The sequence below is a fragment of the Bartonella sp. TS82HLJMH genome, from assembly GCF_042193495.1.
Lineage (GTDB): Bacteria > Pseudomonadota > Alphaproteobacteria > Rhizobiales > Rhizobiaceae > Bartonella > Bartonella grahamii.
Window position 1 is genome coordinate 57,672 of the sequence record NZ_JBHILU010000003.1, and the last position, 57,671, is coordinate 115,342.

The 57,671-nt window shown below is 37.8% G+C and carries 49 protein-coding genes, 1 other RNA gene and 1 pseudogene (2 of these 51 cut by a window edge); 18 read left to right on the plus strand and 33 right to left on the minus strand.

The window, feature by feature from the left end; genetic code table 11:
- The 3 genes from ACFIKO_RS02250 to mutT form a co-directional block, all read left to right on the plus strand.
- Positions 1 to 186, plus strand: partial view of a peptidylprolyl isomerase gene (locus ACFIKO_RS02250; protein ID WP_375619517.1) — the final stretch only. The gene continues 768 nt to the left of window position 1, outside the view; the window shows 186 of its 954 coding nt (coding positions 769–954); its start codon lies off the left edge, out of view; the stop codon is at positions 184 to 186.
- 129 nt (positions 187 to 315) lie between these two features.
- Positions 316 to 1,548, plus strand: coding sequence for a bifunctional glutamate N-acetyltransferase/amino-acid acetyltransferase ArgJ (gene argJ / locus ACFIKO_RS02255; RefSeq protein WP_375619518.1), 1,233 nt, complete (start codon positions 316 to 318; stop codon positions 1,546 to 1,548).
- A gap of 127 nt (positions 1,549 to 1,675) precedes the next feature.
- Positions 1,676 to 2,089 carry an 8-oxo-dGTP diphosphatase MutT gene (gene mutT, locus ACFIKO_RS02260; RefSeq protein ID WP_375619519.1) on the plus strand — a complete coding sequence of 138 codons (414 nt, stop codon included), beginning with the start codon at positions 1,676 to 1,678 and terminating at the stop codon, positions 2,087 to 2,089.
- A gap of 1,588 nt (positions 2,090 to 3,677) precedes the next feature.
- Here mutT and ACFIKO_RS02265 read toward each other — a convergent pair.
- The 4 genes from ACFIKO_RS02265 to ACFIKO_RS02280 form a co-directional block, all read right to left on the minus strand.
- Positions 3,678 to 4,541, minus strand: coding sequence for an NlpC/P60 family protein (locus ACFIKO_RS02265; RefSeq protein WP_375619520.1), 864 nt, complete (start codon positions 4,539 to 4,541; stop codon positions 3,678 to 3,680).
- A gap of 157 nt (positions 4,542 to 4,698) precedes the next feature.
- Entirely contained in the window at positions 4,699 to 6,072 is a 1,374-nt protein-coding gene (locus ACFIKO_RS02270; protein WP_375619521.1) for a M17 family metallopeptidase, read from the minus strand.
- A 13-nt stretch (positions 6,073 to 6,085) separates the two neighbouring features.
- The gene (coaA, locus tag ACFIKO_RS02275) at positions 6,086 to 7,084 is read right to left on the minus strand and encodes a type I pantothenate kinase (protein WP_375619522.1); all 999 of its coding nucleotides are present in this window, start codon (positions 7,082 to 7,084) and stop codon (positions 6,086 to 6,088) included.
- Between the two features lie 121 nt (positions 7,085 to 7,205).
- Positions 7,206 to 8,195, minus strand: a complete 990-nt coding sequence (locus ACFIKO_RS02280; protein ID WP_375619523.1) for an asparaginase — start codon at positions 8,193 to 8,195, stop codon at positions 7,206 to 7,208.
- Between the two features lie 219 nt (positions 8,196 to 8,414).
- Here ACFIKO_RS02280 and hslV point away from each other — a divergent pair, with 219 nt between their 5' ends.
- Together hslV and hslU are read left to right on the plus strand one after the other, a co-directional pair.
- On the plus strand, positions 8,415 to 8,996 hold the full coding sequence (gene hslV / locus ACFIKO_RS02285) for an ATP-dependent protease subunit HslV (RefSeq protein ID WP_012754621.1): 582 nt from the start codon (positions 8,415 to 8,417) through the stop codon (positions 8,994 to 8,996).
- Complete coding sequence (gene hslU, locus ACFIKO_RS02290; RefSeq protein ID WP_375619524.1) at positions 8,997 to 10,307, plus strand: ATP-dependent protease ATPase subunit HslU; 1,311 nt, start codon at positions 8,997 to 8,999, stop codon at positions 10,305 to 10,307. It begins immediately after the preceding gene.
- An 18-nt stretch (positions 10,308 to 10,325) separates the two neighbouring features.
- Here the strand turns inward: hslU and ACFIKO_RS02295 are convergent, their stop codons facing one another.
- The 3 genes from ACFIKO_RS02295 to rpsO form a co-directional block, all read right to left on the minus strand.
- Positions 10,326 to 11,321 carry a class I SAM-dependent methyltransferase gene (locus ACFIKO_RS02295; protein ID WP_375673181.1) on the minus strand — a complete coding sequence of 332 codons (996 nt, stop codon included), beginning with the start codon at positions 11,319 to 11,321 and terminating at the stop codon, positions 10,326 to 10,328.
- A 72-nt stretch (positions 11,322 to 11,393) separates the two neighbouring features.
- Positions 11,394 to 13,589: a polyribonucleotide nucleotidyltransferase gene (gene pnp, locus ACFIKO_RS02300; RefSeq protein ID WP_375673182.1), complete on the minus strand. Its 2,196-nt coding sequence runs from the start codon at positions 13,587 to 13,589 to the stop codon at positions 11,394 to 11,396.
- Between the two features lie 250 nt (positions 13,590 to 13,839).
- Positions 13,840 to 14,109: a 30S ribosomal protein S15 gene (gene rpsO, locus ACFIKO_RS02305; RefSeq protein WP_005774142.1), complete on the minus strand. Its 270-nt coding sequence runs from the start codon at positions 14,107 to 14,109 to the stop codon at positions 13,840 to 13,842.
- 314 nt (positions 14,110 to 14,423) lie between these two features.
- Between rpsO and ACFIKO_RS02310 the strand changes: the two genes are divergently transcribed.
- Positions 14,424 to 16,052 (plus strand): MFS transporter, encoded by a 1,629-nt coding sequence (locus ACFIKO_RS02310; protein ID WP_375619527.1) that lies wholly within the window; start codon positions 14,424 to 14,426, stop codon positions 16,050 to 16,052.
- Positions 16,053 to 16,517: 465 nt separating this feature from the next.
- On the opposite strand, the gene truB is transcribed toward ACFIKO_RS02310, so the two are convergent.
- The 24 genes from truB to ACFIKO_RS02430 form a co-directional block, all read right to left on the minus strand.
- On the minus strand, positions 16,518 to 17,480 hold the full coding sequence (gene truB, locus ACFIKO_RS02315; protein WP_375673183.1) for a tRNA pseudouridine(55) synthase TruB: 963 nt from the start codon (positions 17,478 to 17,480) through the stop codon (positions 16,518 to 16,520).
- Positions 17,481 to 17,484: 4 nt separating this feature from the next.
- Complete coding sequence (gene rbfA / locus ACFIKO_RS02320; RefSeq protein WP_375619529.1) at positions 17,485 to 17,892, minus strand: 30S ribosome-binding factor RbfA; 408 nt, start codon at positions 17,890 to 17,892, stop codon at positions 17,485 to 17,487.
- 122 nt (positions 17,893 to 18,014) lie between these two features.
- Positions 18,015 to 20,534, minus strand: coding sequence for a translation initiation factor IF-2 (gene infB / locus ACFIKO_RS02325; RefSeq protein ID WP_375619530.1), 2,520 nt, complete (start codon positions 20,532 to 20,534; stop codon positions 18,015 to 18,017).
- Positions 20,531 to 21,166: an RNA-binding protein gene (locus tag ACFIKO_RS02330; RefSeq protein ID WP_375619531.1), complete on the minus strand. Its 636-nt coding sequence runs from the start codon at positions 21,164 to 21,166 to the stop codon at positions 20,531 to 20,533. Before ACFIKO_RS02330 ends, infB begins: the two co-directional genes overlap by 4 nt.
- Positions 21,167 to 22,798 carry a transcription termination factor NusA gene (gene nusA, locus ACFIKO_RS02335; RefSeq protein WP_375619532.1) on the minus strand — a complete coding sequence of 544 codons (1,632 nt, stop codon included), beginning with the start codon at positions 22,796 to 22,798 and terminating at the stop codon, positions 21,167 to 21,169.
- Between the two features lie 68 nt (positions 22,799 to 22,866).
- Positions 22,867 to 23,496, minus strand: coding sequence for a ribosome maturation factor RimP (gene rimP, locus ACFIKO_RS02340; protein WP_375619586.1), 630 nt, complete (start codon positions 23,494 to 23,496; stop codon positions 22,867 to 22,869).
- Between the two features lie 127 nt (positions 23,497 to 23,623).
- Entirely contained in the window at positions 23,624 to 24,325 is a 702-nt protein-coding gene (locus ACFIKO_RS02345; protein WP_375619533.1) for a tRNA (guanine(46)-N(7))-methyltransferase TrmB, read from the minus strand.
- Positions 24,322 to 25,590 carry a methionine adenosyltransferase gene (metK, locus tag ACFIKO_RS02350; RefSeq protein ID WP_375619534.1) on the minus strand — a complete coding sequence of 423 codons (1,269 nt, stop codon included), beginning with the start codon at positions 25,588 to 25,590 and terminating at the stop codon, positions 24,322 to 24,324. Before metK ends, ACFIKO_RS02345 begins: the two co-directional genes overlap by 4 nt.
- Before the next feature lie 130 nt (positions 25,591 to 25,720).
- Positions 25,721 to 26,134, minus strand: coding sequence for a helix-turn-helix domain-containing protein (locus ACFIKO_RS02355; protein ID WP_012754634.1), 414 nt, complete (start codon positions 26,132 to 26,134; stop codon positions 25,721 to 25,723).
- A 148-nt stretch (positions 26,135 to 26,282) separates the two neighbouring features.
- Positions 26,283 to 27,917 carry an apolipoprotein N-acyltransferase gene (lnt, locus tag ACFIKO_RS02360; protein ID WP_375619535.1) on the minus strand — a complete coding sequence of 545 codons (1,635 nt, stop codon included), beginning with the start codon at positions 27,915 to 27,917 and terminating at the stop codon, positions 26,283 to 26,285.
- Positions 27,880 to 28,905: a hemolysin family protein gene (locus ACFIKO_RS02365; RefSeq protein WP_375619536.1), complete on the minus strand. Its 1,026-nt coding sequence runs from the start codon at positions 28,903 to 28,905 to the stop codon at positions 27,880 to 27,882. The genes lnt and ACFIKO_RS02365 overlap by 38 nt, the downstream gene beginning before the upstream one ends.
- Before the next feature lie 85 nt (positions 28,906 to 28,990).
- The gene (gene ybeY / locus ACFIKO_RS02370; RefSeq protein WP_375619537.1) at positions 28,991 to 29,482 is read right to left on the minus strand and encodes an rRNA maturation RNase YbeY; all 492 of its coding nucleotides are present in this window, start codon (positions 29,480 to 29,482) and stop codon (positions 28,991 to 28,993) included.
- On the minus strand, positions 29,479 to 30,603 hold the full coding sequence (locus ACFIKO_RS02375; protein ID WP_375619587.1) for a PhoH family protein: 1,125 nt from the start codon (positions 30,601 to 30,603) through the stop codon (positions 29,479 to 29,481). The genes ybeY and ACFIKO_RS02375 overlap by 4 nt, the downstream gene beginning before the upstream one ends.
- 158 nt (positions 30,604 to 30,761) lie before the next feature.
- Positions 30,762 to 32,138 (minus strand): tRNA (N6-isopentenyl adenosine(37)-C2)-methylthiotransferase MiaB, encoded by a 1,377-nt coding sequence (gene miaB / locus ACFIKO_RS02380; RefSeq protein WP_375673184.1) that lies wholly within the window; start codon positions 32,136 to 32,138, stop codon positions 30,762 to 30,764.
- A gap of 40 nt (positions 32,139 to 32,178) precedes the next feature.
- The gene (gene rimI, locus ACFIKO_RS02385) at positions 32,179 to 32,661 is read right to left on the minus strand and encodes a ribosomal protein S18-alanine N-acetyltransferase (protein ID WP_375619539.1); all 483 of its coding nucleotides are present in this window, start codon (positions 32,659 to 32,661) and stop codon (positions 32,179 to 32,181) included.
- Positions 32,661 to 33,347, minus strand: coding sequence for a tRNA (adenosine(37)-N6)-threonylcarbamoyltransferase complex dimerization subunit type 1 TsaB (gene tsaB, locus ACFIKO_RS02390; RefSeq protein WP_375619540.1), 687 nt, complete (start codon positions 33,345 to 33,347; stop codon positions 32,661 to 32,663). The genes rimI and tsaB overlap by 1 nt, the downstream gene beginning before the upstream one ends.
- A gap of 747 nt (positions 33,348 to 34,094) precedes the next feature.
- Entirely contained in the window at positions 34,095 to 35,123 is a 1,029-nt protein-coding gene (locus ACFIKO_RS02395; RefSeq protein WP_375673185.1) for a YeiH family protein, read from the minus strand.
- A gap of 49 nt (positions 35,124 to 35,172) precedes the next feature.
- Positions 35,173 to 35,778, minus strand: coding sequence for a recombination mediator RecR (recR, locus tag ACFIKO_RS02400; RefSeq protein WP_375619542.1), 606 nt, complete (start codon positions 35,776 to 35,778; stop codon positions 35,173 to 35,175).
- A gap of 30 nt (positions 35,779 to 35,808) precedes the next feature.
- Positions 35,809 to 36,132, minus strand: coding sequence for a YbaB/EbfC family nucleoid-associated protein (locus ACFIKO_RS02405; RefSeq protein ID WP_375619543.1), 324 nt, complete (start codon positions 36,130 to 36,132; stop codon positions 35,809 to 35,811).
- Positions 36,133 to 36,146: 14 nt separating this feature from the next.
- On the minus strand, positions 36,147 to 38,045 hold the full coding sequence (locus tag ACFIKO_RS02410) for a DNA polymerase III subunit gamma/tau (RefSeq protein WP_375619544.1): 1,899 nt from the start codon (positions 38,043 to 38,045) through the stop codon (positions 36,147 to 36,149).
- Positions 38,046 to 38,268: 223 nt separating this feature from the next.
- Positions 38,269 to 38,366: signal recognition particle sRNA small type (gene ffs / locus ACFIKO_RS02415), an RNA gene on the minus strand.
- Positions 38,367 to 39,684: 1,318 nt separating this feature from the next.
- The gene (locus ACFIKO_RS02420) at positions 39,685 to 40,092 is read right to left on the minus strand and encodes a hypothetical protein (protein ID WP_375619545.1); all 408 of its coding nucleotides are present in this window, start codon (positions 40,090 to 40,092) and stop codon (positions 39,685 to 39,687) included.
- A gap of 315 nt (positions 40,093 to 40,407) precedes the next feature.
- A complete protein-coding gene (locus ACFIKO_RS02425; protein ID WP_273787808.1) occupies positions 40,408 to 41,271 on the minus strand; it encodes a prephenate dehydratase in 864 nt (287 codons plus the stop codon).
- Complete coding sequence (locus ACFIKO_RS02430) at positions 41,268 to 41,999, minus strand: 3-deoxy-manno-octulosonate cytidylyltransferase (protein ID WP_375619546.1); 732 nt, start codon at positions 41,997 to 41,999, stop codon at positions 41,268 to 41,270. The genes ACFIKO_RS02425 and ACFIKO_RS02430 overlap by 4 nt, the downstream gene beginning before the upstream one ends.
- 104 nt (positions 42,000 to 42,103) lie before the next feature.
- Between ACFIKO_RS02430 and ACFIKO_RS02435 the strand changes: the two genes are divergently transcribed.
- Positions 42,104 to 42,667: a c-type cytochrome gene (locus tag ACFIKO_RS02435; RefSeq protein WP_375619547.1), complete on the plus strand. Its 564-nt coding sequence runs from the start codon at positions 42,104 to 42,106 to the stop codon at positions 42,665 to 42,667.
- 875 nt (positions 42,668 to 43,542) lie between these two features.
- On the opposite strand, the gene ACFIKO_RS02440 is transcribed toward ACFIKO_RS02435, so the two are convergent.
- On the minus strand, positions 43,543 to 44,337 hold the full coding sequence (locus ACFIKO_RS02440) for a molybdopterin-synthase adenylyltransferase MoeB (protein ID WP_375619548.1): 795 nt from the start codon (positions 44,335 to 44,337) through the stop codon (positions 43,543 to 43,545).
- A gap of 87 nt (positions 44,338 to 44,424) precedes the next feature.
- Between ACFIKO_RS02440 and gshB the strand changes: the two genes are divergently transcribed.
- The 11 genes from gshB to ACFIKO_RS02495 all read left to right on the plus strand — a co-directional run bounded on the left by gshB (position 44,425) and on the right by ACFIKO_RS02495 (position 57,010).
- Positions 44,425 to 45,363 (plus strand): glutathione synthase, encoded by a 939-nt coding sequence (gene gshB / locus ACFIKO_RS02445; RefSeq protein WP_375619549.1) that lies wholly within the window; start codon positions 44,425 to 44,427, stop codon positions 45,361 to 45,363.
- Between the two features lie 141 nt (positions 45,364 to 45,504).
- Positions 45,505 to 46,551 (plus strand): PstS family phosphate ABC transporter substrate-binding protein, encoded by a 1,047-nt coding sequence (locus ACFIKO_RS02450; protein WP_375619550.1) that lies wholly within the window; start codon positions 45,505 to 45,507, stop codon positions 46,549 to 46,551.
- A 75-nt stretch (positions 46,552 to 46,626) separates the two neighbouring features.
- Positions 46,627 to 48,087 carry a phosphate ABC transporter permease subunit PstC gene (gene pstC, locus ACFIKO_RS02455; RefSeq protein WP_375673186.1) on the plus strand — a complete coding sequence of 487 codons (1,461 nt, stop codon included), beginning with the start codon at positions 46,627 to 46,629 and terminating at the stop codon, positions 48,085 to 48,087.
- Complete coding sequence (gene pstA / locus ACFIKO_RS02460) at positions 48,084 to 49,373, plus strand: phosphate ABC transporter permease PstA (protein ID WP_375619552.1); 1,290 nt, start codon at positions 48,084 to 48,086, stop codon at positions 49,371 to 49,373. Before pstC ends, pstA begins: the two co-directional genes overlap by 4 nt.
- Positions 49,374 to 49,424: 51 nt before the next feature.
- Positions 49,425 to 50,183: a phosphate ABC transporter ATP-binding protein PstB gene (gene pstB, locus ACFIKO_RS02465; RefSeq protein WP_375619553.1), complete on the plus strand. Its 759-nt coding sequence runs from the start codon at positions 49,425 to 49,427 to the stop codon at positions 50,181 to 50,183.
- Between the two features lie 21 nt (positions 50,184 to 50,204).
- Positions 50,205 to 50,927 carry a phosphate signaling complex protein PhoU gene (gene phoU, locus ACFIKO_RS02470; protein WP_375619554.1) on the plus strand — a complete coding sequence of 241 codons (723 nt, stop codon included), beginning with the start codon at positions 50,205 to 50,207 and terminating at the stop codon, positions 50,925 to 50,927.
- Positions 50,928 to 51,514: 587 nt separating this feature from the next.
- A complete protein-coding gene (locus ACFIKO_RS02475) occupies positions 51,515 to 52,351 on the plus strand; it encodes a cell wall hydrolase (protein WP_375619555.1) in 837 nt (278 codons plus the stop codon).
- A gap of 179 nt (positions 52,352 to 52,530) precedes the next feature.
- On the plus strand, positions 52,531 to 53,778 hold the full coding sequence (locus ACFIKO_RS02480; RefSeq protein ID WP_375619556.1) for an aminopeptidase: 1,248 nt from the start codon (positions 52,531 to 52,533) through the stop codon (positions 53,776 to 53,778).
- A 265-nt stretch (positions 53,779 to 54,043) separates the two neighbouring features.
- Positions 54,044 to 54,919, plus strand: coding sequence for a bifunctional DNA-formamidopyrimidine glycosylase/DNA-(apurinic or apyrimidinic site) lyase (mutM, locus tag ACFIKO_RS02485; protein WP_375619557.1), 876 nt, complete (start codon positions 54,044 to 54,046; stop codon positions 54,917 to 54,919).
- Positions 54,920 to 55,002: 83 nt separating this feature from the next.
- Complete coding sequence (locus tag ACFIKO_RS02490) at positions 55,003 to 56,397, plus strand: M20/M25/M40 family metallo-hydrolase (RefSeq protein WP_375619558.1); 1,395 nt, start codon at positions 55,003 to 55,005, stop codon at positions 56,395 to 56,397.
- On the plus strand, positions 56,390 to 57,010 hold the full coding sequence (locus tag ACFIKO_RS02495) for a ribonuclease D (RefSeq protein WP_375673187.1): 621 nt from the start codon (positions 56,390 to 56,392) through the stop codon (positions 57,008 to 57,010). Before ACFIKO_RS02490 ends, ACFIKO_RS02495 begins: the two co-directional genes overlap by 8 nt.
- Before the next feature lie 250 nt (positions 57,011 to 57,260).
- Here the strand turns inward: ACFIKO_RS02495 and ACFIKO_RS02500 are convergent.
- A pseudogene (locus tag ACFIKO_RS02500) lies at positions 57,261 to 57,671 on the minus strand (integrase) (its annotated part continues 45 nt past the right edge of the window); the annotation flags it as partial.

The window sequence follows — 57,671 nt, forward strand, 5'->3', positions numbered from 1 at the left end:
GATGATGTTAAAGAGATGTTGCGGACACAACTGATAAAAAAGCGCTATCAAGAACTGATTGTTGATTTGCGTAGCAAGATAGATGTGAAATACCCTGATCCTAATGTTACAAAAATCATGGAATCGCTTCATCAAAATGGGACGCTACTTCCCGATGAGACATCGGATGAAGAGGATACGGAATAGCTAGGAAAAATAACTAGATAGCCTCTTTAATAGATAATTTGCTAGGTTAGTTTTGTTCAAAAAACCTAGCAGTTTTCTATGAGAGCTTATTGATCTGCAATCATTTCATTTTTTTACAGAAAGCATATTGTGGTGTTGAAAATTTCTCCTTTGTCGCCTCAAAAGATCCAGGAGCTTTCTCCCTTATCTGGGGTACGGATAGCAACAGCTGAAGCTGGGATTAAATATAAAGATCGTACAGATCTTCTTTTCATCATATTCGATAAGCCAGTGAGTGTGGCCGGTGTTTTTACTCGTTCAAAATGTCTATCTGCCCCTGTAGAGCATTGTCGTGCATCACTTCCTCATGGGGTTGCGAGGGGTGTTGTCGTGAATTCTGGAAATGCAAATGCTTTTACAGGAAGCAAAGGAAAGCACACAACCAATGAAATCATCTGTGCAGCAGCGAATGCTTTAAAGGTTAGAGAAGATGAAATTTTTATAGCTTCTACGGGTGTTATTGGTGAGCCAATGGAAGCATCGGGTATTGTCAATCTTTTACCAAGTATGGCAGAGACAGCAGAAGAGGGAAATTGGTTGGAAGCTGCAAAAGCCATAATGACAACAGACACATTTCCAAAACTTGCGACGCGCACTTTTGACTGTGGGGGAGAGAGTGTTACCATTAATGGAATTGCAAAAGGTGCTGGTATGATCGCACCCGATATGGCGACAATGCTGTCGTTTGTGGTTAGTGACGCTACTATTTCTTCGGATGCACTCCAATCCATGTTATCAGAGGCAGTTGAAGGTTCTTTCAATTCAATTACTGTTGATAGCGATACCTCAACTTCAGATACGCTTATGTTGTTTGCGACAGGAAAAGAACATTTTCCATGTCTTACAAGTAAATCTGATCCGCGTTATGGAGTTTTTGTGAAACAATTGAGTGCGCTTCTGCATGAACTTGCACTACAAGTTGTTTGTGATGGCGAAGGTGCTCGTCATTTAATTGAAGTTAATGTGATGGGTGCTACAACAAACAATGCAGCTAAAACTATTGCTTTATCAATTGCAAATTCACCGCTCGTAAAAACAGCTATTGCCGGTGAAGATGCGAATTGGGGGCGGGTCGTTATGGCAGTTGGGAAGGCCGGTGTTGAAGTTGATCGTGATCTATTGACGATTTGGTTTGGTGAGCATCGTGTGGCTGTGAATGGCGTACGAGATCCTGAGTATTGTGAAGAGACAATAGCTACTTATATGCAAGGTAAACACATTACAATTTGTGTTGATATCGGTTTGGGTAAGAGCACGGCGACGGTTTGGTCTTGCGATTTAACAAAAGAGTACGTTATGATCAATAGCCATTACAGAAGTTAATGGGTGCACTCTCTATATTTAACTGTCTATTATTTTTTTTAAGAGAATGAGATATGTGAGTTTTTTTTGAGGTAAGGGAATATACTAGAAAGAGACAGTTATCTTTATATTCTCATTGGAGAGTGATATGTGTATAAAAAGTTCCCTTTTTCTTGTTGTTGCATGTGCACTGTTAGATCAAAATAATTGTGTTTTGCTTACCAAGCGTCCTGAGGGAAAATCGCTGGCTGGTTTATGGGAGTTTCCTGGTGGAAAGGTTGAGCAAGGTGAAACTCCAGAAATTTCATTAATTCGTGAACTAGAAGAAGAGCTTGGTATATATGTTCAGGCAAATAATTTATTACCTTTAACGTTTGCGAGCCATAGCTATGCAACATTTCATCTCTTGATGCCGTTGTATCTTTGTTATCATTATGAGGGAGTTGCGCAAGGAAGAGAGGGGCAAAGTTTAGAATGGGTTTTTATTAATGATCTTGATAAATACCCTATGCCTGATGCTGATAAACCATTGATTCAGGTATTGAAAAAACATCTTCTTTAATGTGTTATAAGAAGGAAATATTGTTTAAATATAATTCAATATATTGATTTAAAATGATAATTTATAAATTTTATGTTGAATGGTAAAGTCCAGAGTCGTAAAAAAAATTTTCATTCCAAACTTGTTTATGTTGAATCAATCAAAATCATTTGCTTGCACGTTCCAAGCGGGGAAAGTCATGTGGATAAAATTATTTAAGAAAGAAATAAAATACGTGCTGAAAGAACACTACTCCAGTAGCCAAGGGTCATCGCAACATTAAGAATTGGCAAAGTGTATAATGATGCCTTTTCACACGTCTCATTGTGAAATGAGTTTGGGTGGACTGAGGGATATCAGGAGTATTTATTTCATGAGATATCGATAATAGGAAAAATTTTAAAAAATGCTTAAAAAAACGTTTTGTGTTTGTTGTTAGAGATTGTTTACATGACCAAAAGCTTAATTATTATTGCAATACATGATTATATAATAACATATTTTTTTATAAGGATAAATTCCCCTTTATTTTTCTTGATGTTATACGATTTCTCAATCAAAAAATGTTCAATAACGTACGAATAAAAAGAGTGGTATGTAATTTGAAAAACAATTTTAAAACAAATAAAACATATGGTTAATGAATTATTAAATATAAAAGAAAAACATGAAAAGAATACTTCTTAGGGAATTATATCATGGTACCTTATATAGTATGAGAGATAGAGATATAGTATGAGATGTAAAGAAAAAATCTACTTAAGTAATTATATAAATGAGAAATATACATAACATGAGAAAGATATTATTTTTGTATATTTAAAAACCATAAAACTGAATGGAAAAAGAAATGATAAAGCTGCGTAATAAGTTCTATTGTCATTTTTTTGAAAAGAAAAAGCTTATTTCTCTATTGGTTTGTAATAAAGGTATTTGAAACAGCGAAATATGATAATATCAAGAATTATGATTCAAGTTATGTAATACGATTTATGATTGACTATATGATATTTTAATGAGTGTTATTCAATAAGCCGGTTTATGAGTTTTCTCAGTATTTAAATATAGACGAATATTAATGAAGATTTTTAAATGAATTATGAACTTTAAGAAAAGATCAAAAAATGTTGCTTTTGATTAAGAGGGGCACGTTCTTTACGTAATACAGAACGGCATTGTGTTGCATATTCACGCGTTTGTTTAAAAGAGGTATCTCGCAACGCTCCAAAGCCTATTTCGTGCGGGCACTAGTGAATAGTATAATGTTAAAGCCCCCATGTAAATAATGTAAAATCTATAGAGCGCCACTATCTTTACGCTTATGAAGGAGTAAGCTGGTCCCAATGTTATTACGCTAGTTCTTGGCATTTGAGAGCATTCAGAAGGGATATTTTTTCTTTTCGTAATCATTTCCACTTATACATTAATTCCGTTTGTGATGAACAAGCAAGCGATTTTGATTGCTTCAACATAAAAACAGATTTGAAATAAGAGAATTTTACGATATTTAAAATTTTTGACACAGAATGAATGATGGATAATTATCTTTATAAATCAATTTATTATATAACAAAACATTCAATTAATTATTTTTTATAGGAGGCATGTATTAAGTTTCTTGCATTGGACGACGTTTTGCGATGGGATATTGATTTTTTTTAGCAATACGCGTAATTGCCTCTTCCAATGGCTCGATCATAACGTCCATGGAAAAACCATTTGCATGAATAATATTTTCATGATCAACCATAATAGCAACATGATTTTTCCAAAAAATTAAATCGCCTCGTTGAAGTTTATCAGTATCTGTAAGAGGACTGCCTATAGTTTCTTGCTGCATATCGGTGTCACGTAAAACTATTTGACCGGTCATCATCATAGAGAGCTGAATGAGTCCCGAACAATCAATTCCAAAACCGCTGACACCACCCCAAAGATAAGGTGTACGGATAAAGGTTTCTGCAACTGTGACATAATCTTCGTATACACGTCCAATAGGGCTGAGATGGCTCGTAATGATTGCTGTTCCATTTTCAAGAATAGAATACATTGTGTCACGGACTTCAATTTCATCAACAACACTGACTTTGCTTCCCATAGATAACGGAGATATTCTTGGTCCACGTAAGTCAGCGTGTAAATATTTAAATGTACGTGGTACTGAAACTACATGCGTTTGTTTTATAGTTGATGTACAAAGGGCTGTTGTATCAATATAACCAACATAACCATCTTTGAGTGATTGCCCCCACGACATCGTCTCCCCTTGTTCAAAAATGAGAAGTTCTTCTCCCAATAAGCATTCTGTTTGTCTTTCACTTTTTTTACTATTTTCTTTAAAAAGTCCAGCGACCGCTGTATTAACACGTCTTTTTTCACCTTGAACAAAGCGCTGGGCTGTAATTTCTGTTTCAAGACGTTGATCTGCTAGATCATCTCTGAATGCATAAAGCCTTGGGTCTTTAGAGATCATCTTTTTGCTTCCATTTTGTTACTTCTTACCTTTAAACAAACTCATGAAAACTCTATTGGTAAGGTTTTTATCCTCAAACAAAACTAAGAACACAGTTTAAAACGATCGCAATTATTCTTTAAGATGCAAAATTGTCTATCTTTGTGGGTATTGTGTGTCAAACTTCATTTTTAAATATATTATAAAGGGCACGAATAGTTTGTGCTGATCCACCAATAGGATATCCTGGTTTTTCTTTTGGAACCCATCCATAAAGGTCAAAATGCGCAAAATGTTCAGCTTTTTCAACAAAAGAATTAAGAAATAAAGCAGCCGTTATAGAGCCAGCAAAGCTATTTCCAGTGACATTGTTAAGATCAGCAATTGGTGATGATAACATCTCTTGGTAAGGTTTCCAAAGGGGCATTTGCCAAAGAGGATCAAAAACAGCGTGAGCAGATTCAGAGATTTGTTGTGCCCATATTGAATCATTACAATAAAATGCGGGAAGATCTGGTCCTAATGCTATACGCGCTGCCCCTGTTAAAGTAGCCATACAAAGCATGAATTGTGGACTTTCTTCATCACCATAGGCGAGCGCATCGGCAAGGACAAGTCGCCCTTCAGCATCTGTATTACCAATTTCAACACTTAAGCCTTTACGACTTTTGAGAATATCACCTGGTCGGTAAGCATTCGCAGAAATTGCATTTTCTACAGCTGGAATCAAAACACGTAGACGGAAAGGCAATTTCGCATCCATAATAAGTTTAGCCAATCCCAAAACGTTTGCTCCGCCCCCCATGTCTTTTTTCATAAGCAACATGTTATTGGCTGATTTAATATCGAGTCCTCCCGTATCAAAAGTTACCCCTTTGCCTACCAACGTTATTTTAGGATGATGTGCTTGCCCCCAGTGTAACTCAATCAGTCGCGGTGCAGTACTGCCTGCTCGTCCTACAGCATGAATCATCGGAAAGTTATGGGTTAAGAGATCATCTCCACAAATACTTTGGACATGAGCACCGTAGGTTTTTCCTAATTTTCGTGCTTCTTTTTCGAGAGTATCAGGGGTCATATCATTGGCTGGAATATTGATGAGATCACGGACGAAAAAGACAGCTTCATAAATTCGTTGGAGTTCATTAAGATCAACGGCCTCATTGACATGGATGGACAATGATTTGAAAGAAGAGTTTTGACGATAGCGATTAAATTGATAGCTACCGAATGCTAATCCAAGATAGGTATTTATTTCATCAGAGGTTGTACCTTCTAAATGCCATTGACCAGCAGGAAGTTTTTGAGCAAGCCGTCCTGTGATAAAGGGATCGTTCCCATTGCCAATTCCAAATAAAACTTTTTTTAAATGCCCCGTTTCGTGAGGAACAAAGAGTATTTGTCCTGCTTTACCAGTAAAGTCATTAACTTTTATCCATGCTGTTGTTGACGCATCAAGTGATAAGTTGGCAAGAGTTCTTTGGTTTACCAAGATGATAGGGCAACTGTTATCGATACGCGTTGAGGTAAAATGAATGTGATAGTGCTGCATAGTTATGAGATCCTTATAGTCTTCTAAGTGCGACATACTCGACCAAATGATTTTTTCCTTTTCGTAGAATGAGGTTGGATCGTGGTCGTGTTGGCAATATATTTTCTTGTAAATTTTTTAAATTAATTGTTTGCCAAAGATTCTCAGCGACTTTTGAAGCTTCTTCTTCACTCAACAATGCATAACGATGAAAATAGGATTCAGGATTTTTAAAAGCTGTTTTACGCAAACGTTTAAAGCGCTCTAAATACCAGTGACGAATGACTTCTGTTTCGGCATCGACATAGATTGAAAAATCAAAAAAATCTGATACGAAAGGAATAGCTTTTCCATCTTTAGGAAGATCACTGACCTGTAATACATTAATACCTTCAACAATTAAAATATCAGGACGGTCAATGGTAATTGTCTGATTTTCTAGAACATCATAAGTCATATGTGAGTAAAGCGGGGCACGGACATTTCCGATACCTGCTTTTATAGCCGAAAGAAAGCACAGCAATTTTTTAATGTCATAGGAATCAGGAAATCCTTTACGATTCATACGATTTTTTTGCTGTAAGATTGCATTAGGATAGAGAAAACCATCCGTTGTGATCAGATCAACTTTAAGACTAGATGTCCATCGTTTCAACAGTTCTTGAAGAATGCGAGCCGTGGTTGATTTTCCTACTGCTACAGAACCAGCAATTCCAATAATAAAGGGCGTTTTTCTACTCTCTTCTTGATGGAGAAACTGCTGACGTTTGTGAAAAAGTTCCTGTACTGCTTCAACATGGCATGATAACAGACGCGATAAAGAAAGATAAATGCGTTGGACTTCTTTAAGATCGATAGGATCATCAATAGAGCGCAAACGCTTAATTTCATCAAAAGTCAAAGTAAGAGGTGTGTCTGCACGAAACTCTGACCATTCTTGTGCAGTAAAAACACGATAGGGTGAATATCGGTCAGAAACGCATTTGACCAGATTATCTTCCTGATTAATTTTTTGTATAATCGTATCAATCATTTGTATTGGTCGAGAATTTTTTGCCGCAGCAATCGATTAAAAGTGGACAGATGAGCGGCTTGATTTTCAAATAAATTTTGTTTTGCATGCTCTCTTCTTTAAGATAATAGATCATTTTTCATTAACTTATAGTCCAGTCATTCCAGTTTGCACGAATTTGTGCTAATGAGCGCCCTTGCGCTAAAAAAGCCCATAAAAGTAGACGCGCTTTTACGGCTGATAAATAACCAGACATGAGAGCACCAGAAGCAATCATATCGATTTCTGAGCCTTTATAGCCATAAGTTATACGAGTTGTTGAGCCATTACAACAACGACTAGCAATAATGATTGGTATTTTTTGTGCATATTGTTGTACAAGGTCTGCTTCTTGAAAACTACAGTGTCCTGCACCAAAACCAGCAATAACAACTCCAGCATAATACCCACTTTCAAGGCATAGTTTCATTAATTGTGCATCAGATGATAAAGAGGAATAGAGGAGTGCAATTTGATGATCGTGGTTTTTGGGAAGATCAAACGTTGTCGAAAAAAGTTTTTGATTATTGAAATAAATAAGTTTTCCCTCTAAAATAGTTCCTAAAATACCTGCAAGACCTGATTGAAATGTTTCGACTTTGACGGTATGGCTTTTATAGAGCCAATAAGGTGAATGGATTGTATCATTTATAACAACAAGAACGCCTCTGTTACGACTTTGTGGGGCTGCTGCGACACGAGTGGCTGCTAAAATATTGGCGGGGCCGTCCGCACCTGCTTCATGAGGCATGCGCATAGCGCCAGTTATGATAAGTGGTTCAGCTTCCTTCCAATAAAGAGAAAGAAAAAAGGCTGTTTCTTCCAGAGTATCAGTTCCTTGTGTTAAAACAATACCTTCTGCACCGGCATTTATTTGTTGTTTTGCCCACTCGATTATTTCAAAAAGAATTTGAAACGATAAAGATCCACTTGGTATTTGCATTAATGTTTGTGCATGAATATCAGCAACGTTATTTAAATCAGGAACACTTTTTATGAGGTTATCTGAAGTTAAAGTCGGTTGCATGTGACCAAAATTATCAGCAGTCATTGCAATTGTTCCACCTAAAGTCCCTATGGCTATTTTTTTCATAATTTTCCTCTAAAAGGCACAAACTGTTTATATAAAGCTATTTAGCAGTAATTTACATTGACAACAATGATATCATTTTTCCATTTTAACAAATTGAGTTATGCTGAATCATTGTGTTTTGCTGTATATGTTCTTAAATAGGACAATAGTGATTGAGTTTTACATTGTATGAAAAGAAATCAATATTAAAAAGTAAAGTTAATATTAAGGAGTCTCCTTATGACAGAACATAAGCCAGACATAATGTATGGTACAACAATTATTACGGTACGAAAAGGTGGAAAAGTCGTGATGGCCGGTGATGGTCAGGTCTCTCTTGGGCAGACAATTATGAAAGGTAATGCACGTAAAGTGCGTCGTCTTGGAAAGAACGGAGTGGTTATTGCTGGTTTTGCAGGTGCTACAGCAGATGCTTTCACATTACTGGAAAGATTGGAAACAAAGCTTGAGCAATATCCTGATCAGCTTATGCGTGCATGTGTAGAACTTGCAAAAGATTGGCGAACAGACCGCTATTTGCGTCGTCTCGAAGCAATGATGCTCGTGGCTGATAAGAAAGTAACTTTGGCTCTTACAGGGCTTGGTGATGTTTTAGAACCAGAAGATGGGGTTATGGCAATTGGCTCTGGAGGAAACTTTGCTCTTTCAGCAGCGCGTGCACTCATGGACTTGGATTTGGATGCAGAAACTATTGCTCGTAAAGCTATGGCTATTGCTGCTAAAATTTGTGTTTACACCAATGATCATTTTACGATTGAAACATTGGATGCAGAATTATCTTCTTTAGAGAAAGCTATTTAAATGTGTGTTGTATTTTCCCCTCGTGAGACTGTTTCTGAACTTGATCGTTTTATTATTGGCCAAAATGATGCCAAACGCTCTGTAGCTATCGCATTGCGCAATCGGTGGCGTAGACAACAGCTTGATGAGCCGATGCGTGAAGAAGTTATGCCAAAAAATATTTTAATGATAGGGCCAACAGGTGTTGGTAAAACTGGTATTGCGCGTCGATTAGCAAAACTTTCTGGAGCACCCTTTGTTAAAGTAGAAGCGACTAAATTTACTGAAGTTGGTTATGTGGGACGTGATGTTGAGCAAATTATTCGAGATCTTGTTGAAATTTCGATTTCTCTTGTGCGTGAAAAGAAACGAGATGAAATAAAAGAAAAGGCTCACGTGAATGCTGAAGAGCGCGTTTTAGATGCCCTTGTTGGTAAAACAGCCAGCCCCGCTACCCGTGATAGTTTTCGCAAAAAATTGCGTGAAGGTGAATTAGATGAGAAAGAGATTGAAATTGAAGTAGCCGATAATAATAGCAATAGTGCTTCAACCTTTGATATTCCTGGTATGCCTGGAGCACAAATGGGTATTATGAATTTATCAGATATTTTGGGCAAAATGGGCAGTCGTACAAAAGTCCGTAAGACGACAGTAAGGGATGCTTTTAAGCCGCTTATTGATGATGAATCTGAAAAGCTCCTTGATCAAGATCAAATTATTCAAGAAGCACTTCGTGTTGCTGAAAATGACGGGATTGTTTTTATTGATGAGATTGATAAAATTGCAACTAGGGATGGTGGAGCCAGTGCTGCCGTTTCGCGTGAGGGCGTTCAACGTGATCTTTTGCCTTTGGTTGAAGGAACAACGGTTAGTACAAAATATGGGCAAATCAAAACAGATCATATTCTTTTTATTGCCTCAGGTGCATTTCATGTTTCTAAGCCATCTGATTTATTACCGGAACTTCAAGGACGTTTACCCATCCGTGTGGAGCTCAACCCTTTAACAAGAGAAGATTTACGGCGCATTCTAACGGAACCAGAAGCTAGTTTGATTAAACAATATATTGCTCTTATGGCAACAGAAGAGGTTCATTTGGAAATTACTGATGATGCAATTGATGCTTTAGCAGATATTGCTGTAGATTTAAATGCAAGGATTGAAAATATAGGGGCACGTCGTTTGCAAACAGTGATGGAGCGCGTTTTGGATGAAATTTCTTTCACGGCACCTGATAAAGCTGGAACATCGTTTACAATTGATGCCGCTTATGTGAGAAAATCTATTGGCGAGCTTGCTGCTGATATCGATCTTTCACGTTTTATTCTTTAGAGTTATCACTTGTTTTCTTTATCTGCGCGCTTCGATAATTTTGAAACCATGGGCTTGTTCATGTATCAACACTGTGCGGAAAATATTTTTTAATAATGTTTCATAAGGCAGGTGGCGGTTTGCAACAAAAAGCAGGCTGCCGCCTGGTTTTAGGCACTTTGCAGCATTTATAATAAAATTTTTTCCTAATGAAATATCTGTCGTTTGTTGCGTGTGAAACGGTGGGTTTGAAATGATTGTGTCATACAGATTTGTGATAGGTTCATGCACAAGGTCGTGCCAATAAAAATGAATTGAAAAAGGAGCTGTTATGGATTTAAGGTGCTGTTTTGCTGCTCTCAAAGCGTTGTAGTCTGCTTCATAAAGGTCGAGAGCGGTGAGTTTTTCACTTCTTTCAAGCGCAACGTGAGAAAGATAGCCCCATCCAGCACCAAAATCAGCCGTTTTTCCAGAAATAACTTTGGGCATATAAGAAGCAAGTGCAGCGGATCCCGGATCAATACGTCCGTGTGAGAACATACCAGAAGTGGTTTGAAATTTACCAAAAGTGAGCGATGGTGAGCGCAATTGTGCAACGTTATGTCTCTCAATTTGTTGAGGAACTTGCAACCAAAATACAAGACCATGATTTTTAGACAGTTTGTTGGTGATGGGAACAATTGTTTTGACCCACTTCATCATTGAAGCAGCACCAGCAGTTTTATTCCCACTGATTACAATCCATCCATTGGGTTTAACGCATTCTAATAAATCAAGAAAACAATTTTGGTTAAAACCACGATATTTGCTCAAATGTAAAAATGCACCATCATAGCTGAAGGTTTTATCTATTTGAGGAGAGCAGTGAAATTGAGTATCGATAAATTTTAAAAAATCTGGTCGCCAAGGCGTAATAACTTTTAAATTCTGTGCCCATTCTGGAGCTGGGATTTCTGTTAAACCGAAACTTAACCAACATTGGTTTGGATCAGGATACGGGAGTTCATAATTTTCAAAAGGCAAAAATAATAACACATATGACTCTTTCAAAGAAAAATGCCACTCCAATGTTGGGATGGCATTTCATGATACGATAAGAGGAAAAACTTACTCTTCTTTTTTCTTACGGCGGCGCTTATTTTCAGGTTGTTTTTTTTCATCCACGCACTTTTCTTCATTCATCACTTTATCACCGGTGATTTCCTTTCCGGTTTTTTGATCAACAACCTTCATTGATAACCGAACTTTTCCACGTTCATCAAAGCCCATTAATTTAACCCAAACTTTGTCACCTTCCTTCACAATATCGGTTGTTTTGGTGACGCGTTCTGATGCAAGCTGAGAGATATGAACGAGTCCATCACGAGAACCAAAGAAGTTTATAAATGCACCAAATTCTGCAGTTTTCACAACTGTTCCTTGGTAGACAGCACCAACTTCAGGCTCATCGACAATAGAATGGATCCAGCGTTTTGCTGCTTCAATGGTTTTAGCATCAGCAGAAGCAATTTTAATGGTACCATCATCTTCAATATTAATTTTTGCTCCAGTTTGTTCCACGATTTCCCGAATAACTTTACCACCAGAGCCGATAACATCACGGATTTTATCGACAGAAATATTCATAACTTCGATTCGTGGAGAAAATTCACTCAGCTCAGCACGTGCACTGGTTAAAGCTTTTGCCATCTCATTGAGGATATGGATTCGTCCACCTTTGGCTTGTTCAAGCGCGATTTTCATAATCTCTTCGGTAATACCATCAATTTTGATATCCATTTGTAAGGCAGTAATACCATTTTCTGTTCCTGCGACTTTAAAATCCATATCTCCAAGATGATCTTCATCCCCTAAAATATCAGACAGAACAACAAAGCGTTCTCCTTCTTTAATCAAGCCCATAGCAATACCAGCAACAGGGCGTGCTAGAGGAACGCCGGCATCCATGAGAGCAAGTGAGGTCCCACAAACCGTTGCCATAGAAGAAGATCCATTGGATTCAGTGATTTCTGAGACAGCACGAATAGTATAAGGAAAAGATTCTTTCGTTGGCAACATGGGGTGAATTGCTCGCCATGCCAATTTGCCATGTCCAATTTCACGACGACCAGGAGAACCAAGGCGTCCCGTTTCACCCACTGAAAATGGTGGGAAATTGTAATGGAGAAGGAATGTTTCCTTATACATTCCCGTTAAGGAATCAACATATTGTTCATCTTCACCAGTTCCTAGTGTTGCAACGACAATAGCTTGTGTTTCTCCGCGGGTAAAGAGTGCTGATCCATGTGTGCGGGGTAAAATACTTACTTCTGATTGGATAGGGCGCACGGTAGAAAGATTGCGTCCATCAATCCGCTTTTGGGTATCAAGAATATTCCCGCGAACAACTTTTGCTTGCAACTGTTTAAATACGGTTGCAATTTGATCTGCACTAAACTTACAGTCTTCTTCTGTTTCGGGCATAAATTTATTGAGGATTTCTGTCTTTAGTGCATCAATTGCAGCATAACGTTCTTGCTTATCAGTAATTGTGTAAGCCTTTCGTATATCCTGTTCTGCCATTTTCTGCATTGCTTCTTCAAGTTCAGAAAGATCTTCAGGAACAAAATCACGAGGATCTTTTGCAGCAACTTCAGCAAGCTTTATAATGGCATCAAGGACAGGTTGAAGGCCTTTGTGACCAAACATCACGGCACCCAACATGATATCTTCCGGTAATTCTTGCGCTTCTGATTCAACCATCAAAACAGCACTTTCTGTTCCAGCAACAACAAGATCAAGTTTTGATTCAGGCATTTCATCAATATGAGGATTGAGAACATATTGTCCATTACAATAGCCAACGCGGGCACCAGCTATAGGCCCCATGAAAGGAACACCTGACAGGGTCAATGCAGCAGAAGATGCAATCATCGCAAGGATATCGGGATTATTTTCGAGATCATGCTGTATAACGGAAACAATAACTTGTGTATCATTTTTATATCCCTCAACGAAAAGGGGACGAATTGGGCGATCAATCAAACGTGAAACTAAAGTTTCATTTTCACTTGGTCGACTTTCACGTTTTAAATAGCCCCCAGGTATTCTACCAACAGCATAGGATTTTTCTTGATAATTAACAGTGAGTGGAAAAAAATCCTGGTCTGGTTTTGGACTTTTGGCTGATACAACGGTTGCTAAGACAATAGTTTCTCCATAGGTAGCAATCACTGCACCATCAGCTTGACGTGCTATTTTCCCTGTTTCAAGGGTGAGAGGACGCCCAGCCCATTCAATTTCTATCTTGTGCGTTTTGAACATTTTTTATCCTTAATGACCAGTGTTTAAATCTTTGATTGCTCACATTCTGGTTTTGCGTAGCATATTTCCAAGCTCTGGGGTGGACAACATACTTTTTATCTTTGTTACGAGAAGAGAGAAGTAAACTGCCTTAAATGCGAAACGATGAGCAGTCCTATCCCATAATAACTTGTCAGTTTTTAAATTTTTTAATTAAAAGCAACACGTTGAAAAAATGGGTGGTTTTTTTAACACCACCATCATTTTTCTTTTAGCGACGCAAACCTAACTTCTTGATAAGTGTCTGATAACGATTTTGGTCAACTCCTTTAAGATAATCAAGAAGGCGCCGGCGTTGAGACACCATCTTCAAAAGACCACGACGAGAATGATTATCTTTTTTGTGAGATTTAAAGTGGTTTGTTAAATTAGAAATACGTTCAGAAAGTACAGCAATCTGCACTTCCGGTGATCCTGTATCACCAACTTTATTTGCGTATTCTGCGACAAGAGCTTGTTTACGTTCAGCTGTAATCGACATCGTATTATCCTTTCCAAAAACGAAGAAACATAAAGTCACCCATAGCCGAGATGTCGTTCAGCAAGGGTCTGTGAGGAAACAAGAAGAGTCGAAGACTCTTACCCATTTTCGTCCTTATATAGGAAAGAAGGTTAAAATACTAGTCCTTGACAGCATTTTGAAGTCTTTCTTTAAATAAAAGCTTTTGTTTTGAAAGATTGATTTAAATAGAGTTTTATGAGAAGTCTTTTAAAGAATTATGCATCCTTTTGATACAAAGATTATGAGCGTGTGTGTGGTAACAAAGATGATAAATACCGATTTGGAGGAAAAAGATGCAGAGCATTTCAACATTAAAACTTTTTCGTAATTCGGTATTTCGAAATTTATGGTTATCTACTCTTATTTCTAATTTAGGGGGGCTGATACAGGCTGTTGGAGCAGGGTGGTTAATGGCGTTGATTAGTTCTTCGCATTCCATGGTTGGGCTTGTTCAAAGTGCCACAACATTACCACTTGTTATGTTTTCTTTGATGGCAGGGGCATTAGCGGATAATTTTAATCGGCGTCAAATTATGTTGTGTGCGCAGATTATGATGATGGTCATATCCATGAGTTTATCTGTTTTAGCCTATATGGGATTTCTAACACCTTGGCTTTTGTTATGTTTTACGTTTTTGATTGGATGTGGCACAGCTTTTTATAATCCTTCTTGGCAAGCAACGATAGGAGATATTGTGAGCAGGGAAAATATTCCTGCTGCTGTTAGTTTGAATAGTGTAGGCTTTAATTTGATGCGGAGTGTTGGTCCTGCTATTGGCGGTGCCATCATTGCAACTTTGGGGGCATCTGCTGCTTTTTTGTTTAATGCTATAAGCTATATTCCTCTTATCGGTGCGTTATTTTTCTGGAAGTCGAATTATAAAAAAAACTCATTGCCACGAGAAAGGCTGTTAGGAGCTGTCTCAGATGGTTTGCGTTATGTTGCGATGTCACCTAATCTCCTGAGTATTATGGTTCGAGCGTTCCTTTTTGGTATAGGAGCTATTTCTATTTTAGCACTTTTGCCAATTGTTGCGCATAAAGTTCTTGGAGGAAGTGCCCTTCTTTATGGTACATTGCTGGGTTGTTTTGGGTTAGGAGCCATGACAGCAGGTATTATTAATGCAGTTGTACGGCATCATTTTCGTTCAGAAACAATTATTGCAAGTGCATTTATTGGTTTCGCCTTTTCTTGCTTTTTATTGGGAATCAGCCGTTCACTAATTATAAGCCATATTGCTTTATTTCCTGCAGGTTTATGTTGGGTTTTGGCATTATCATTGTTTAATACATCTGTACAACTCTCTACACCACGCTGGGTTGTTGCACGTTCTTTAGCACTTTATCAAACGGCGTCTTATGGGGGGATGGCTATTGGAAGTGCAATCTGGGGAGGCTTAGCTGATGGTTATTCTCCAACAATTGCTTTGAGTATTTGTTCTCTATTTTTGATTTTTGGTGCTCTTGCGGGGGTAAAATTTAGAATTCAAGAAATTCCTCAGATAGATTTAAATCCTCTTGATCATTTTAGAGAGCCGGAACTATTACTCGACCTCAAAGCAAGAAGTGGCCCGATCATGATAATGATTGATTATCAAATTCATGAAAATGATCTCGAAGAGTTTCTCAAAGTGATGACGCGTCGACGCCATATCCGGTTACGTGATGGTGCGCGTCAGTGGGTCCTTTTACGAGATCTTGAAAGACCTGAATATTGGACAGAGGCTTATCATATGCCAACATGGGTAGATTATTTACGCCATAATCATCGTCGTACAAAAGCGGATGCAGAAGTCAATAAGCGTTTGCGTCATTTAAATTGCGCTCCTAACGGCATAAGAGTGCACCGTATGATTGAACGCCAAACAATACCCCAAGCCAATGAAATGCTTTTAAAAGTCTCCTCTGATCATCTCCCTTAGGGTTAAAACAGTTTTTGTAAAATATTAAATATGGTTAATATTATTTCGATCGATTTGTTAGCATAATCATAACAAAAAATTGCTATTTTAATAGTTAATAAATTGATTTACAATAATTGTTTGTCGTTTTCCATGTTGAGTTATAGTCCTAAAAATCTTAAGCTTTTCTCGTTTCAAATCTATTTAGAGTAAATCAGTCCAAATCTTCGCTTGCACATTACAAATGAGGGTTAAAGTGTGAGTAAAAGACGATAGAATGAGAAATAAAAAGCCTCTTATGAATCCTTTTAAATGCAAGGATTGTTGCGACATTAAGAGGAAAAAGTGTGTGATGGTGTTAGCTTATAGCACTGACTTAAATTTTGATATGAATATGGTAAATATAGACAATGAAAAGTACCATATTTTCCTTAATTGATAGAGAAAAATATCTTTTCGCAAAAGGTAGGTGTGGAAAAGAATCGATTAAATTGTGAAAATCCGCTTCGGTTTAAATAAACCCTTGTCAAGGGTGCCAATGGCAAGAAGTTGTTCTTTATAGAGGACAAAAATCTCATCTTGGTCAAGAGGTACTTTGTGATGACTTAAGAGGATAGAATGACCCTTTATAATTCTCTGTGCTTGAGTTTCATTAAGGATATAGTGAGGGAGGCAATCCAATGCAGCGCTTGTTTCAATTAAGAGCTCATCGAGTGTTGTGAAGTTTTTTTCAAAAGAACGATTATTTTCATCTGTAGTGTTTTTATTTTGCGGAACGGCTGCTTTTAGTTCGTCCCATGTAATGAGATCTTCTTCATCAAAAGGTGCGACAGAAATACGCCTTAAATCAGCAATATGCCCATAGCAACCTAGATCACGTCCCATATCGCGCGCTAAAGAGCGCACATAAGTTCCTTTTCCGCAGGTTATTTCAAAGACAGAGTGCTCTTTGGTAGGCATTTCTAATAATTTGAAAGTTTCTATTTCCACTTCACGGGGCGGAATTTCAACAACTTCCCCTTCACGCGCTAAATCATAGGCACGATTTCCAGCAATTTTTATTGCTGAAAATTGCGGAGGCGTTTGCAAAATAACACCTGTATATTGAGGAAGAAGAGCAAGTATTTCTTCTTGTGTTGGACGTTTGAGAGAAGTTTTCGTTATTTCGCCCTCTAGATCATCTGTTGAACGCTCTTCTCCCCAAGCGATATGAAAACGGTAAGTTTTTTTGCCTTGCATCACGTAAGGGACGGTTTTGGTTGCTTCGCCCAATGCAATGGGAAGGAGACCAGAAGCAAGAGGATCAAGTGTTCCTGCATGCCCTGCCTTTTGTGCATGAAAGAGCCATTTGATTTGTGAGACAGCTTCTGTTGATTTCATTCCTTTTGGTTTATCAAATATGACCCAGCCAGAAACAGGACGCCCTTTTTTTTTGTGTTGCCGCGCCATATCTTTAATCCTCATCTTTATCACTATAGTGAAGATCGCGAGCAACTTCAGGCGAGCGAAGGAGGGCATCAATTTTTGAAAAATTATCAAAACTATTATCAAGTCGGAAACGCAGTTCAGGCATATATTTCATTTGTCGCAACGCATGACTGATTTCTCCACGGAGAAAACGACTATGTTTATTGAGGGTATCAACAACATCGGTATGAGAAGCATTTTTAAGAGTGCTGAGAGGTGATACAAAGCAAGTAGCAATTTTTAAATCTGGTGACATGCGTACTTCAGAGATAGAAATAACAATATCTTTCAAGATATCATCAAGCAAAATATCACGCTGTAATATATGCGCTATTGCATGACGTACTTGCTCTGCTACTCTAAGCTGCCGTTGTGATGGCCTTGCATTTTTCATCAAAGTTTTATCCTTGCTACAATATCTCTTTTTTTGACCATTTAGATAAGGAAAAAGAGATATTGTGTATAAAACCTAATAACTTTCTTCATTTTACAACAGAGTAAAGTTATTGGATTATTTTATAATGTACGATTAATATGTTCGATACGGAAGATCTCAATGATGTCTCCTGCGCGCATGTCTTCATAATTTTCAAAGGCTATTCCACATTCTTGACCACTTTGCACTTCATTGACTTCATCCTTAAAGCGCTTGAGTGTTTTCAGCTTTCCTTCGTGAATAACGATATTATCGCGGATGAGGCGAACACCGGCTCCTCGTTCTATTTTACCTTCTGTAACACGACATCCTGCAACTTTTCCAATTTTTGTAATGTTAAAGACTTCTAGAATTTCAGCATTACCAAGGAAAGTTTCACGCTGTTCTGGTGAGAGTAATCCAGACATGGCAGACTTGATATCGTCAACAAGATCATAAATGATGTTGTAATAACGAATTTCAATTCCTTGTGTTTTAGCAAAATCACGTGCTTGCTTATTGGCTCGAACATTAAAGCCAATTACAGCAGAGTTAGAAGCTTCCGCAAGAGAAATATCACTTTCGGTGATCCCTCCAGCACCAGAATGTACAATACGCGCACGAACCTCATCATTTCCGAGTTTTTCCAATGCTGAAGCGATTGCTTCAATTGATCCTTGCACATCCCCTTTTATAATAAGAGAAAATTCCTTAACACCAGTCGTTTGCAATTTTGTCATCATCTGCTCAAGAGAACCACGCGAACCAGTTTGCCGCGCAACAGCTTTATCACGTGCTAATCGCTGACGGTATTCAGAAATTTCACGTGCTTTTGCTTCATGTGTGACAACAGCAAAACGATCTCCGGCTTGTGGCGTTCCTTGCATGCCTAAAATTTCAATCGGTGTAGAGGGAACGGCTTCTTTGACATGGCGGCCATGGTCATCAATCAAAGCACGCACACGACCCCATTCATTTCCGGCAACTATAATATCAGAAGGGTGTAATGTACCTTTTTGAACAAGAACTGTTGCAACAGATCCACGTCCGCGATCCAATTTGGCTTCAATGATAACGCCCTCTGCAGTTCGTTGAGAATCTGCTTTCAGATCAAGCATTTCAGCCTGAAGAAGGATAGCTTCCAGAAGTTTATCAAGATTTTGACCGGTTTTAGCAGAAACTTCAACGTCCAAAGTTTCTCCGCCCATAGTTTCGACAAACACTTCATGTTGTAAAAGTTCTGTACGCACTTTTTGTGCATTCGCAGCTGGTTTATCAATTTTGTTGATCGCAACAATGATAGGTACACCAGCGGCTTTCGCATGATTGATTGATTCAATTGTTTGGGGCATAACACTATCATCAGCGGCTACAACGAGAACAGCAATATCGGTAACACGAGCTCCACGTGCACGCATAGCCGTAAATGCAGCATGTCCTGGTGTATCAATAAAGGTAATTTTTTGACCGTTTTGTTCTACTTGATAGGCACCAATATGCTGTGTAATACCTCCTGCTTCGCCAGAAACAACATTTGCTTTACGAATAGCATCCAAAAGAGAAGTTTTTCCGTGGTCAACATGGCCCATAATGGTTACAACAGGGGGGCGCTGCTGCATATTTTGAGGATTATCTGTTATATTAAAGATACCTTCCTCTACGTCAGATTCTAAAACACGTTTAACAGTATGGCCAAATTCAACAGCGATGAGTTCGGCAACATCTGCATCAATAACATCGCCAGGTTTCATCATTTGTCCTTGTTTCATCAAGAATTTAATCACATCAACAGAACGCTCAGTCATACGTTGTGCGAGCTCTTGAATGGTAATCGTTTCAGGAAGAACAACTTCGCGAGAAATTTTTTCTCTTGGTTCTTGATTTTGTGCACGCTTAAACTTTTCCTGTCTACGCCGCATTGCAGCCATTGAGCGTCCACGTGCGCTTCCTTCTTCATCCAGTGCACTATTCAGAGTTAGCTTTCCACGTCGCCGCTCATCAGCCCCTTTGACAATTTTTGGTACACGTATTTCTGATTTAGCAGGATTAGCACGTCGACTATGCCGTTCTTCCTCTTTATTTTCATCTATTTTGCGTTTTTCACCCACGATCGCGTTTTTAGGCGCAATAGGAATATCGGTCTGTTCAATGAGAGGGGGAACAGGTAGAGCCTGTACAGGCGATATTTCTTCTTCTTGTTGGAGATGTATTTCTTTTTCTTTAATTTCTTGCTGCAAAATTTCTTCACGCTCTTTAGCGCGTCTTGCTTCTTCTTCGGCTTGTTCTTGCGTTATTCTTTCTTGGATATGTGCTTCTTCTAATGCGCGAAGTCTCGCTTCCATTTCAGTCGATGAAAGATTGCTTTTGGTTACAGATTCTTGAGGCTTCTTTCCTTCAAAACGCGGTTTAGAGCGCTGGGGGGCCACATGCGGCTTTGTAATGGGCTGTGGGGTTTCAGCTTTTTCATCAGGTCGCGTAATTTTACGCCGTTTGGTTTCGACAACGACAGCCTTCGTACGGCCATGGCTAAAATTTTGCTTGACCGTGCTCGTTTCCAAGACAGACCGCTTGAGAGTTAGTGTCTTCTTGACTGTTGTTTTGTCGTTGTTATTTTCACTCATTGTATTTCCTTCACGGCTTGTGCCGTCATCTCACTAGGCTTACTATGCTTGTCGTCACGATAGCTGATCAATTTATATGTCGTTTTGAGAAATCCTTCAGCAGCTTTTGTGTCCAATAAAGCCGCGTGCATTACAGGATTAGAGCCAAAAGCCACTCGCATTTCATCACTTGTAAATAAAGATATGGTTTTTATAGTCCGATGTGTTTGTTGTTGTATTGAATGAATGGCCTGTGCAATTTTTCGTTTCCCATCTTCTGTTGTTTCTTTAGCATGAAGTACAAGAATAACTTTACCAGAGCGGATAGCGGCATCAACCTTTGTTGCTCCCATAACAATTGCTCCCGCTTTTCGTGCCATGGAAAGGCTTGAAAGAGCAGCTTTTAGTAAAAGCGTATCAACAACATGCACAAGATTTGGTGCAACCTCAACATCTGTTTTAAAATTTCTATGAAAAGCTTTCTGTTTGATTGCTTTCTCAATAACAGCATGATGGGCAGAAATCCAAACGCCACGCCCTGGTAAATTTGCTTTAAGATCAGGAACAATTTGGTTATTGGGACCAATAACAAAACGGATCAGCGTTTGTGCTGAAGCATTTTTTCTGGTCACAATGCAAGTCCGTTCATTCATTTAAAATGTATCCACATCCAAATCATCTGTTTTTTCATTTTCTGCAGAATTTTCATCTTCTACAGGATTTTCTGTAACAAGATCAGCTTGGTCTATCCAGCCTGCTTGTACACGTGCGGCTAAAACCATAGCTTCTGCATCCGCGCGTGTAATGTCAAAAGGGGTTAAAATACCAGAAAAATTCTGTGTTTGACCTTCTTTGCGTTCTCTCCAACCAGCTAAATCATCAACGGCATAGCCAGCAAAGTCTTCTATTGTTTTTACACCATCCTCACCCACAGCAACCAACATAGCACTTGTCATTCCAGGAAGTGTTCGCAATTCGTCAGAAACTCCGAGTTTTTTGCGTTTTTCATCAAGTTCTTTTTCTTGATGATCAAGATACTCGCGGGCACGACTTTGGATTTCAGCGGCAGTATCATGGTCAAAACCATCAATAGAAGCGATTTCTTCAAGATCAATATAGGCAATTTCTTCAATAGAAGAAAAACCCTCTGATGCCATAACCTGTCCGATCATTTCGTCAACCTCTAAGGCTTCCATAAACAATTTACTCCGTTCAGTAAATTCTTTTTGACGATTTTCAGATTCTTCCTTTTCCGTTAAAATATCAATGTTCCATCCTGTTAGTTGCGAAGCTAAGCGAACATTTTGTCCACGTCGTCCAATAGCAAGGCTAAGTTGATCATCTGGCACAATAACTTCAATCCGTTCAGCATCTTCATCAAGGATGATTTTAGAAACTTCAGCAGGTTGCAGTGCATTAACGACAAATGTTGCCGCATCAGGCGACCAAGGAATAATATCGATTTTTTCGCCTTGTAATTCAGCAACAACAGCTTGTACACGACTTCCTCGCATTCCAACGCATGCTCCAACAGGATCAATGGAACCATCGCGTGAAACAACGGCGATTTTAGCCCGTGAACCTGGATCACGAGCAACAGATTTTATTTCTATAATACCATCATAAATTTCTGGCACTTCCATAGTGAAAAGTTTTACCATAAATTGGGGATGTGTGCGTGAAAGGAAAATTTGCGGACCACGCGTTTCACGGTGTACATCATTAACAAAAGCACGAATACGATCCCCATAGCGGAATGATTCACGAGGAATTAATTCATCACGGCGTACAATAGCTTCACCGCGCCCGAGATCAACGATAACGTTACCATATTCCACACGCTTAACTGTACCAGAAATAATTTCACCAACTTTATTTTTGAATTCTTCATATTGCTGATCACGCTCTGCTTCACGTACTTTTTGTACAATAACCTGTTTAGCAGATTGTGCTGCGATACGTCCAAAATCCATAGGAGGTAAAAGGTCAGCAAAAAAATCACCAATTTTTGCTTCTGCTTGATGTTTAAGAGCATCAGACAAAGTTATTTCCGTTGTATAGTCTTCAACGACATCAACGATTTTAAGCAGGCGCTGTAATTTAATTTCACCTGTTTTAGAATTGATTTCAGCACGGATATTGGTTTCTTGACCATAACGAGAACGTGCTGCTTTTTGAATAGCATCAGCCATTGCAGAAATGACAATTTCACGGTCGATTGACTTTTCACGTGCAACAGCATCTGCAATTTGCAGAATCTCAAGCCTGTTAGCGCTTGTAGCCATCAATTTTCTCCTTCTTTGTGCCACACGATGGGTATTTCCCAGTGATATTATTTTTTGAAATTGAGCGTCTATATAGAGTCGTTAGCTTTCTCTTCAGCAATGAATTGTTGACTTAAATCTTTATTTTTTTTCAATGCATCGCGAATAAGCTCATCGGTAAGCACTAAATGCGCATTTATGATATCACAAAAGGAAATAGGGGTATACATGGCTTCTCCATAAGCAGCTTTATCAGTATTTAAAATAAATCCATCTTGCGTGATAGTTGTAAGTGTCCCGCGAAATTTTCGGCGCCCATCGATTGTTATTTTGGTTTCAATTTTTGCAAGATGTCCTTGCCAAAGAAAAAAATCAGATTTTCTTACCAATGGACGATCAATTCCAGGTGATGAGATTTCTAAATGATATTTGCGTTCAATAACATTTTGCACATCAAGGAGGGGAGAAACAGTGCGACTAACAGTTTCACAATCTTCTACGGTCATAGAACCATTGGCACGTTCAACCATAATTTGAAGTGTTAAACCATTTTGACCAAGAAGTTTCACACGAACCAAACGAAAACCTAAAGGTTTAAGTAGTGGTATGACAAGAGCAGCAACCTGTGCTTCGATACCATCTTCTTCAAACAGGCGTGGTTCGTCAAGATTGCTTATTTTTTCAGCTTCGTTCATACATTTTATCCAAGTTGTTTTCATCAGTTTTATGATATTAAAAAAGAGCGGGTCCAACGGCCCACCCTTCATCATAAGACCAAGAATTTAACTATTGATACTCTTAAATTCAAAATTTTTCAAGTTGTTTATGAGAAAAGCGCTTGATCATTTATTTCTTGATAAAGGTAAGATAGGCAGGCGTTCGTCCTTCGCGTAAAGCTTTTGCTTCATAGCGGGTTCCTTTCCATAGTGGATAAGGGAGCTTCCAGTCTTGAGGGCTTTCTGCTTTCCATTCAAAGTGATCATGTTGTGTACAATGGTACAAAGTCCAGTTTACATAACTGTCTATATCGCTAGCAAAGCGAAAAATTTTTCCTATTTTAAGAACACGAGCAAAACGGTTAAGATTTTTTGTGTTGATGAAACGTCGTTTCCAGTGTTTCTTTTTCGGCCAAGGATCAGGATAGAAGAGGTCTATTCCATCAAGCGAGTTATCAGGGAGCCAATCAAGGAGGCGTGTAGCATCATCATTATAGAGGCGAAGATGATTTTGATAGTTTTGATGCTGTTCAAGAGACAACAATATTTTTGCCATGCCATTGATAAAGGGCTCGACGCCGATAAAACCGGTTTTTGGAAAATATTCCATTTCATGAAGTAAATGTTCACCTCCACCAAAGCCGATTTCAAGTCGAATTTCTCTTACTTTGCTTGAAAATAAGGATTTCAGGTTTGAGGGAGGAGGGACATTTAAATCAATATTAAAATTGGGGAGAAACATTTTTATACGTGTAAGCTGACTGTTTCGAAGTTGTTTTCCTTGGCGGCGTCCAAAAAATGCTTCACTCTTGCGTGTATGATATTTAATCATGGGGTTTGGATCATTGTTTGAAGCGTTTTCACGAGATCAGTTTTTTCCCATGAAAACGAACCATCGTGTTTTGGTTTTCGCCCAAAATGACCATAGGCAGCTGTTTTTGCATAAATAGGTTTATTGAGGTCAAGATGTTTTCGAATGCCGGTAGGTGAAAGGTCCATTATTTTGCGAATGGCTGCTTCAATAACTTTTTCATCAACTTTTCCTGTTCCATGAAGATTAAGATAAATAGATAAAGGTTGTGCAATACCAATTGCATAAGAGAGTTGAATGGTGCATCGCTCTGCTAAACGAGCCGCAACAATATTTTTAGCCAGATAGCGTGCCGCATAGGCAGCAGAACGATCAACTTTTGTTGTATCTTTTCCTGAAAAAGCACCGCCTCCATGGGGTGCTGCGCCTCCATAAGTATCCACAATAATTTTGCGTCCTGTTAATCCGGCATCGCTTTGAGGACCACCAATGACAAATTTTCCTGTTGGGTTAATATACCAACTGCATTGAGCTGCAATGGGAATGTCATGTAAAGCTTGATGAATGTAAGGTTCAACCACTGTACGTACCTTGTTGGAATCCCAGCTTTCATCGAGGTGCTGCGTTGAAAGAACAATGGATGTGACCTCTATCGGTTTTCCATTTTTATAGCGTATGGTTATTTGGCTTTTAGCATCTGGTCCTAATTTTCCAGCTTCTCCCTCTCCTTTATGACGGGCTGCGGCAAGAAGTTTGAGAATTTTATGCGCATAATAAATTGGTGCAGGCATGAAGTCAGGTGTTTCACGGCAAGCATATCCAAACATGATGCCTTGATCACCTGCTCCTTCTTCACCATGCCGATCCGTAGCATTATCAACCCCTCTTGCTATGTCAGCTGATTGAGGGCGCAAAAGAACATCAATTTTAACAGTTTTCCAATGGAATCCTGCTTGTTCATAGCCAATGGTACGAATAGCACGGCGCGCTGCTATACGAAAACGCGTAGGATTAATGAGTGGAAAGCCAGTTTCATCATAGATAAATTCTTTATTTTTATCTTTTTTTAATAGCGTATCGGGAACACGCACTTCACCAGCGATAACAACACGGTTGACACTGACGAGAGTTTCACAGGCAACGCGTATTAACCATGGATCAGTACCAGTCTTTTCAGCTTCTTTATAGATCATATCAACGATTTCATCGGAAATACGATCACAAATTTTATCAGGATGTCCTTCCGATACTGATTCGCTCGTAAAAAGATAATCTTGATGCGGCATAGGAACTCCTTCAAAAAAGAAAATCAACGATTTAATTAATTGCTTACTAAAGTTGTTACGATTTGCTAATTCTACAGCAAATCGTCAATGAAAATTTATATGAATAAAAGAGAAAAGATATAATTTTAATTTATAGCTTATTTGTCAAATCTTCCTCAGAAAGTGCTTTTGCCAAATCAATAATTTTTCGACGCACTTTAGCATCAGATATATTTGTAAAAGCGCGCATGAGCTGAATCCCTTCGCTGCTAGAACAAAAGTCTATAAAATTGTGATCACTTTCAGCAAAACCCTCTACTTGTTGGGAGGTAATACCTTTATCAAAAAAGTAAGAAACAGGAACATCCATAATTTCTGCTATCGCTTGAAGACGACTGGCACCAATACGGTTTGTTCCTTTTTCATATTTTTGGATTTGCTGAAAAGTAATTCCTAATTTTTCACCGAGTTTCTCTTGAGTGAGTCCTAAAATATTACGACGTAAACGGATACGAGTTCCAACATAGATATCTATAGGGTCAGGTTTTTTTCTAGTTTCGGTCATAATGCAACTCTTTATTTCCAGCACTTTTCTTCTAAACCAACATCATATTTATGCGCAGCTGATTTATCATATAATTAAAATAATATGTAATATTTTTTCCCAATATTACTGGTAAACGCAACATAATACCGTACAAAGGGCACTTGAATCATCTAAGCTGTTTTGTAGAACCAAAACCAACACGACACAATAGCATAAGGATGAATAAGATAAAAGTAGAGAAAGTTCTGTATTCATTGCTTCCTATAGGTGTAATGGATGATGGAACTTGTGAATCAATAATGCCCACAGCATTTTGTTGAAGAGCTACAACGATTCGTCCATAAGAATCAATAACAGCTGATATTCCATTATTGGCTGCTCGTATGAGGGGGATTCCCAGTTCAACGGCACGAAGTTGTGCTTGTTGAAGATGTTGATAGGGTCCAGGTGTTACACCAAACCATGCATCATTTGTAATATTAATAATTGCTTGAGGCGAGGAGCCTTTAAAAGTCATTTCATGGGGAAATATTGCTTCATAACAAATCAAGGGTAGATAAGAAAATCCGTTTGGCATTGTAACAATTTTGCGCACACTTGCAGCACTATATCCACCAATATTATCGGCAAGGGTACGCAATCCAATTTTTTTCAATAAATTCTGAAAAGGAAGATATTCACCAAAAGGAACCAAATGAAGTTTATCGGAAGTATTTAAAATATTACCTTGAGCATTAATGACTGCAATTGTATTAAAATATTGTGTTTGGGAATGAGGTAGATCATTGCTGGCTCGTATTGCTCCGATAATAGCCCATTGTTTAGGTTTTAAAAGAGAGGCAATGCGCATTGTGATAGATGAGTTATCATAGAGAAGGTAAGGAACGGAAGCTTCGGGCCATACGATAAAATCGGGTTCTGAATTTTGGTCGATTGTTGGCATTGCACTTAGATTCATATGCGCTTCCAACATAGCTTCTCGTGTATTATCACGCAATTTTATATTTTGTTGGATGGAAGGTTGAACAATGCGCACCCAATAAGAACTTTTTTGATTTTCAGCTGTGTTTTCTATAGTATGAAGACGATAAAACCCAAAACCACTGTGAATGAATATAAGTGATAAACAAAGAGAAAGTGCCACTTTCTTTTTTTCATCTGTTAATAAAACAGTTGGCAAACTGTAGGCTAAGACAGCAAGAATATTCATTCCATAAAGTCCCACGATTGCATCAGATTGCATGAACATTGGGGTTGGCATGGCTGTATAGCCAAGAGCATTCCATGGAAATCCTGTGAATAAAAACGCACGCAACCACTCGGACAATCCTAATGCAAAGGCTAAAACAAAAAAGCGTGCTATTCCTTTTGTCCATAATAAACCGACAATGAAACCAGAAAAAAACCAATAAAGAGAAAGGTAGAATGGAGGAACTAAAATGGCTAATGGGACTGCCCAACCAAAAGAATCTGGATCTGTTAACAAAGCATTGCATAGCCACCAAAGTCCGCAAATAAAATAACTAAAACCAAAGGTTCCACAGCTTAAAGCATAGGTAAAAAAATGTTTTTTATTGTTTTTTTCGGCCCGTATTGAGTCAAGTAAAACAATAAAAAGAGGGAAAGTTAAAAAGCAAAGAGGTGTCAAATAAAAGGGTGGAAGTGCAAAAGAAGTAAAAGCACCACACAGAAATATCCATGCTTGGCGCTTCCAACCGGTAACAGAGGATAAAAAAACGATGAAATTGTTTAAAAACGCTGGACTATTCTTTAGGAATGGCATTGTTCTCAAGGTTCTCATTTTTTGGAATGCGAAAAATACGCAATCGCTTAATCCGGCGTTTATCAGCTTCTAAAATACGAAATCTATAACCAGGTACAGCTTCGACAATTTCACCTTTGGCAGGAATGCGATCAAGAATGGAGACGATCAAACCACCAATCGTATCAACATCATCACCATATTCCCCTACGATAAAATCAGGACCAAGAGCTTTCTCCACATCTTCTAGTTCAGTTCTTGCATCAACGAGCCATTTATTGTTTGGTTCACGTACGATAGCATTGTCGACATTATCATGTTCATCTTCGATATCACCAACGACCAATTCAACAATATCCTCCATTGAAACGAGACCATCTGTTCCCCCATGTTCATCAATAACTAAAGCCATTTGAGTTCGTGTAGTTTGCATTCGTGTTAATAATTTGCTTGCAAGCATGGAACTTGGAACAAAGAGAACAGTTCGGATCAGATCCAATTCACCGATTGGGGTATGTAAGTCTGTATGGTTTAATTGAAGCAAATCGGATTTCTGTTCGGTTTTTGTTGGGCTGATAATAAAGCGAGTCATATAGTTAAGAATATCGCGGATATGAATCATGCCGCGCGGATCATCTAAAGTTTCAGCATAAACAGGTATACGAGAATGACCAATTTTTGCGAAACATTTAAGGGTTTCTCCAAGTGAAGTGTTTATTTCCAGTGCTTCGATTTCAGAACGTGGTATCATAACATCATCCACGCGTGCTTCACGTAAGCGTAAAATATTATGCAACATAGTACGTTCTTCAGGTGAGAAGAGGGCAGTGTCTTTTTCATTGTCAGTCGTGAGTGCAACGGTAAGATCATCGCGCAGTGATGTAGATACACAATTACGACCCCGTAAGAATGAAAACAAATGATTCATCAGAGAATATTTTTCTGTATGATTCGTCTGTTGAGAGGTTTTTTTTTCATTATTAGAAGATGTTTGACTATTATTTTGTGCATTTGTTTTGTTTGTCATGGTTTTGAAATCTTCTAAACTTTCTTTTTATAATTAGGTGAATGAGAGGCTTTAAATGGTATGCTCGTAATATTGATTTTAAAAGTTAAATTTTATCATTTATAGACAATTCAGCGTAAGGATCTTTTATGGAAAGTTTTTGCAGAATTTCTCTTTCGAGCTTTTCCATTTGATATGCTTCATTATCAGTTTCATGGTCATAGCCAAGCAGATGCAAGATACCATGAACAATCATATGCGTTAAATGGTCTTGAAATGTTTTTCCTTGTTTTTCTGCTTCGAGAACAACAGTCTCTCGCGCAATAATAATATCACCGAGCATGGGACCAGGAGGATTTCCAGCTTTAAGTGGAAAAGCAGGAAAGGATAATACATTAGTAGATTTGTTTTTGTTGCGCCATTGTGCATTGATTTGTGCCATATGTTCATCATCCGTAAAAAGCAGGCTAATTTCGCTTACAACATTTGCCAATGAAACATGATGCATAGTTGTCATTAATGCTTTTTCAGTGATATTATAAAGCATTTTTTCATCATTCCACCCTGCGCTTTTAACCATTATATCAATAATAATCATGATGAATCAAATTCATTTTTTAATGCATCGCATGCGAATGATTTTTTTTTATTTTGTATTTCGGAATCACGATCATAAGCACGAACGATAGCAGCAACAAGTGGATGGCGTATAACATCTTTTTCACCAAAATGTACAATTGCAATATTTTCTACATTTGAAAGAATGCGAATTGCTTCAATGAGGCCTGATTTTTGCCCTGTAGGCAAATCAATTTGGCTCACGTCACCGGTAACAATCATACGTGTTCCTTCTCCAAGACGTGTGAGGAACATCTTCATTTGCATGGGCGTAGTATTTTGTGCCTCATCAAGAATAACAGCAGCATGGGCAAGTGTTCGTCCGCGCATAAAGGCAAGAGGAGCAATTTCTATGACACCAGAAGCTAAAATGCGTTCTATTTTTTCAGCGGGCATCATATCATAAAGAGCATCATAAAGTGGTCGTAAATATGGGTCGACTTTTTCTTTGAGATCACCGGGAAGAAAACCAAGATGTTCTCCAGCTTCAACAGCCGGACGTGAGAGAATAATTCGCTCAATGATACCACGTTCTAGAAGCATTGCAGCATGAGCAACAGCAAGATACGTTTTGCCTGTTCCTGCTGGTCCTACACCAAACACAAGTTCAGTATGCTCCATAGCGTGTATGTAAGCATCTTGTGTTGGAGTTCTTGCATGAATTATTTTTTTATGGGTAGTTAACCGTGCTGGTATACGTTTCGTTGCAGATTTGTGTGTTATCGTGTCTTCTTTCTGCTTCTTTGGTATATTTGCCATAGCAAGCGCTCCTCTTATATCTGATAAAGTGAGCTCTTGATGTGTTTTGGCACGTTCATAAAGTTGCTGCAATACATATTGCGCACGTTTTATAACAGAAATACTTCCACGGATTAAGACTTCATTACCACGCGGATGAATACTAAGTTCAAGTTTTTTTTCGATATAAGCGAGATTTTCGTCAAATTTACCAAAAACTGCTTTTGCATATTTATTATTTTCGAAAATCAAAACAACTTGGCTCGGATCTGAAGCGCTTGTTTGTTTCAAGGTATCAGCCTTTTCAAGGGACATATTTACTTTTTCTTTAATACGCTTTATTTTTTCGGTTGAAGCTTTCAGCCTATTCTCCATATCTACATAAATATTGCACTTTTTGTTAAGTAAATTCTATAAAAGACAATTTTTTAGAACAGTGCACGTTTTAGATGTAATCATTTTCTTTTAAAATAAAAGAGTTTTCCAAAATATTTATTCTGAACAATGTTTTAGAGGTATGTTTATCTATTTGTCACTTCACCAACAAAACTGTTTGAGCTTGCATTTTTAATATGAATTTCTATTACGCTACCTGTAGAGGCTTCTGTATCTACGACAACAGGTAAAAGCCAAGGGGAACGTCCTACCATTTGCCCTGAGTGACGTCCAGGTTTTTCGATGAGAACGTTAGTTTTTTGACCAATTTTAGAACGCAAAAACGCCTTTTGTTGCTCAAGGAGAAGGACTTGTAAATGTTGAAGGCGGGCATTTTTTATAGATTCATCAACATGATTTTTCATTGTGGCTCCCACTGTTCCAGGACGGGGGGAATATTTAAAAGAATAAGCTGAACTGTACTGTACTTGTTGAATAAGTTTAATGGTTTCTTCAAAGTCCTCATCTGTTTCTCCTGGAAACCCTACAATGAAATCGCCTGAAAAGGCGATATCTGGCCGTGCGGTTCGAATTTTTTCGATAAGATGAAGATAATGAGAGCTTTTGTGTTGGCGGTTCATAGCTTTTAAGATGCGATCTGAACCTGATTGAACAGGAAGATGGAGGTAAGGCATTAACATATCAAGATCTCGATGCGCGGCAATAAGGCTATCATCCATATCACGTGGGTGGCTGGTTGTGTAACGCAAACGCTTTAAACCATCGAGTTTTGCAAGATGATAAAGAAGATCGCCAAGACGCCAAGTTTTGCCATCAGCACTTTGTCCATGCCAACCATTGACATTTTGTCCAAGCAGCGTAATTTCTTTGACACCCGCTTCGATGAGTTGAAGGGCTTCTTCAGTAATTTGCTCAACGGATCGTGATATTTCGGCACCGCGTGTATAGGGCACAACACAAAAAGTGCAGAATTTATCGCAACCTTCCTGTACTGTTAAAAATGCGCTAACACCTCGTTTTCTTACTGCATGTTTATTATGGGGCGGCAAATGAGCAAATTTATCTTCAACAGCATAGTCTGTTTCGATAATTTTTTTTCCTTGTTTGGCTTTCTCTAACAATTCTGGCAAGCGATGATACATTTGCGGACCAATAACAAGATCCACTGTTGGAGCACGGCGCAAGATTTCACTTCCTTCAGCTTGTGCAACACAACCCGTTACACCAACCATCAGGGGTTTATCAGGTGTGCGTTCTTGACGCATAACGCGCAAACGACCGAGATCAGAATAAAGTTTTTCTGCTGCTTTTTCACGAATATGACAGGTATTAACAAGAATAAGATCGGCATCATTGGGGATTTGTGTTGTCACATAGCCTTGCGAACTGAGACTATCAGTCATCCGTTGGCTATCATAAACATTCATTTGACATCCATAGGTTTTGATAAAAACTTTTTTCGGAGCAACAGGAGGCGTATTTTTAGGATTTACTTTATTCATGGTGCGTTTGTAAATGTTTTTTACACGAATCTCAATCTATTTACTTAAAAGTTTTTTGCATGATAATTGCATCACCACGACCATTTTTTGACGGGTAGTAGGCAAGACGTTCAGAAATTTTTTGAAATTCAAAGCGTTGATAAAGATTCAAAGCAGAAAGGTTTGTGGCTTCTACTTCCAAGAATAATTTTATAGCGCCTTTGTCGTGAAGATGGTGAACTGTTCTTTCGATAAGAAAGGTACCAATTCCTTGTTGACGATAATGAGGGTGAACAGCAATTGTGATGATTTCTGCTTCATCAAGGATGAGACGGCATAGGCAAAAGCCTAAAATTTGATCAGAGCGATCAATGAGAAAAACTTTGTATCCGAAGATAGAGTGATCTGTTAAGAAATTATCAAAAGCTTGTTTTCCCCAAGACGGGGTAAAACAATGTTGATGAATTTGATGAAGAGGAGCACTATCATTAACTTGTAGTGGAGCACTTCCAAAATTTTTTTTTGTCAATGAAAATTTGGGCATTATTTTTTTTGTGGTAAAGCAAAATTGGTTTGTTGTTTTGCATCAGCGCTGCGTAGATAGAGTGGGCGAGGCGAATTTTTGGATTGTTTGTTCGCAGCAAGATAAGCATAGTTTACAATATCAGCCGCTTCGCAGGGGATTTTTTCTAGGACAATTTTTTCGTTTATTTTATGGCTTTTAATATGTTCCACAACGACATCAGCAGCTGGGCCAGTCAGTCGGGTTTTTTTTGGCAAATCTTCGAGGATACTTTCAATTGTTTTTAATCCGGGCGCTCCCAAAGGTGTGAGATCATTATGAAAATTTTGATGGTAGAACATCTCTCTCCCAGCTTCAATGACAACAGTAATTGCTGATGCTGTATTTTTACTGTTTATTACTTGTGCTGCTAACGCTTCAAGAGCACTCACTCCAACAGCAGGTATTTCAAGTGCTAATGCCAAAGCGCGCGCTGTTGCAACACCGACACGTACACCAGTAAATGATCCAGGTCCAATATTGACAGCAATACGTTCAACTTGATCAAGTGTCATATTGGCTTGTGTCATTATTTGTGTAATCTGCCCAATAAGTTTTTCAGCATGTCCTTTGTTCATGCGCTCATTGATACGCGCAATAACAGATTTATGACGAATGAGCGCAACAGCACAATAAATTGAAGCAGTATCTATAGCAAGGATAAGCATAAAAATATTTTAGTTGAATAAAACAATAAACAAAAGTCCTGCTGTATTTTTAATCTTTTTATTATCGTATATTTCATTTGTAAGAAAGTTACCAGTGCTAATAAGTAACAATATCTTTTTATGGGATAGAACGAGATGTTGATTTAATCCCTATTTGTTTTCACTTTTTGGATGAGTACCTTGAATATTGTAAGATTTTCTTATTTCAAATCTACTTATGGTGAAACAATTAAAGTTATTAGCTTGTATATTACAAGCGGAATTAGGGTGTAAATAAAAACTGTTGAAGAAAAGAATAAAAACGCCTTTCACGAATCGTTTAAATATAAGGATTGTCACAAACATTTTGAGCTATCAAATAGTATGATGATGCCATTTTTATTCCATAGTAAGTAAAAGTAATTTAAAAGGGGGAAAGCCATGACTCCACATTTTTTCCCAATAAAAGCATATTCTATCAGTCTTTAATATAAAAACTTCAGCGTAATGAGAGCAGATGAAAAAAATGGCATTGTTTTGCATGAGTTATGTACTTTGATACTACGTCATTGCAAATCATTATGGACTGAAAAGCTAATTGAAAAAGTAATTTTGACAGTTTTCACTTAATATCACAGCTCTTTTTTTGTATAGAATAATGAGCAGTTTTTTAGAACTTTTGCTGCTTTTATAAAAAAACTGTTTTTAATATTAATGAGCCTTTGGATTGATTGCATGCTCCGTTGAAAATAATAATAAATGCATATTTCAAAATGTTATATGATTCAAATCATTCAATCCTATCATGATAAGGCTACAAGAGCCAAGAAGGAGTATGGAGGAAGTTGAAGCTAAAATAACGCACCATCCTGCTTTTTTTAATGAGCGGATATCAACACCTAATCCTAAGGCTGCCATTGAAATGACCGTGAACAGTTGAGCAATAAGTCTGATCGGGTTTATAGCCATTTCAGGAATAAGTCCGCTTGAACGAATAAGCATCATGATAATAAAACCGATAATAAACCATGGGACGAGAGTGTGTAGACGAAAATGTGTTTGTGCTGATCGACGATAGATGATGGATAGGATAAAAATAACAGGGCCCAACATTAAAACTCGCATCAATTTGACAATTGTTGCAATTTGAACGCTCACGAAAGATATTGGCGCTGTTGCTGCTAAGACCTGTGGTACAGCATAAACAACCATGCCGGCAAGTACACCGTACTGGTTAAATGATAAATTCAAAAGTGGTTGTAAAAAAGGGAGAAATAAAATAATAAGAACCCCTAAAAGAGCGGTAAAAGCAATTGCTGCCGCTACATCTTCATGTTTAGCCTGAATGACAGGGGCAGTTGCAACGATAGCTGAATTGCCACAAATGGCATTACCACAAGCGACCAGCATTGCTAAATTTGCAGAAAGTCCAAAAAGTCTGCCTATAACAAAACTAAAGAGGATCGTTATAAATATAACGAATATGATGCTAGAAAGTAAATTCAAACCGGCTGAGAGCACTGCGTTAATGCTAATGCTTGCTCCTAGAAGTACGATAGCAATTTCAAGAAGTATTTTGGCACAAAAAGTTATACCTTTTTGAAAATATGTTGGCAAAGTAAAACAACTACGGGTAACAGATCCTAAGAGAATTGCTAAAACAAGATTTTCAAGCCATGCTTGCCCAAAAAGCTGCTTTTCCAAGACTTCTAAACCATACGCTAAAGCTGATATGAATAAACATACTAAAATACCAGGACCAAGGTCGTTTAAAAATGAGAGGTTTTTCTTTAGCATTTGAATATTCCCCCGTCATTAAAGAGCTAAAGGTGGAGAGGAAAAAGTTTTAAAGATTGGTTCGTGCTTGTACAGCTGCCGCTAAAGTTCCATCATCAAGATAATCAAGCTCGCCTCCTACAGGAACACCATGAGCAAGTCGCGTAATTTTAACTGAAAAATTGGAAAGCTGATCGGTGATATAGTGAGCAGTTGTTTGACCTTCGACAGTCGCATTGACGGCAAGAATAATTTCCGTAATAGGATTTTGTATAACACGTTGTATTAAGGTGGAAATGTTGAGTTCGTCAGGACCTATTCCATCTAAGGGGGAGAGTCGTCCACCCAATACATGGTAACGGGCGGCTAAAGTTTTTGCGCGCTCAAGAGCCCACAGATCAGCAATATCCTCAACAACGATGATTGTTGTATCATCGCGGCGCAAATCTGTACAAATTGAACAAGGATCAATGGTATCGACATTTCCACAAACAGAACAAATGCCGACTTTTTCTATAGCTGCTTGTATAGCTGCTCCTAAAGGCTCCAGCAATGTTTCCTTTTTTTTGATAAGATGAAGCGCAGCACGACGCGCTGAACGTGGACCAAGACCTGGTATCCGTGATAAAATCTGAATGAGACGTTCAATCTCAAGTCCTGCAATGTATTTAGACATATTTTTGTCCCACGGAAAAAATCCGTTTCATTAAAATGGAAGCTTGAAACCTGAAGGGAGCGGTAGCCCTGCCGTTATACTTTTGGTTTTTTCTTCTATTGCGATTTCGATTTTTGTTCTTGCTTCATTATAAGCTGCCATAATGAGATCTTCGAGAATTTCAGCTTCCTCAGGTTTGAGTAATGAAGGATCAATTTGAATTGCTGTTATAATATTTTTGCCATTTAAAGTGATATTGACGAGACCACCCCCTGCAGTGCCAGTAGCTTGCAGATTAGCTATTTCTTCCTGAATCTTCTGCATTTTTTCTTGCATTTCTTTGGCTTTTTTCATCATGCTCATCATTTCACGCATAGGAATAGGTATCCTTATTCATCATTGATATCATTTTTATTTTTAAAAATATCAGCATTTTTAAAGGTATTGGGGAGTAAATCAAGATCATTTTCTTCTTTATTGAGTCGAATATCGACAATTTTTGCTTCTGGGAAATGGTTGAGGATTTTCGCGATATCAGGATCTGTTTCTGCATTGGAAAAAAGAGTCTTTTGAATCGCTATACTTTCCTCCTGTAAGGTTGGGCCACCTCCTTCATTTACAAAAGTTATTGTCCAGCGTTTTTCAGTCCATTGAGATATCTTTTTTTCTATATCATGAGCAAGAAATTGTGGGGTATTTTCAGAAAGTCTTAAGGTAATATGCCCAGCTTCAAAAGAAACAGGATGAACAAATTCTCTAACAAGGAGTTTGAAAGGAGCGTCATTATGCTGTTCGGCTAATTGAACAATATCGTGCAAAGAATCAATCACTAGAGTTTTAGGTTGAGTAATCTTTTCAGAAAGATCAATAGATTGAGAAGTTTCAAGAGTTTCTGTTACTTCTTGGACGTTGATTTTGTCAGGGTTTTGATGTTTAACTAAATTTTCCGGTTGTAAGGAATGATCTAATTGGTTTTTCAAGGATGTTTTTAAATCTGATTGATCTGATAATGTATTTGAAACGTTCGAGGAAGCATGGGCTTCGACCATTGTTTCTTTTGTTATATTATTTGCATTTGTAAATTCTTGATGAGAAGAGTTTTTAACCAGTGTGAGAGGTTTTTTTTCTTGCGTAAGCTTTTTTAAAGCTTCACCAAGAGTTGGTAAGTCAGCCGTGTGAGCAAGACGAATTAAAAGCATTTCAGCGGCTTGAAGCGGACGTGTAGTTTGATTAACTTCCTGTAAACCTTTGAGTAACATTTGCCAGTTTCGGGATAAAACAGGAACGGAAAGTTTTTTTGAAAAATCTAAACTTCTTAAACGTTGTTCTTCAGTCAGTGAGAAATCTTCCACTATTTCTGGTGTAAAACGTAAACGTGTGACCAAATGATTAAAATCGGCTAGTTCTGTCAATATAGTAAGAGGATCAGCACCTGCCTCATATTGACTGCGTAATTCATGTAATGCATTGACAACATCGCCCTTCATGATATCTTCAAAAAGATCAATAATACGTGCTTGATCCGCTAATCCTAACATTGTACGCACCGCAATGGCATTAATATTGCCATTGCTATGGGCAATCGCTTGATCAAAAATGGATAATGCATCACGTGCAGATCCTTCTGCAGCACGGGCAATCATAGAAAGTGCTTGATCTTCTACTTCTACCTTTTCATATTTCGCAATTTGGCGCAAATGTGCACTCAAAGCTTTTGATTCAATACGCCGCAAATCAAAACGTTGGCAACGCGAAAGGATTGTAATAGGAACTTTGCGAATTTCTGTTGTGGCAAAAATAAATTTCACATGGGACGGTGGTTCTTCAAGAGTTTTCAATAAACCATTAAAGGCTTGTGTTGAGAGCATATGTACTTCATCGATAATATAAACCTTATAACGTGCAGAAACAGGACGATAGCGTATTTGTTCAATAATTTCACGAATATCATCAATGCCCGTATGAGAAGCGGCATCCATTTCTATAACATCAATATGGCGTCCTTCGATAATTTGTGTGCAATGTTCACCAAGAGAGTCCAATACGGTTGTTGGTTGGTCAATATCTTTTGTTTTATAATTAAGCGCACGTGCCAAAATACGTGCTGTTGTGGTTTTACCTACGCCACGAATCCCTGTTAACATCCACGCTTGTGCAATACGACCTTTTTCAAAGGCGTTGGTGAGAGTACGCACCATAGCTTCTTGACCAATGAGGTCAGAGAAGTTTTGGGGTCGATATTTACGAGCAAGAACACGATAGGCTGTTTCTACCGGTACATTTTCCATGAATATTTCCAACTTCGAAGTTCTGTATGCGTATATTTTGATAATACAAAAGCATAGATCAATACTGTAGACTCATATAAAAGGATTTTTTCTTAATCAAATTATTTATGGGACAATTTGTTAAAAAATAACCAAACGCCTTTATTTTCTGCATACAAATGCCGCTCTGAAGATTAAAAGTACCTCGTTAAAAGACAGCATAAAAAATAATTTCTTCAGCAAAATAGGAGGTTGGTACGATGACCCGTACCAGAACTCGTTGGGGCTGCTTCTTTCCAGACCTGACCCAGTTGGCGAGCAGTTCGTCCACCACCAACCTCCCAAGTTCATATTGTCGATTTGGAATGAAAAATCAAGCTCAGAAACGAAAAATATCCCAAGAACGACGAAGAATTTTTCTTTGCGTTTAATTTATTGGCATATAAACAACAAAGAGATTATGGATTTATCAGTTTTCATAGCAGTAGCTCTTCATATTTATTTGGTATGAAAATATTTTTTCGCTTAGGATAATCTGAATGTATAATTATTCTCATTCGCTGAAATATGTAAGAGTTTTAGGATAGATACGTCTGTTCTAAAACTACGAAATTGAATCATCAAAAATTTACAACAGTCAAAGAAGCAAATAAAGTAGATAGATCATGTAATTGGCTAACATTCGAAAGTTAGGGGGAAGAGTGCTATTTAAATAATTAGCAAATATTGCTTTAATGGTGTTGATCCTCTCACACAAAACAGAACATCCCAAACAGAATAACTTAATGTTGTCCATTCACATGCTTTTTAAAGAGCTATTTCTCAGTATTCTTAACTATATTTCAACCCCCGCTCGTAAATAGTATACATACTTCCCTTGAGGTATAAATCCATTGTGCACTACCCTCTTTATGCTTAATAAAAGTATAAATTTGAGCCCTCATACTATTAACAATTCCCAATGTTGCGATCCCTTGCACTTGAGAGGCTTTATAAGAAGCATTTTGATTCCTTTTTTGCGTGCTTGTTCTTTTAATTAAAAAACATTGATGTTCATCACAAGATGGATCAATATATGAATTTTCATCATTTGAGAAAAGATTTCATATATTTTTTAAGTGACTGTGCTCATACAAGAGAAGATGCAACATTCAACGCTATAGAAATAAGGGGGTTATTGGTTTTATAAGCATAAAAATGGTTCTTATTCGATATAAGCGACATTTTATAGTTTCAAATAATTATATTCTTTAACAAGGAGAGAAAAGCGAGATGAACTTTTACAAAAAGCTGAATGAGTATGATTTAAAATGCAGCGAGGAATGCATCTATAGAGCAAACTTTGCTTTTCTGTTTATCTAAGTGATTTAGGTACGATGTGCTTTATAGTACTTAAAATAAAGTAGTTACGAAGATAGAAGTTATATTCTTATTAAAAAAATAGCTCTGATAGTAGAAAATACAGAACAATTCAAGTTTATCCTTTTAGTTTTTGCAAAAGTCTTTTAGTGTCTAATGTTCTGAGCAGCTTAAGGTTTTCCATATTAGTATAAAAATACCTCTTCAGCGATTAGTTTTAATAGCTTACCATGCCGTATTTTGAAAAAAATACCTGAAAAAAGAATAACTCTACTCAAATTTAGATGTTATAGAAATATTATTAATCATAATCTCCTGTGTCACAATTTGTTCCAACAACTTTTTTCTTCGTAATATTTTTAAAAATATAATGTCCTGACGAAGGAAAACTTATATGAAGAGATTTTATATTTTTTAGTGTAAAGATCTTCTTTTCTTTATCATGGGTTATTTTCTTTTCATCATCAACAACAATTCTCAATTTGTTTAGATCAGAAGGGGTAGAGTACGATAAAGTGAAGGATACTTTATTCGGTTTAAAGATACTACAAGAGTATTCAACTCCTTGATGGATAATATCGGATGGGATGATCACAACACTTTCATCCAGCGCAAAATTCCATTTTCTCTCACCAAAGCCAGCAAATGCAACACTAGAGTAGGCGAGAATATTTGCGGCTAATAATCCTTGCGCGAAGATTTTTTTCATTATCTTTTCCTTTTTTCTAAAGTGAGATGAATCATAAATCAGTTTTTATAAAAATGAAAGTTCAAACTTAATGCTAAAAGCAGGGCTAAATTGCATTTTCTAGCTTTAAACCATGTTCAGAATGATATCAGTCTAAGAGATTTGAATGCTCTATTATGTATAATAATTTGAATTGTTTTGAGAGCTAAATTTTCTTCTTCAGTGTTTATGAAGGGTGTTGAGTAGAAAAAACAAGCTCTTCCAAGATGCGTTGCATCATGAAATTTTTACGATGCTATTTGATATCAGCAAAAAATGATGGCAGCTTAATTGCTTTTATATATACGATGTTCGATCGTTTTGTGCTGGATAAGTACCGATAATACGCAGTTCTGCAGAAAAGAAAGATAATTCTTCTAAGGCAAGTTTCATCATCGGGTCTTCAGGATGACCTTCAATATCAACAAAGAATTGTGTTGCATTGAAATTTCCACCAATTTGATAGCTTTCTAATTTTGTCATATTGATACCATTCGTTGCAAATCCTCCCATAGCTTTATAGAGAGCAGCTGGGACATTGCGCACTCGAAAAAGAAGACTGGTGATGATTTTTTCGCCATTTTTAGGCTTGGGGACATGTCGTTTGGAGCGTGAAAGAATGACAAAGCGGGTAATATTATGAGGGTTATCTTCAACATCCCTTTCTAGAATATCAAGTCCATAAAGTTCTGCTGCGATCAGAGGAGCTAAGGCAGCCTGTGAACGTTTAGCATTTTTTTTAATAAACTTTGCAGCTCCAGCAGTGTCTGTAGAAACAACAGGTTTCCACCCGTTGTTTCGTATGATTTTTCGGCATTGTGCAAGGGCATGCGTATGGCTGTGGACGGTTTTAATTTCGTCATATGTAACGCCGGGCAAAACCATTAATTGAAAATGGATAGGTAAAAAATATTCATCAATAATATAAAGAGATGATTGCGGTAAAAGATGATGAATGTCTGCAACGCGTCCCGCAAGAGTATTTTCAATAGGGATCATAGCAAGATCAGCTTTCCCACTTTCCACTAAATTAAGGGCGTCTTCAAAAGTAGCAGAGGGAACAGCATCCATATTGGGGAACATATTGGAGCAAGCAATATGGGAATTAGCGCCGTATTCTCCTTGGAAAGAAATTTTATTGGTTTTTTTAAGTATTTTCATGCTAAAATCTTACGTACTCTATCGAGATCACGTTGTGTGTCTACGCCTAAGGGAATCGTATCAACTATCTCCACATCGATGCGCATATTATGTTCTAATGCACGTAATTGTTCAAGTTTTTCACGTTGCTCGAGTGTAGAGGGTTTGAATGATATAAATTTCTCAAGTGCTTCGCGCCGATAAGCGTATATTCCAATATGATGATAAAGAGGACCATCTCCATAAGGTGCTGTGGTGCGCGTAAAATAAAGAGCACGAAGGCGATTTTGAGAAAGAGGTGTACCAATGATTTTGACGACATTGGGATCTATTTTTTCATTTTCTTCAATGATTCGAGCACCCAAGGTTGCAATATCAGTAAAGCTATTTTCTAAAGGGCGTAGCGCATGAATGATTTCACGAGGCATTATTGTTGGTAAGTCACCTTGTATATTTAAAATGGTATTGTAACGTTGTCCAGGATCAATACGCATTAAAGCTTCATAAATACGATCAGATCCAGACTTATGGTCACCTTGTGTTATGATACATTCATGCCCATAATCTGCAACAGCTTTAGCAATATCATTATGATCTGTTGCAACGATCGTACGCCCTATTGCAGCTTTTTTGGCTTGTTCTGCGACATGAACAATCATCGGCTTTCCGCCAATTTCAGCGAGAGCTTTTTGAGGAAGACGGGTTGAGCCTATACGAGCAGGAATAAGAATAATTGGTTCAAGAGCCATTGTAAGATTCCAAATGTCATCTGTGATGCATTTATGATGTTGTGTGTTATAAAGAAAAAGCTTAAACTAAACATGGTAATGAAACCGTGAACATTTGAGTTTTTATGAATCGCCCGAGATTTATTTATTTTATTTGTGCTTGTTTATGTGTGTTGGCCATTATTGTGGGGATTTCCATTCTTAGCAATATAGTTTACGATCATCCTACATCAATCCAATATTATCATACAGTTGCCAAGAATGATACATTTCAAGAAAAACAAAAAGCATCTGATGTTTCCCTATCACTAAATAGCCGTCTTCAACAAGGCAATTTTGAAAATGGCCGTAAACTTTTTCGCCAATGTGCCATATGCCATACTTCTGGACGCAATGAAGCAGGGCGTGTTGGTCCAGTTCTTTGGGAGATTGTTAACCGCCCTTTGGCATCAGCAGCAGGTTTTGCTTATTCACGGGCATTGCGTTCTCATTCTGATCAAAAATGGGATTTTATCACTTTGGATCGTTATTTACATTCTCCACGTGAAGTTTTTCCTGGGACCATTATGTCTTTTCGTGGAATTAAAAATGACCAAGATCGTGCTGATCTTTTGCTTTATTTACGTAGTTTATCCGACCATCCTGTTCCTTTACCAATGGATAATAATAAAGCGAACGAGCCAAATTAACTTATACCATAGATGTTAATTTTAGAAAGAAGTCTGATTTTTTGTAATTTTAGTTTCACGGTTTTATAAAAAGAGCTCTTATTGATGTTTTGTTAGGGGGAACGCCTCTCACACAAAACAGAGCGTATTTAACGTTACATATTTACTCGCTTGTTTTAAAGAGATCTTTTATAAAAATGCACTCTTTACGCTGTCATCTGCAGATTGGTTTTCAAGATTCTTTTGCTTCACTTTTTCTACATATGCTTGTCTGTGAAATTATTGTTGAAGGATTATTAATTCATGAGCCGCAGCTTTCTGCTTCTGAATGCAATAATTATATAATTAAAGCTCTCCATGAGGTTTATCTTAATCTTTCTATACACATTAATACCCACGTATTTTTCTTATGAACAGAGATAATTGATTATTCTTATACGTGCAATAATCCTAAGCTGCGTTTTATGATGCTTGATGAATAGCTGTTTTCTCTTGAGGTTAGAGGTGTAGGGACAGATCATTGAACTTTTATAGTATCGATAACTAAAATATGATTTAGATTATTTATTTATAGGTTATGGTTTGAAGTAAAAACTTTCATGTGAAACAATTTTTATGTGTGAATAGTAAAATAGTTGAATAGAGTTCTGCTGATTATACGTTTATCTACTTCGAAATTTTTTTACACAAGAATACTGATGGCAGCTTATAGACGATGACATGAAATTATGCTGATAATCCATTATAGAGAATTATTTTTTCACAAAAGGTCTTCCATATTTGTGATAAATTTAATCGTTTCCATTGGTTACAGTGTTTCGATGACTTATGATAAAACAGCAGTATTTCAATACATATTGCGAGAGAGCTAAAAATTAGTGCGGAAGGAGACATAATCATGCTTCCCCAAGCTTTTTAATAACTATGGCGTTTTCCTTATAATTTGAGCGTTTATAAGTAATAATATTAAATTGCGCTAATAATCCATTGTAGAGAAGAATTTTTCCCACTAAGGGTTCACCAATATTTGTGATCATTTTAATAACTTCCATTGCTTGTAGGGTCCCAATAACGCCAGGTAAAGCACCGATGATTCCAGTTTCAGCGCATGTTGGGATAGTCCCGTGAGCCGGAGGCGTGGGAAATAAATCGCGATAGTGAGGATTATTGTCTTTATATGGCATAAGGACGGTTAATGAGCCATTAAAACGTTCTACAGCACCACTTATTAAAGGTTTTTTGCATTGTGCAGCGTGATCAGCAAGAAGATAGCGTGTCGTAAAATTATCACTTCCATCAACAATGATGTGGTAGGCATTGAGCAGTTTATCCACATTACTTTTATCTAAGCGTAGGGTGTGTTTTTCAACTATAACATGAGGATTTATTGCTTTTATAGTTGTTTCAGCACTGTCTGTTTTTCTTTTTTTTATTGCATTTGTTTTATGAATAACTTGGCGTTGTAAATTGGAAAGTGAAACGATGTCGTTATCGACAATTCCAAGGGTTCCAACACCTGCTGCAGCCAAATAGGTTAAGACAGGAGCACCAAGACCACCAGCGCCCACAACAAGAACACGTGCTTTTTTTAGTTTTTGTTGCCCTGCACCACCAATCTCAGGCAAAATGATGTGGCGTGCATAGCGTTCGATTTCTTTGTTGTTTAATTGTGTATCTGTTTCTTGTGTCATAAATTTTCTCTTGTCATAGTTCTTTTATTGTTTACTAAGTTTATGGTGCATAGACCAGTCTGCTTTTAGGATAGGGAGGATTTATTTATGAAAATTGCCATTCAGATGGATCATATTTCAACGGTTCGGATTCAAGGAGATACGACATTTGCACTCGCTTTAGCAGCACAAGAACGTGGACACTCTCTTTTCCATTATACACCAGATCGTTTATCTCTGTGTGATGGTTGTGTGATTGCACGACTAGAGCCATTGATTGTGCATGATAAAGAGGGAAGCCACTATCAATTAGAAAAGCTTGTTCGCACGGAATTGACAGATATGGATGTGGTTCTTTTACGCCAAGATCCACCTTTTGATCTCAATTATATCACGACGACTCATCTGTTAGAACGTATTCATCCTAAAACACTCGTTGTAAATGATCCGGCATGGGTACGCAACAGTCCAGAAAAAATTTTTGTTACTGAATTTTCTGATCTGATGCCAGAAACATTAATTACCAAAGATATTGAAGAAATAACAGCTTTTAGAGAGACATTTGGCGATATTATTGTTAAACCACTTTATGGAAATGGGGGCGCTGGTGTTTTTTATTTAAAACAAGATGATCGCAATTTAGCATCATTGTTGGAAATGTTTGCAGAAATTTATCACGAACCTTTTATTGTTCAGCGCTATTTAGAGGCAGTACGAAAAGGAGATAAAAGGATTATTTTGCTTGATGGTACACCCGTTGGAGCTATTAATCGAATTCCGGCAAAAACAGATGTGCGATCTAATATGCATGTTGGAGGTCGCGCGGAAAATATTGAGTTAACAAAACGTGATTATGAGATTTGTGAACGCATTGGTCCAGCCTTAAAGGAACGTGGTCTTCTTTTTGTGGGGATTGATGTGATCGGAGATTATATAACAGAAATTAATGTGACGTCTCCTACAGGAATTTGTGAAATTAAACGCTTCTGCGGTACAGATGTTGCTCATTTGTTTTGGGATGTTATTGAGTTCAAGCGTTCAAATTAATTTATTTGACAGAGGACAAAAACATGCTTTTAAAAAATGATCCATGTTGTTTTTTATATTTGTTATGTTGTAAATGTGAACTAGAATGACCGTATGATACAAATTAAGAGGCTTTGTCCTCAATTTTTAGGGAGTTTATAGATGAGCAGAGTATTATCAATTGGAGTGGGATTGATTTTTGCGCTACTGCTGTCAGCAAATGGAGGCAATGCGCGCGATCAAATACAGATTACTGGTTCATCTACAGTTTTACCTTATCAAAAGATTGTTGCTGAGACATTTGGAGAAATTTATCCCCATTTTAAGGTTCCTGTTATCGAATCGGGTGGAACAGGAGCTGGTATTAAGGAATTCTGCCGTGGTGTTGGGGAGAACACCGTTGATATTGTTAATGCTTCGCGAGCAATGAAGCCGAGTGAATTACAGTTTTGTTTTGATTCTGGTGTAAAAGATGTTGAGGAAATACGTATTGGGTATGATGGTATTGTTTTTGCAACAGATATTAAGGGTCCTGATTGGAAATTAAAGCCAGTAGATGTTTATAAAGCTCTTGCTGCTCGAATTATTATAGACGGAAAGTTGCAACCGAATAATGTTTTGAAATGGAGTGCAGTTAATAGTGCTCTTCCTGATTGGACGATAGCAGCGTATATTCCTGGAGAGAAGCATGGGACGCGTGAAGTTTTTGAGGAAAAATTACTTACTGTTGGGTGTAAAGAGAGTGGGGCAGTTGAGGTGATGAAGTCTTTAGGAATGGATGATAAGGAGATACACACTGCTTGTATTGCGGTACGTAAGGATGGAAAAGCGGTTGATATTGATGGTGATTATTCTGAAACATTTGCGCGTCTAACTTCTAATAAAACAGGGGTCGGTATTTTTGGTTTGTCTTTTTATCAAAATAATGCTGATAGGCTAAAGGTTGCCGATATTAACGGTTTTGCGCCAACAGTTGAGACGATTTCTAGTGGACAATATCCAGTTTCTCGTCCGCTTTTTTTCTATATTAAGAAAGCACATTTAGATATTGTTTCAGGTTTACGGGAGTATGTTGACTTTTTTCTTTCTGATCAAATGATTGGTCCAGAGGGCCCTTTGGCTGAATATGGTTTGATTGTTTCTCCTGAAAAGGAGCGTCAAGCACAGCGTTCTGATTTTTCTACTGGTCGAGGAATGACATTGAAATAATTTGCAGGGAATAATTGGTTGGATTTCTGGGATAGGAAATTTAGGTGCTATTTTTTATAAAAACTGAAAGATAAAATGCGCATTTCCTTCATTATTTCGTTATTATTGATTTTTGGATTTTGTGGCTTTTGTATTTCTTATATGCGAGCACGCATTCTTGAATACAAACAGCATAAGATGCATTCTCGTGCGTATTATTATGGCTGGTGGACATTTTTGATTACTGTTATTCCAGCTTTTATTTTTTTAATTGTTTGGGATGCTGGGAGTACAATTTATTTAGAATATAATGCCTCTCGAGAGCTTGGGGCGTATAGTGCGCATGTAACAGAGTCTGTAAATCATGATCTACTTTGGGAGACACTTCGAAGTCTCGTCAAAATGATTCATCGCTTTGAGGGGAATCTTTCTACCTCTTCCTATAAGGAAGTGCAGGCACAGTTATTCGCGAAGGGATTGATTTTACCTAGTGAAACATCGGATGATGTGTTCAAAATAGCACAGTCGTGGGTATTCTCTTCTGAAAAGCTTAAGTTTATAGGTTATGGTTTCCTTTTTGCTATTGCGTCTTTTGGTTTTGTCTGTGGAATGATGCAAATTGCGCCTCATCAGCGTGCGCGCAATAAGGTTGAATCTTTTATTATTATTGGATTAATTTGTGCATCTATTGTTGCAGTCTTGACAACAATAGCCATTGCGCTTTCGATGTTTTTTCAGACAGTAAGCTTTTTTCAGTCTGTATCCTTTTCCAATTTCTTTTTAGGAACAGTTTGGGATCCGCGTTTTTCCGCGAGCGGCTCAAGCGATGAAGTAGGACAATTTGGTTTAATACCGCTTCTTGCGGGTACGCTTTATATTGCATTTGTCGCCATGCTTTTTGCTGTACCTATAGGGCTATTTTCAGCTCTTTATATGGCTGAGTATGCTTCTGCGCGATTGCGAGCAATTGTAAAACCATTGTTGGAAGTTCTTGCCGGCATTCCAACCATTGTTTATGGTTTTTTTGCTTTGAAGGTTGTAGGACCATTTTTACGTGATCTCTCTGTTTCTCTCTCAGATGGGGTTGGGTTTATTATGGCACAAAGTGTTTTGACCGCTGGAGTTGTGATGGGAATTATGTTGATACCTTTTGTTTCCTCTTTATCGGATGATGTTATTACGGCTGTTCCACGCATTTTACGTGAAGGTTCTTATGGTTTAGGCGCAACGCAATCTGAAACAATTAAAAAAGTTGTTATACCAGCAGCGCTTCCAGGGATTATGGGGGCCATTTTGTTAACGGCATCGCGTGCAATTGGAGAAACAATGATTGTGGTTTTGGCGGCAGGTGTTGCAGCAAACTTAACACTCAATCCTTTCGAAGCGATGACTACGATGACTGTTAAGATTGTTAATCAATTGACCGGTGATTTTGAGTTTAATTCTCCACAAACTCTGGTGGCTTTTGCCTTAGGGATGACGCTCTTTGTTATGACACTTTTGATGAATATTCTGGCTCTTTATATTGTGCGTAAATATCGGGAACAATATGAATGAATGAAGATTTTTCCCCTCGTCGCAATATTAGCCTCAAGCGTCGGTATTGGGCTGAACGTCGTTTTCGTGCCTATGGTTTGATTGCCATTTTTATTGGTTTGTTTTTTTTATTTACACTTTTATGGTCTATCATTAGTCAGGGTTATACAGCTTTTTTTCAAAGTGAAATGACATTGTCGATTTATTTGGATGAAAAGATCATTGATCCAAGTGGTCAACATAAAACAAAACCACGAGTGCTCATGACGGCGAATTATCCACTTCTTGTACGCAATGCTTTAGCAAAGAAACTTAATATAGATCAAAATGATCGAGCCTCTCTTCGAGAAGTTAACCGTATGTTTTCAAATGGTGTCCGCGTTCAGCTGCGTGAAATGGTAACAAAGAATCCACAATTGATTGGCACAATGCGAAAAGTTAAAGTTTTGGCATCTGCGGATATTGATTCTGCTTATAAGGGACAGATTGATCTGCGTGTAGCAGAAAAAAACCGTAAAGTTTCTAATAGACAAGTAGAATGGATAAAGCGTTTAGCGCATGATGGTACGCTTTATAAAACATTTAATATTGGTTTTTTTACATTTGGCGCTTCAAGTCGTCCTGAGACTGCGGGATTAGGTGTTGCGATCATTGGTTCTCTTTATATGATAGGCATTGTTTTATTAGTTTCACTTCCGATAGGCATAGCAACGGCTCTTTATTTGGAAGAATATGCACGCAAAAATAAATTTACAGATTTTATAGAGGTTAATATCAATAATCTTGCAGCTGTTCCTTCAATTGTGTTTGGTCTTTTAGGACTCTCTTTTTTTGTTAATTTTTTAGGATTACCACGTTCAGCCTCTTTTGTTGGTGGTCTTGTTTTAGCGCTCATGACTCTCCCCACGATTATTATTGCAACACGTTCCGCTCTGCGTGCTGTTCCTCTCTCTATTCGTGCAGCAGCTTTAGGACTGGGAGCATCAAAAACACAAATGATTTTTCATCATGTTGTTCCTTTAGCAGCGCCTGGTATTTTGACAGGCACAATTATTGGAGTCGCACAGGCTTTGGGTGAAACAGCGCCTTTGCTTTTGATTGGAATGGTTGCTTTTGTTGTCAATATTCCTACGACCCCCATGGATCCAGCAACGGCTTTGCCTGTTCAAATTTTTATGTGGGCGGGTGAAGCAGAGCGCGCTTTTGTTGAAAAGACGTCAGGTGCTATTATTGTATTAATGATTTTTCTTGCAACCATGAATATTTCTGCGGTTTTTTTACGTCGACGATTTGAACGCCGCCAGTAATTTTAATAAAATAACAGCTTTGATAAGATTTTTGTAAGGTGAATTTTTGTAATGAAGATTAAAATGCGAGGTCAGGATGTGAAGGTTTCTTATGGGGACAAAGAAGCACTCCACGGTATTACACTTGATATTCCTGAACATCAAGTAACAGCTTTGATTGGTCCATCAGGATGTGGAAAGTCGACTTTTTTGCGTTGTTTTAACCGTATGAATGATACGATTGAAGGCGCTAAAACAACCGGTCTTATTACCCTAGATGGGGAGAATATTTATGACCAGAGGATTGATGTTGTAGAATTGCGCGCCCGTGTTGGAATGGTTTTTCAAAAGCCCAGTCCTTTTCCAAAATCTATATTTGAGAATATTGCGTATGGTCCACGCATTCATGGTTTAGTTAAAACGCGCTCTGAATTGCATGATATAGTTGAAAAGAGTTTGAGGCAGGCAGGTTTGTTTGAAGAAGTAAAAGACCGTCTTCACGATCTTGGAACAAGTTTATCAGGGGGGCAACAACAGCGTTTATGTATTGCACGTGCTATTGCGGTTAGTCCTGAAGTTATTTTGATGGATGAGCCCTGCTCGGCTCTTGATCCCATTGCGACGGCACGGATTGAAGAGCTTATCGATGCGTTACGGCAAAATTATACAATTGTTATCGTAACGCATTCCATGCAACAGGCCGCACGTGTTTCTCAATATACGGCTATGTTTCATTTAGGGCATTTGGTAGAAGTTGGTGCGACTGAAATGATCTTCACCTCACCAAAAGAGCAACGGACGCAAGATTATATTACGGGGCGTTTTGGATAGGTGAATTGAGGAGTGTAAGATATGTCTATGAATCATACTGTCCGTTCTTATGATGCAGAACTAAAATATTTAAAAGCAAGGATTACAGAAATGGGGAGGCATGCAGAAAGGATGATTGAACATTCTGTCGCATCGGTTGTGTGTAGTGATCTTCAACTTGCAACGACAGTGATTGCCGATGATGTGTTTTTAGATGAAGCAGAACGTGACATTGATGAAAAAGCGGTTGCTATTATTTGCAAACGCCAACCGATGGCTGTTGATTTGCGTGAAATTATTGGAGCCATTCGTATTTCTTCTGATCTTGAGCGGATTGGGGATATGGCCAAAAACATTGCTAAAAGGACTGTTGCACTTTCAGAAATACGTCAATCTGCTTCTATTTATCATGGGCTTGAAACAATTACAGCTTTAGCACTCAATCAATTAAAAGAAGTCTTAAATGCTTATACGAGTCGCCTATTAGAGCGTGTTGACGCTGTGCGTGAGCGTGATAAGAAGATTGATGCTTTGTATACTTCTCTTTTTCGTGAACTTTTGACATATATGATGAAAGATATGCACAATATTACGGTTTGTACGCACTTGCTGTTTTGTTTAAAGAATATTGAACGAATTGGTGATCATGTTACTAATATTGCTGAAATGCTACATTATATCATAACGGGTTACCATATGTCTTCTGATCGTCCTCGCGATGACCTTACTTATAAGGTTGGGGTAGGTGAGAAGAAAATAGGTTAAAATTTTTCTTATATGTATAAAATAAGTTTGTAGATATATGAGTATTTTCTTACAGTGCAGCTATAGAAAGAATAAGATAGCCATATTATCGAAAAGTACAAAGAAACAACAAAGAGTTTTTTAGAAAAGCATGGCAGATTGCTAACTCTTGGTTTGACATATTTGTATATTGGATGGTATCATTACTCGTATTGTGGTCGGAGGGGAGTTTTCTAGGGGAATTTCCTTTCAGATCATTTTGTTAAAATTTTATATTAAAGGGGATATCTGTATTATTTTTTTCAATATCGATGCAAAGAGTTTTGGTATCCAAATTTTTTCGTATGTAGAAGAAGTAGATAGTGTTGCTTTATTGTAATTGAAACGTGTGGGTTATTATGGCCTATATTGGACCATGAAGAATAACAATATTGATCTGTGAATTAAGAGTTTTTTATTTTTTATTTTGCATAGATACTTTTTTATTACCTCCTGTATTAAAATTTTACTGAGTGGTAACAATTGGCTATGTACTTTATTGAGAGATACATTTAAAGCTCATTTCAAAATTTGAATAGCTCAGAGATTGTAGGAATGTGTTGCATAAGATGAAAAAAAATCGTTGGAATGTTTTTGTTACCTGTTGTGTAGCGCCGTTAGTTGTTGTGGGGTGTGCTTCAAATCGTTTAGATACTGGAAAAGTAAATAATAATAAGACAAAAACAGTTACGTATCCATTGACAGAGCGTCAATGTCTTATGCGAGCGATGTATTTTGAATCAAATCGCACAAGCCGTGAAGGAATGATTGCCGTTGGGACGGTTGTTATGAATCGTGTTAATTCAACCGCCTATCCTAAGACGATTTGTGGTGTTGTTGGTCAACATAAGCAGTTTGCTCCTGGTGTTTTAACGCGTCCTATGACGGAGAAAGCATCTGTTGCTCGTGTAAGAGAGGCAGCTGATGCTGTTTTACGGGGTGAACGAGATAAGAAAGTTAAACACGCTAAGTTTTTTCATACCGCTGGTTTGTCTTTTCCGTATAAAAACATGCATTATGTTCAGGTTGCAGGGGGAAATGCTTTTTATGAAAAACGATCACGTGATGGGGAACTCCAAGTTCCTACAAATAATCGCCCTTATGATGTTGCTTATGCTTTTGCTCAAGAACGTTCTGGTCATGCGCCAAGCTTTATAGATGAAGGCACACAAAGTAGGGGAGCAAAGGTAGAGAAAAGTGCATCTCCTTCGACAGAAGTAGCACAGTCCAAAACGGCACATCCTGCGCATTTTGCTATGGTACGGCTTGATAAAGTTCCTATTCCTGCCTATGCACCTCAACATCTAGCTAGAAAAGAAGAAAATAAAACGATTATGGCTTTGCCTTCATCAGATCAGTTAAATGCAATTGTTGCGATGTTAGAAAAACGACACAGAAATTGGTAAGTTTTTTACGACCAGAGAAGGGTTATACCCCCATCATTGCGGTTTATGAATTAAGTGAACCTTTAGCGATAATGACATGCATAGATATACGTCAGAGAAAGTGAATTCAAAGGATCTAAAAAACAATTTATAATATGACGACGTAAAGAGCACATTTTATTTAAAGAAGGGTATTGGTAATGTACTTTGATATTCATGAGACAATTTCGCCTGAAATGCTTAATCGTCTTGCAGAAATTACAGTAAAAGTGGGGTTGAATTTACAAGAGGGGCAGGATCTTGTTTTGACTGCTCCAGTTTCAGCATTACCTTTTGTTCGGCGTATTGCATATCATGCTTATAAGGTTGGTGCTGGTGTCATTACACCAATTTTTAGTGATGATATGTTATCGCTTACACGTTTTGAAAATGCCCATACAGCTAGTTTTGATTGTGCCCCTTCTTGGCTTTATGAGGGAATGGCGAAGGCTTTTGAAAATGGGGCAGCGCGTTTAGCAATTGTTGGTGATAATCCTTTGCTCCTTTCCAATCAAGATTTTGATAAGGTTGCGCGTTTGAATAAGGCGACTTCACTAGCTTACCAGCCTGCTCTCAAAAAAATATCGAATTTTTCTATAAATTGGTCAATTGTTGCTTATCCAACAGCAGGATGGGCTGAGGCAATGTTTCCTTCTTTACCACTTAATGAGGCGATTAAAAAATTAGCCGATGCAATTTTTTCTGCTTCACGTGTTACAGAAGAAGATCCAGTACATGCGTGGGTTGTCCATAACGAGAATTTAAAGAAACGATCATCTTGGCTTAATGAGCAGCGTTTTTCTGCCTTACACTTTACAGGACCAGGGACTGATTTAACTGTTGGTTTGGCAGATGATCATGAATGGCATGGTGGTGCATCCGTTGCTCAAAATGGTGTTATTTGCAATCCGAATATTCCGACAGAAGAAGTTTTCACGACTCCTCATGCTCATAAGGTTGAAGGTTTTGTTCGTTCGACGAAACCACTTTCCTATCAAGGAACACTGGTTGATAATATTGAAGTACGTTTTGAAGCAGGGCGTATTGTTGAGTCTCGTGCATCAACGGGTCAGGAAGTTTTGCAACAGGTTTTGCAAAGTGATGAGGGTGCAAGCCGATTGGGCGAAGTTGCTCTTGTGCCCCATTCTTCACCAATTTCTAAGAGTGACCTCCTTTTTTATAATACCTTATTTGATGAAAATGCTGCATGTCATATTGCTTTAGGGCAATGTTATTCCAAATGCTTTTTAGATGGGGCATCTTTGACGTCAGAAGAGATTGCAGCACGTGGTGGTAATAAAAGTGTCATTCATATTGACTGGATGATTGGTTCTGGCGAAATTGATATAGATGGCATTACCCAAGATGGTGTAAGAGTTCCTGTGTTTCGTAAGGGTGAATGGGCTTAATCCTGTTATGCCGCATTTGAGGTGGGGAGTAAGCCTCATTGATATGTTAAGTATTTTAGAATGTCTGGTGAATATTCAAGGTAGGGCTTGGCTATAAAGTCTTTAGTTAAGTGAATCACATGAGTAGGAAGCCAAGGGAAATCTACTCATCAAAAATTTGTTTCTTATAGAGCAGATGTAGAGGAAACCTTCGTTCTTTGAGGGGGAAAAGAAGTCAATTTATTGGTGATACAATTGAAAAGTGTATAATTATTAAAGAAGAGAGATGCCGGAACTTCCTGAAGTAGAGACAGTTCGTCGTGGACTAGAGTCTGTTGTAACTGATGCAAAGATAGTATCTGTCAGACTTAATCGTAGAGATTTGCGCTTTCCTTTTCCTGAGGCTTTTTCTGAGCGCCTTATTGGCAGAACAATTATAGAACTTGGTCGGCGTGCGAAATATTTATTATTTCATCTTTCTCAGGATGAAACGATTTTAAGCCATTTAGGAATGTCTGGTTCATGGCGTATAGAGAATGATCTTTTAAGAACAGTTTTTTCAACGACAAGTAAATTGGTTAAGCATGATCATTTTGCCATGGATATTCAAACAAGGGATGGTGAAGTTTATCATCTTATTTATAATGATGTGCGTCGCTTTGGATTTATGCTTTTAGTTAATACGGACAAGCTTTATGAACATCCACTTTTAAATAAGCTAGGGCTTGAACCTATGAGTAATTCGTTTTCTGGTCGTTATTTACAAAAGGCTTTTGTTAATAAAAAAATGTCTCTCAAGAGCGTTTTACTTGATCAGTCTATTGTTGCAGGTCTTGGGAATATTTATGTTTGTGAAGCACTTTGGCGGAGTCGTTTGTCTCCACAACGTAGTGCATTTACATTGGCATCAAAAACGGCACGTGCATGTGAATTTGCAGATTCTTTAGCACAAAATATACGCAATGTGATTTCTGAAGCCATTTTGTCTGGTGGCTCTTCTTTACGTGATTATATGCATATAGATGGTTCACTTGGTTATTTTCAACATGCTTTTTCAGTGTATGGACGAGAAGGCAAGCAATGTTTAGAATGTGGAACGCCTATTGTGCGTATTTTACAGGCTGGACGTTCAAGTTTTTACTGCTCACAATGCCAAAAATGAATAAGGTGTCTTGCAAAATCTTACAAGAGGCTTAAAGTCATCGTATCTATAATATAATTACACAAGGCTTGAAAGGTTTTTTTATGCTGAATAAAGTACTAACACATCTTGATGGAAATATAGAAAAGAGCCTTGAACGCCTTTTTTCTCTTTTACGTTTTCAATCGATTTCTACAGACTCGGCTTACAAGGATGCATGTCGTAAAGCAGCTGATTGGTTAGTAGAGGATTTAAAAAGCATTGGTTTTGAGGCTTCACGCCGTGATACACCGGGGCATCCAATGGTTGTTGGGCATCATCCAGGACCTTCTGATGATTGTTTGCATGTGTTGTTTTACGGACATTATGATGTTCAACCTGTTGATCCATTGAGTTTGTGGGAGGATGATCCATTTACACCTTCTTTAAAAGAGAGAGATGGAGAGAAAGTTATTTGTGCTCGTGGAGCTTCAGATGACAAAGGTCAGTTGATGACTTTTATTGAAGCATGTCGTGCATTTAAGAAAGAAACAGGGAATCTTCCTGTTAAAGTTACTATTTTATGTGAAGGTGAGGAAGAATGTGCTTCTCCTTCCCTTATTCCTTTTTTAAAAGAGAATAAAGATGAACTTAAGGCAGATTATGCATTGGTTTGTGATACGTCGATGTGGGATGCGGATACACCATCTATTGCTCTTTCTCTTCGGGGAATTATGGCAGAAGAGATTATTATTACAGCAGCGAATCGTGATTTGCATTCTGGTTATTTTGGAGGAGTAGCAGCTAATCCCATTCATATTTTAACGAAAATCTTAGCAGGACTTCATGATGAAGATAATAAGGTAACACTTCCTGGTTTTTATGATGGCGTAGAAGAAACACCTCCAAAGATTTTGCAGTCATGGAATGAACTTAATTGTACTGCTGGAAATTTTCTTGGTCCTATAGGGCTTTCCATTCCTGTTGGTGAAAAAGGGCGGAGCATTTTGGAACTTGTATGGGCACGTCCTACCATGGAAATTAATGGTATTAGCGGCGGCTATGAAGGGGAGGGGATGAAAACAGTTATTGCTTCTCAAGCGAGTGCAAAAGTATCTTGTCGTTTGGTGCATAAGCAAGATCCAGAGAAAATACGCCAAGCGTTGCGTGATTATGTACGTAGCTCAATTCCGGCTGATTGTAAGGTTGAATTTAAGAATCACGGTTCTTCTCCTGCACTTCAGATTTCTGATGATTCATCTTTTATCAAGGAGGCGAAGGATGCCTTATCACAAGAGTGGGAAGTGCCTGCTGTCTTGACAGCCATGGGGGGCTCGATCCCAATTGTAGCAGATTTTCGGTCAATTCTTGGTATGGAAACTCTTTTGGTTGGTTTTGGACTGGCTGATGACCGTATTCATTCGCCTAACGAAAAGTATAATTTAAAATCATTTCATAAAGGGCAGCGGTCTTGGGCGCGTATTCTTGCAGCTTTCGCAAATAGGAGGGTAAATGGCTGAGATTCGTGTTCATCAAGGTGATTTACCAAACTTAGATAATTATCAAATTGATGCTGTTGCGATTGATACTGAGACTTTAGGATTACAACCCCATCGTGATCGTTTATGCGTTGTTCAGCTTTCTTCTGGAGATGGTACTGCTGACGTTATACAGATTGCTAAAGAACAAAAGAGTGCACCAAATTTGATGAAATTGCTTGAGGATAAAGCGATCACCAAGATATTCCATTTTGGGCGTTTTGATCTTGCTATTTTAGCGCATACATTTGGTGTTATGCCAGAGCCTATTTTTTGTACAAAGATTGCTTCAAAACTCACGCGTACTTATACGGATCGTCATGGCTTGAAAGAAATTTGTAATGAATTGCTGAATGTGAATATTTCTAAACAGCAACAATCTTCGGATTGGGCGGCAGAAACGTTATCACAGGCACAAATTGAATATGCTGCGTCGGATGTGTTATATTTGCATCGTTTAAAGGTTATATTTGAAGAACGTTTAAGACGTGAAGAGCGAGAAAATGTTGCCAAGGCATGTTTTCAATTTTTGCCTATGAGATCTAGGCTTGATCTTTTAGGATGGGCGGAAGTTGATATTTTTGCGCATAGCTAACTTTAAAATTGGCTTTTAAATGGCATTAATTATTGATATGAGAGGACAAAATGCTTGTACATTATGGGCATTTTATTCTCTCATCTTTTCTGATAATAGTTATAATAAATTCTTAAGTGCTATTTCATTTGAAGTTTAGGTAATCAAAGCACTTTTACTAATTCATATTTTTTATTTTTGTAACAGCTTTTATTTGAAAAAAAGCAATTTTGAGGAGAGTTTGGAAACATATGGTAGGTTGGAAGACTTAAATCTCTGAAACCGGTATACAGCCTAATTGGGGGAGAATATGAAGGCGTAAATATAAAAATCAAATCTCATCTTTACCATCATTTTTAATTCTGCTTTACGACTTTCAAAAGTATCTAAAGCGGTGTCTGTTCAATAATAGAGATTACGCATTGCCTCACGCTTTTGTTTCTCACGTTTTTAATGGATTTACGTTTTTCATGTAAAACAGAACGCTCTAAACGGAATATATTTGTGTTGCTAATGTCATGTGCTTTTTTTAGAAGAAATCGGCACCCAAGCCCATGTCACGGCGGCGCTTATGAGTGGTATAAAGATAAAGTCCCAAAATATGATATAAAATTCGTTGAGCACTTCCATCTTTACGCTTATGGAGTAACAAGCCGCTACCATCACACAATTTGCCAGCTCC

Excerpts from the sequence above, each read along its gene's own strand:
- pstA (WP_375619552.1), top strand. The coding sequence starts at position 48,084 with ATGAATGAAGATTTTTCCCCTCGTCGCAATATTAGCCTCAAGCGTCGG.
- pnp (WP_375673182.1), bottom strand. The coding sequence starts at position 13,589 with ATGTTCAAAACGCACAAGATAGAAATTGAATGGGCTGGGCGTCCTCTC.
- ACFIKO_RS02435 (WP_375619547.1), top strand. The coding sequence starts at position 42,104 with ATGAATCGCCCGAGATTTATTTATTTTATTTGTGCTTGTTTATGTGTG.
- ACFIKO_RS02475 (WP_375619555.1), top strand. The coding sequence starts at position 51,515 with ATGAAAAAAAATCGTTGGAATGTTTTTGTTACCTGTTGTGTAGCGCCG.
- ACFIKO_RS02420 (WP_375619545.1), bottom strand. The coding sequence starts at position 40,092 with ATGAAAAAAATCTTCGCGCAAGGATTATTAGCCGCAAATATTCTCGCC.
- ACFIKO_RS02355 (WP_012754634.1), bottom strand. The coding sequence starts at position 26,134 with ATGACCGAAACTAGAAAAAAACCTGACCCTATAGATATCTATGTTGGA.
- ACFIKO_RS02270 (WP_375619521.1), bottom strand. The coding sequence starts at position 6,072 with ATGCAGCACTATCACATTCATTTTACCTCAACGCGTATCGATAACAGT.
- ACFIKO_RS02280 (WP_375619523.1), bottom strand. The coding sequence starts at position 8,195 with ATGAAAAAAATAGCCATAGGGACTTTAGGTGGAACAATTGCAATGACT.
- hslU (WP_375619524.1), top strand. The coding sequence starts at position 8,997 with ATGTGTGTTGTATTTTCCCCTCGTGAGACTGTTTCTGAACTTGATCGT.
- gshB (WP_375619549.1), top strand. The coding sequence starts at position 44,425 with ATGAAAATTGCCATTCAGATGGATCATATTTCAACGGTTCGGATTCAA.
- nusA (WP_375619532.1), bottom strand. The coding sequence starts at position 22,798 with ATGGCTACAAGCGCTAACAGGCTTGAGATTCTGCAAATTGCAGATGCT.
- ACFIKO_RS02495 (WP_375673187.1), top strand. The coding sequence starts at position 56,390 with ATGGCTGAGATTCGTGTTCATCAAGGTGATTTACCAAACTTAGATAAT.
- ACFIKO_RS02440 (WP_375619548.1), bottom strand. The coding sequence starts at position 44,337 with ATGACACAAGAAACAGATACACAATTAAACAACAAAGAAATCGAACGC.
- ACFIKO_RS02405 (WP_375619543.1), bottom strand. The coding sequence starts at position 36,132 with ATGCGTGAAATGATGAGCATGATGAAAAAAGCCAAAGAAATGCAAGAA.
- ACFIKO_RS02425 (WP_273787808.1), bottom strand. The coding sequence starts at position 41,271 with ATGAAAATACTTAAAAAAACCAATAAAATTTCTTTCCAAGGAGAATAC.
- metK (WP_375619534.1), bottom strand. The coding sequence starts at position 25,590 with ATGCCGCATCAAGATTATCTTTTTACGAGCGAATCAGTATCGGAAGGA.
- phoU (WP_375619554.1), top strand. The coding sequence starts at position 50,205 with ATGTCTATGAATCATACTGTCCGTTCTTATGATGCAGAACTAAAATAT.
- ACFIKO_RS02330 (WP_375619531.1), bottom strand. The coding sequence starts at position 21,166 with ATGAATGAACGGACTTGCATTGTGACCAGAAAAAATGCTTCAGCACAA.
- ACFIKO_RS02365 (WP_375619536.1), bottom strand. The coding sequence starts at position 28,905 with ATGACAAACAAAACAAATGCACAAAATAATAGTCAAACATCTTCTAAT.
- ACFIKO_RS02410 (WP_375619544.1), bottom strand. The coding sequence starts at position 38,045 with ATGGAAAATGTACCGGTAGAAACAGCCTATCGTGTTCTTGCTCGTAAA.
- tsaB (WP_375619540.1), bottom strand. The coding sequence starts at position 33,347 with ATGCTTATCCTTGCTATAGATACTGCTTCAATTTATTGTGCTGTTGCG.
- ACFIKO_RS02430 (WP_375619546.1), bottom strand. The coding sequence starts at position 41,999 with ATGGCTCTTGAACCAATTATTCTTATTCCTGCTCGTATAGGCTCAACC.
- ACFIKO_RS02265 (WP_375619520.1), bottom strand. The coding sequence starts at position 4,541 with ATGATCTCTAAAGACCCAAGGCTTTATGCATTCAGAGATGATCTAGCA.
- infB (WP_375619530.1), bottom strand. The coding sequence starts at position 20,534 with ATGAGTGAAAATAACAACGACAAAACAACAGTCAAGAAGACACTAACT.
- ACFIKO_RS02480 (WP_375619556.1), top strand. The coding sequence starts at position 52,531 with ATGTACTTTGATATTCATGAGACAATTTCGCCTGAAATGCTTAATCGT.
- miaB (WP_375673184.1), bottom strand. The coding sequence starts at position 32,138 with ATGAATAAAGTAAATCCTAAAAATACGCCTCCTGTTGCTCCGAAAAAA.
- ACFIKO_RS02395 (WP_375673185.1), bottom strand. The coding sequence starts at position 35,123 with ATGCTAAAGAAAAACCTCTCATTTTTAAACGACCTTGGTCCTGGTATT.
- rimI (WP_375619539.1), bottom strand. The coding sequence starts at position 32,661 with ATGCCCAAATTTTCATTGACAAAAAAAAATTTTGGAAGTGCTCCACTA.
- hslV (WP_012754621.1), top strand. The coding sequence starts at position 8,415 with ATGACAGAACATAAGCCAGACATAATGTATGGTACAACAATTATTACG.
- recR (WP_375619542.1), bottom strand. The coding sequence starts at position 35,778 with ATGTCTAAATACATTGCAGGACTTGAGATTGAACGTCTCATTCAGATT.
- ACFIKO_RS02345 (WP_375619533.1), bottom strand. The coding sequence starts at position 24,325 with ATGATTAAATATCATACACGCAAGAGTGAAGCATTTTTTGGACGCCGC.
- coaA (WP_375619522.1), bottom strand. The coding sequence starts at position 7,084 with ATGATTGATACGATTATACAAAAAATTAATCAGGAAGATAATCTGGTC.
- ACFIKO_RS02490 (WP_375619558.1), top strand. The coding sequence starts at position 55,003 with ATGCTGAATAAAGTACTAACACATCTTGATGGAAATATAGAAAAGAGC.
- ACFIKO_RS02450 (WP_375619550.1), top strand. The coding sequence starts at position 45,505 with ATGAGCAGAGTATTATCAATTGGAGTGGGATTGATTTTTGCGCTACTG.
- lnt (WP_375619535.1), bottom strand. The coding sequence starts at position 27,917 with ATGAGAACCTTGAGAACAATGCCATTCCTAAAGAATAGTCCAGCGTTT.
- rimP (WP_375619586.1), bottom strand. The coding sequence starts at position 23,496 with ATGAAAACAACTTGGATAAAATGTATGAACGAAGCTGAAAAAATAAGC.
- rbfA (WP_375619529.1), bottom strand. The coding sequence starts at position 17,892 with ATGAAAAATGCAAGGCCATCACAACGGCAGCTTAGAGTAGCAGAGCAA.
- ACFIKO_RS02310 (WP_375619527.1), top strand. The coding sequence starts at position 14,424 with ATGCAGAGCATTTCAACATTAAAACTTTTTCGTAATTCGGTATTTCGA.
- ybeY (WP_375619537.1), bottom strand. The coding sequence starts at position 29,482 with ATGATTATTATTGATATAATGGTTAAAAGCGCAGGGTGGAATGATGAA.
- mutT (WP_375619519.1), top strand. The coding sequence starts at position 1,676 with ATGTGTATAAAAAGTTCCCTTTTTCTTGTTGTTGCATGTGCACTGTTA.
- truB (WP_375673183.1), bottom strand. The coding sequence starts at position 17,480 with ATGGCGCGGCAACACAAAAAAAAAGGGCGTCCTGTTTCTGGCTGGGTC.
- pstB (WP_375619553.1), top strand. The coding sequence starts at position 49,425 with ATGAAGATTAAAATGCGAGGTCAGGATGTGAAGGTTTCTTATGGGGAC.
- pstC (WP_375673186.1), top strand. The coding sequence starts at position 46,627 with ATGCGCATTTCCTTCATTATTTCGTTATTATTGATTTTTGGATTTTGT.
- rpsO (WP_005774142.1), bottom strand. The coding sequence starts at position 14,109 with ATGTCGATTACAGCTGAACGTAAACAAGCTCTTGTCGCAGAATACGCA.
- mutM (WP_375619557.1), top strand. The coding sequence starts at position 54,044 with ATGCCGGAACTTCCTGAAGTAGAGACAGTTCGTCGTGGACTAGAGTCT.